This is a genomic window from Microbacterium sp. NPDC055502 (assembly GCF_053643635.1).
The window spans coordinates 227,069-283,488 of the sequence record NZ_JBSHKJ010000002.1 but is presented as its reverse complement, the minus strand read 5'-3'; the positions used below and the strand labels follow the sequence as shown (position 1 = coordinate 283,488).

56 protein-coding genes and 1 tRNA gene (2 of these 57 running past the window's edge) are annotated in these 56,420 nt (G+C 71.3%); 20 read left to right on the top strand and 37 right to left on the bottom strand.

What is annotated here, in order from left to right; genetic code table 11:
- Together ACWH95_RS12345 and ispG are read right to left on the bottom strand one after the other, a co-directional pair.
- Nucleotides 1–320, bottom strand: the 5' portion of a protein-coding gene (locus ACWH95_RS12345; protein ID WP_454120738.1) for a hypothetical protein. 547 nt of this gene lie to the left of the window's left edge; only the first 320 of its 867 coding nucleotides appear in the window; its start codon is at nt 318–320; the stop codon falls past the left edge of the window.
- Between the two features lie 49 nt (nt 321–369).
- Nucleotides 370–1,521: a flavodoxin-dependent (E)-4-hydroxy-3-methylbut-2-enyl-diphosphate synthase gene (gene ispG / locus ACWH95_RS12340; protein ID WP_205812722.1), complete on the bottom strand. Its 1,152-nt coding sequence runs from the start codon at nt 1,519–1,521 to the stop codon at nt 370–372.
- Nucleotides 1,522–1,736: 215 nt separating this feature from the next.
- Between ispG and ACWH95_RS12335 the strand changes: the two genes are divergently transcribed.
- Nucleotides 1,737–3,620 carry a chorismate-binding protein gene (locus ACWH95_RS12335; RefSeq protein ID WP_454120737.1) on the top strand — a complete coding sequence of 628 codons (1,884 nt, stop codon included), beginning with the start codon at nt 1,737–1,739 and terminating at the stop codon, nt 3,618–3,620.
- A gap of 21 nt (nt 3,621–3,641) precedes the next feature.
- On the opposite strand, the gene ACWH95_RS12330 is transcribed toward ACWH95_RS12335, so the two are convergent.
- Nucleotides 3,642–4,955: a M50 family metallopeptidase gene (locus ACWH95_RS12330; protein ID WP_454120736.1), complete on the bottom strand. Its 1,314-nt coding sequence runs from the start codon at nt 4,953–4,955 to the stop codon at nt 3,642–3,644.
- Between the two features lie 65 nt (nt 4,956–5,020).
- Between ACWH95_RS12330 and ACWH95_RS12325 the strand changes: the two genes are divergently transcribed.
- The 3 genes from ACWH95_RS12325 to ACWH95_RS12315 all read left to right on the top strand — a co-directional run bounded on the left by ACWH95_RS12325 (nt 5,021) and on the right by ACWH95_RS12315 (nt 8,093).
- Nucleotides 5,021–5,605 (top strand): hypothetical protein, encoded by a 585-nt coding sequence (locus ACWH95_RS12325; RefSeq protein ID WP_454120735.1) that lies wholly within the window; start codon nt 5,021–5,023, stop codon nt 5,603–5,605.
- Between the two features lie 83 nt (nt 5,606–5,688).
- A complete protein-coding gene (locus ACWH95_RS12320; protein ID WP_454120734.1) occupies nt 5,689–6,384 on the top strand; it encodes a YcnI family copper-binding membrane protein in 696 nt (231 codons plus the stop codon).
- Between the two features lie 86 nt (nt 6,385–6,470).
- Nucleotides 6,471–8,093: a Mur ligase family protein gene (locus ACWH95_RS12315; RefSeq protein ID WP_454120733.1), complete on the top strand. Its 1,623-nt coding sequence runs from the start codon at nt 6,471–6,473 to the stop codon at nt 8,091–8,093.
- 53 nt (nt 8,094–8,146) lie between these two features.
- On the opposite strand, the gene dxr is transcribed toward ACWH95_RS12315, so the two are convergent.
- Nucleotides 8,147–9,229: a 1-deoxy-D-xylulose-5-phosphate reductoisomerase gene (gene dxr / locus ACWH95_RS12310; protein ID WP_136030019.1), complete on the bottom strand. Its 1,083-nt coding sequence runs from the start codon at nt 9,227–9,229 to the stop codon at nt 8,147–8,149.
- A 37-nt stretch (nt 9,230–9,266) separates the two neighbouring features.
- Nucleotides 9,267–10,229 carry an FKBP-type peptidyl-prolyl cis-trans isomerase gene (locus ACWH95_RS12305; protein ID WP_136030021.1) on the bottom strand — a complete coding sequence of 321 codons (963 nt, stop codon included), beginning with the start codon at nt 10,227–10,229 and terminating at the stop codon, nt 9,267–9,269.
- A 123-nt stretch (nt 10,230–10,352) separates the two neighbouring features.
- Here ACWH95_RS12305 and ACWH95_RS12300 point away from each other — a divergent pair, with 123 nt between their 5' ends.
- Nucleotides 10,353–11,132, top strand: a complete 780-nt coding sequence (locus ACWH95_RS12300) for a lysophospholipid acyltransferase family protein (protein WP_205812755.1) — start codon at nt 10,353–10,355, stop codon at nt 11,130–11,132.
- 99 nt (nt 11,133–11,231) lie between these two features.
- Here ACWH95_RS12300 and ACWH95_RS12295 read toward each other — a convergent pair whose 3' ends face one another.
- Complete coding sequence (locus ACWH95_RS12295) at nt 11,232–11,729, bottom strand: OsmC family protein (RefSeq protein WP_136030023.1); 498 nt, start codon at nt 11,727–11,729, stop codon at nt 11,232–11,234.
- A gap of 85 nt (nt 11,730–11,814) precedes the next feature.
- Here ACWH95_RS12295 and ACWH95_RS12290 point away from each other — a divergent pair, with 85 nt between their 5' ends.
- Nucleotides 11,815–12,810: an asparaginase gene (locus ACWH95_RS12290; RefSeq protein ID WP_454120732.1), complete on the top strand. Its 996-nt coding sequence runs from the start codon at nt 11,815–11,817 to the stop codon at nt 12,808–12,810.
- Nucleotides 12,811–12,820: 10 nt separating this feature from the next.
- Here the strand turns inward: ACWH95_RS12290 and ACWH95_RS12285 are convergent, their stop codons facing one another.
- From ACWH95_RS12285 to prmC, 16 genes are all read right to left on the bottom strand, one after another.
- Complete coding sequence (locus ACWH95_RS12285; protein WP_454120731.1) at nt 12,821–15,475, bottom strand: FtsK/SpoIIIE domain-containing protein; 2,655 nt, start codon at nt 15,473–15,475, stop codon at nt 12,821–12,823.
- Nucleotides 15,476–15,629: 154 nt separating this feature from the next.
- Entirely contained in the window at nt 15,630–16,424 is a 795-nt protein-coding gene (locus ACWH95_RS12280; RefSeq protein ID WP_136030030.1) for a PP2C family protein-serine/threonine phosphatase, read from the bottom strand.
- Nucleotides 16,425–16,659: 235 nt separating this feature from the next.
- A complete protein-coding gene (locus tag ACWH95_RS12275) occupies nt 16,660–17,484 on the bottom strand; it encodes a large exoprotein (RefSeq protein WP_454120730.1) in 825 nt (274 codons plus the stop codon).
- Between the two features lie 108 nt (nt 17,485–17,592).
- Complete coding sequence (locus ACWH95_RS12270; protein WP_454120729.1) at nt 17,593–18,339, bottom strand: YaaA family protein; 747 nt, start codon at nt 18,337–18,339, stop codon at nt 17,593–17,595.
- Between the two features lie 71 nt (nt 18,340–18,410).
- Nucleotides 18,411–18,671, bottom strand: a complete 261-nt coding sequence (locus tag ACWH95_RS12265) for a F0F1 ATP synthase subunit epsilon (RefSeq protein ID WP_136029295.1) — start codon at nt 18,669–18,671, stop codon at nt 18,411–18,413.
- 2 nt (nt 18,672–18,673) lie between these two features.
- Nucleotides 18,674–20,128: a F0F1 ATP synthase subunit beta gene (gene atpD, locus ACWH95_RS12260; RefSeq protein ID WP_136029293.1), complete on the bottom strand. Its 1,455-nt coding sequence runs from the start codon at nt 20,126–20,128 to the stop codon at nt 18,674–18,676.
- Between the two features lie 23 nt (nt 20,129–20,151).
- On the bottom strand, nt 20,152–21,051 hold the full coding sequence (locus ACWH95_RS12255) for a F0F1 ATP synthase subunit gamma (protein ID WP_136029291.1): 900 nt from the start codon (nt 21,049–21,051) through the stop codon (nt 20,152–20,154).
- A 19-nt stretch (nt 21,052–21,070) separates the two neighbouring features.
- On the bottom strand, nt 21,071–22,711 hold the full coding sequence (gene atpA / locus ACWH95_RS12250) for a F0F1 ATP synthase subunit alpha (RefSeq protein ID WP_247638653.1): 1,641 nt from the start codon (nt 22,709–22,711) through the stop codon (nt 21,071–21,073).
- Nucleotides 22,712–22,758: 47 nt separating this feature from the next.
- Entirely contained in the window at nt 22,759–23,550 is a 792-nt protein-coding gene (locus tag ACWH95_RS12245; RefSeq protein ID WP_454120728.1) for a F0F1 ATP synthase subunit delta, read from the bottom strand.
- A complete protein-coding gene (locus ACWH95_RS12240; RefSeq protein ID WP_247638651.1) occupies nt 23,550–24,107 on the bottom strand; it encodes a F0F1 ATP synthase subunit B in 558 nt (185 codons plus the stop codon). Before ACWH95_RS12240 ends, ACWH95_RS12245 begins: the two co-directional genes overlap by 1 nt.
- Before the next feature lie 27 nt (nt 24,108–24,134).
- Nucleotides 24,135–24,371 carry an ATP synthase F0 subunit C gene (gene atpE, locus ACWH95_RS12235; protein ID WP_025103147.1) on the bottom strand — a complete coding sequence of 79 codons (237 nt, stop codon included), beginning with the start codon at nt 24,369–24,371 and terminating at the stop codon, nt 24,135–24,137.
- A 43-nt stretch (nt 24,372–24,414) separates the two neighbouring features.
- Entirely contained in the window at nt 24,415–25,203 is a 789-nt protein-coding gene (gene atpB / locus ACWH95_RS12230) for a F0F1 ATP synthase subunit A (RefSeq protein WP_205828218.1), read from the bottom strand.
- Nucleotides 25,204–25,346: 143 nt separating this feature from the next.
- Nucleotides 25,347–25,865: a hypothetical protein gene (locus ACWH95_RS12225; RefSeq protein ID WP_136029281.1), complete on the bottom strand. Its 519-nt coding sequence runs from the start codon at nt 25,863–25,865 to the stop codon at nt 25,347–25,349.
- On the bottom strand, nt 25,862–27,034 hold the full coding sequence (locus ACWH95_RS12220; RefSeq protein ID WP_136029279.1) for an MraY family glycosyltransferase: 1,173 nt from the start codon (nt 27,032–27,034) through the stop codon (nt 25,862–25,864). Before ACWH95_RS12220 ends, ACWH95_RS12225 begins: the two co-directional genes overlap by 4 nt.
- Complete coding sequence (locus ACWH95_RS12215; RefSeq protein WP_136029277.1) at nt 27,031–27,735, bottom strand: L-threonylcarbamoyladenylate synthase; 705 nt, start codon at nt 27,733–27,735, stop codon at nt 27,031–27,033. Before ACWH95_RS12215 ends, ACWH95_RS12220 begins: the two co-directional genes overlap by 4 nt.
- 52 nt (nt 27,736–27,787) lie before the next feature.
- Complete coding sequence (gene prmC / locus ACWH95_RS12210) at nt 27,788–28,648, bottom strand: peptide chain release factor N(5)-glutamine methyltransferase (protein ID WP_136035258.1); 861 nt, start codon at nt 28,646–28,648, stop codon at nt 27,788–27,790.
- Nucleotides 28,649–28,748: 100 nt separating this feature from the next.
- On the opposite strand from prmC, the gene cysK reads away from it, so the two are divergent.
- A complete protein-coding gene (cysK, locus tag ACWH95_RS12205) occupies nt 28,749–29,687 on the top strand; it encodes a cysteine synthase A (RefSeq protein ID WP_136045457.1) in 939 nt (312 codons plus the stop codon).
- Between the two features lie 8 nt (nt 29,688–29,695).
- Complete coding sequence (gene epsC, locus ACWH95_RS12200) at nt 29,696–30,265, top strand: serine O-acetyltransferase EpsC (RefSeq protein WP_136029271.1); 570 nt, start codon at nt 29,696–29,698, stop codon at nt 30,263–30,265.
- On the opposite strand, the gene ACWH95_RS12195 is transcribed toward epsC, so the two are convergent.
- The 6 genes from ACWH95_RS12195 to lysA all read right to left on the bottom strand — a co-directional run bounded on the left by ACWH95_RS12195 (nt 30,253) and on the right by lysA (nt 37,641).
- The gene (locus tag ACWH95_RS12195; protein WP_136029269.1) at nt 30,253–30,684 is read right to left on the bottom strand and encodes a phage holin family protein; all 432 of its coding nucleotides are present in this window, start codon (nt 30,682–30,684) and stop codon (nt 30,253–30,255) included. The genes epsC and ACWH95_RS12195 overlap by 13 nt on opposite strands.
- Before the next feature lie 33 nt (nt 30,685–30,717).
- Complete coding sequence (prfA, locus tag ACWH95_RS12190) at nt 30,718–31,797, bottom strand: peptide chain release factor 1 (RefSeq protein WP_136029266.1); 1,080 nt, start codon at nt 31,795–31,797, stop codon at nt 30,718–30,720.
- Between the two features lie 8 nt (nt 31,798–31,805).
- Entirely contained in the window at nt 31,806–33,788 is a 1,983-nt protein-coding gene (gene rho / locus ACWH95_RS12185; RefSeq protein WP_454120727.1) for a transcription termination factor Rho, read from the bottom strand.
- A gap of 142 nt (nt 33,789–33,930) precedes the next feature.
- On the bottom strand, nt 33,931–34,899 hold the full coding sequence (gene thrB, locus ACWH95_RS12180) for a homoserine kinase (protein ID WP_206251412.1): 969 nt from the start codon (nt 34,897–34,899) through the stop codon (nt 33,931–33,933).
- On the bottom strand, nt 34,896–36,200 hold the full coding sequence (locus ACWH95_RS12175) for a homoserine dehydrogenase (protein ID WP_136029264.1): 1,305 nt from the start codon (nt 36,198–36,200) through the stop codon (nt 34,896–34,898). Before ACWH95_RS12175 ends, thrB begins: the two co-directional genes overlap by 4 nt.
- A 22-nt stretch (nt 36,201–36,222) precedes the next feature.
- The gene (lysA, locus tag ACWH95_RS12170; protein WP_454120726.1) at nt 36,223–37,641 is read right to left on the bottom strand and encodes a diaminopimelate decarboxylase; all 1,419 of its coding nucleotides are present in this window, start codon (nt 37,639–37,641) and stop codon (nt 36,223–36,225) included.
- Between the two features lie 147 nt (nt 37,642–37,788).
- Between lysA and ACWH95_RS12165 the strand changes: the two genes are divergently transcribed.
- The 4 genes from ACWH95_RS12165 to ACWH95_RS12150 are packed head-to-tail and all read left to right on the top strand — an operon-like array spanning nt 37,789 to nt 41,144.
- Complete coding sequence (locus tag ACWH95_RS12165) at nt 37,789–38,871, top strand: YihY/virulence factor BrkB family protein (protein ID WP_454120725.1); 1,083 nt, start codon at nt 37,789–37,791, stop codon at nt 38,869–38,871.
- A 57-nt stretch (nt 38,872–38,928) separates the two neighbouring features.
- Entirely contained in the window at nt 38,929–39,816 is an 888-nt protein-coding gene (locus ACWH95_RS12160) for an alpha/beta fold hydrolase (RefSeq protein ID WP_454120724.1), read from the top strand.
- Nucleotides 39,809–40,390, top strand: a complete 582-nt coding sequence (locus ACWH95_RS12155) for a TetR/AcrR family transcriptional regulator (RefSeq protein WP_136029255.1) — start codon at nt 39,809–39,811, stop codon at nt 40,388–40,390. Before ACWH95_RS12160 ends, ACWH95_RS12155 begins: the two co-directional genes overlap by 8 nt.
- A 1-nt stretch (nt 40,391) precedes the next feature.
- On the top strand, nt 40,392–41,144 hold the full coding sequence (locus ACWH95_RS12150; RefSeq protein ID WP_454120723.1) for an alpha/beta fold hydrolase: 753 nt from the start codon (nt 40,392–40,394) through the stop codon (nt 41,142–41,144).
- A gap of 4 nt (nt 41,145–41,148) precedes the next feature.
- Here the strand turns inward: ACWH95_RS12150 and ACWH95_RS12145 are convergent, their stop codons facing one another.
- Together ACWH95_RS12145 and argS are read right to left on the bottom strand one after the other, a co-directional pair.
- Nucleotides 41,149–41,991: an LmeA family phospholipid-binding protein gene (locus ACWH95_RS12145; RefSeq protein ID WP_454120722.1), complete on the bottom strand. Its 843-nt coding sequence runs from the start codon at nt 41,989–41,991 to the stop codon at nt 41,149–41,151.
- Between the two features lie 28 nt (nt 41,992–42,019).
- Entirely contained in the window at nt 42,020–43,684 is a 1,665-nt protein-coding gene (gene argS / locus ACWH95_RS12140) for an arginine--tRNA ligase (RefSeq protein WP_136029249.1), read from the bottom strand.
- Nucleotides 43,685–43,777: 93 nt separating this feature from the next.
- Between argS and ACWH95_RS12135 the strand changes: the two genes are divergently transcribed.
- The 5 genes from ACWH95_RS12135 (at nt 43,778) to nhaA (ending at nt 46,779) form a co-directional block, all read left to right on the top strand.
- Nucleotides 43,778–44,584 carry an SGNH/GDSL hydrolase family protein gene (locus ACWH95_RS12135; RefSeq protein ID WP_454120721.1) on the top strand — a complete coding sequence of 269 codons (807 nt, stop codon included), beginning with the start codon at nt 43,778–43,780 and terminating at the stop codon, nt 44,582–44,584.
- A 16-nt stretch (nt 44,585–44,600) separates the two neighbouring features.
- Nucleotides 44,601–44,673: transfer RNA gene (locus tag ACWH95_RS12130), tRNA-Arg, on the top strand.
- Nucleotides 44,674–44,794: 121 nt separating this feature from the next.
- The gene (locus tag ACWH95_RS12125; protein ID WP_136035547.1) at nt 44,795–45,193 is read left to right on the top strand and encodes a VOC family protein; all 399 of its coding nucleotides are present in this window, start codon (nt 44,795–44,797) and stop codon (nt 45,191–45,193) included.
- A 68-nt stretch (nt 45,194–45,261) separates the two neighbouring features.
- Nucleotides 45,262–45,435: a hypothetical protein gene (locus ACWH95_RS12120; protein ID WP_168387297.1), complete on the top strand. Its 174-nt coding sequence runs from the start codon at nt 45,262–45,264 to the stop codon at nt 45,433–45,435.
- Between the two features lie 60 nt (nt 45,436–45,495).
- The gene (nhaA, locus tag ACWH95_RS12115) at nt 45,496–46,779 is read left to right on the top strand and encodes a Na+/H+ antiporter NhaA (protein WP_454120720.1); all 1,284 of its coding nucleotides are present in this window, start codon (nt 45,496–45,498) and stop codon (nt 46,777–46,779) included.
- Between the two features lie 30 nt (nt 46,780–46,809).
- Here nhaA and ACWH95_RS12110 read toward each other — a convergent pair whose 3' ends face one another.
- Nucleotides 46,810–48,069, bottom strand: coding sequence for a hypothetical protein (locus ACWH95_RS12110; RefSeq protein ID WP_136032549.1), 1,260 nt, complete (start codon nt 48,067–48,069; stop codon nt 46,810–46,812).
- A gap of 109 nt (nt 48,070–48,178) precedes the next feature.
- On the opposite strand from ACWH95_RS12110, the gene ACWH95_RS12105 reads away from it, so the two are divergent.
- Nucleotides 48,179–48,517, top strand: coding sequence for a nuclear transport factor 2 family protein (locus ACWH95_RS12105; protein ID WP_136032551.1), 339 nt, complete (start codon nt 48,179–48,181; stop codon nt 48,515–48,517).
- Nucleotides 48,518–48,550: 33 nt separating this feature from the next.
- Here the strand turns inward: ACWH95_RS12105 and ACWH95_RS12100 are convergent, their stop codons facing one another.
- Nucleotides 48,551–50,491: a heavy metal translocating P-type ATPase gene (locus tag ACWH95_RS12100; RefSeq protein ID WP_378803859.1), complete on the bottom strand. Its 1,941-nt coding sequence runs from the start codon at nt 50,489–50,491 to the stop codon at nt 48,551–48,553.
- Between the two features lie 39 nt (nt 50,492–50,530).
- Between ACWH95_RS12100 and ACWH95_RS12095 the strand changes: the two genes are divergently transcribed.
- Nucleotides 50,531–50,932 carry a hypothetical protein gene (locus ACWH95_RS12095; protein ID WP_454120719.1) on the top strand — a complete coding sequence of 134 codons (402 nt, stop codon included), beginning with the start codon at nt 50,531–50,533 and terminating at the stop codon, nt 50,930–50,932.
- On the opposite strand, the gene ACWH95_RS12090 is transcribed toward ACWH95_RS12095, so the two are convergent.
- From ACWH95_RS12090 to ACWH95_RS12080, 3 genes are read right to left on the bottom strand one after another with little or no spacing between them, the layout of a single operon-like run.
- Nucleotides 50,860–51,120, bottom strand: a complete 261-nt coding sequence (locus ACWH95_RS12090; protein WP_136032554.1) for a YHS domain-containing protein — start codon at nt 51,118–51,120, stop codon at nt 50,860–50,862. The two genes, ACWH95_RS12095 and ACWH95_RS12090, sit on opposite strands and share 73 nt — an antisense overlap.
- A 23-nt stretch (nt 51,121–51,143) precedes the next feature.
- Nucleotides 51,144–53,411 carry a heavy metal translocating P-type ATPase gene (locus ACWH95_RS12085; RefSeq protein WP_454120718.1) on the bottom strand — a complete coding sequence of 756 codons (2,268 nt, stop codon included), beginning with the start codon at nt 53,409–53,411 and terminating at the stop codon, nt 51,144–51,146.
- Nucleotides 53,408–53,617: a heavy-metal-associated domain-containing protein gene (locus tag ACWH95_RS12080; RefSeq protein ID WP_454120717.1), complete on the bottom strand. Its 210-nt coding sequence runs from the start codon at nt 53,615–53,617 to the stop codon at nt 53,408–53,410. The genes ACWH95_RS12085 and ACWH95_RS12080 overlap by 4 nt, the downstream gene beginning before the upstream one ends.
- A gap of 168 nt (nt 53,618–53,785) precedes the next feature.
- Between ACWH95_RS12080 and ACWH95_RS12075 the strand changes: the two genes are divergently transcribed.
- Complete coding sequence (locus ACWH95_RS12075; RefSeq protein WP_378803614.1) at nt 53,786–54,718, top strand: HAD family hydrolase; 933 nt, start codon at nt 53,786–53,788, stop codon at nt 54,716–54,718.
- 18 nt (nt 54,719–54,736) lie between these two features.
- Here the strand turns inward: ACWH95_RS12075 and ACWH95_RS12070 are convergent, their stop codons facing one another.
- Both ACWH95_RS12070 and ACWH95_RS12065 read right to left on the bottom strand, forming a co-directional pair.
- Nucleotides 54,737–55,621: a formylglycine-generating enzyme family protein gene (locus ACWH95_RS12070; protein WP_454121001.1), complete on the bottom strand. Its 885-nt coding sequence runs from the start codon at nt 55,619–55,621 to the stop codon at nt 54,737–54,739.
- A 67-nt stretch (nt 55,622–55,688) separates the two neighbouring features.
- Nucleotides 55,689–56,420 carry the final stretch of a sulfatase-like hydrolase/transferase gene (locus ACWH95_RS12065; RefSeq protein ID WP_454120716.1) on the bottom strand. Its footprint extends 1,602 nt past the window's final position, so the window shows 732 of its 2,334 coding nt (coding positions 1,603–2,334); its start codon lies beyond the right edge, outside the window; it ends in the stop codon at nt 55,689–55,691.

The following is a 56,420-nucleotide window of genomic DNA, read 5'->3' as shown; positions in this document are numbered from 1 at the left end:
GGGGCGTCACCGGTGAGGCGGTGGCCGACCAGCCAGGTCCATCCTTCTCCCCCGCGCTTGACGGGGATGTCGGCCCCCACCGCGAACGTGCCGTCGTCGGACACGGCCGCCATGACGGCCTCCGCCACGGCCACGGAGGTGCCGTCGACCGTGAGGGTGCCGGCATCACCCGGCTGGTCGGGCCAGGTGTGGTCGACGGGGTGGAACGGGGTCTCGTCCACCACGACCACCACGCCCTCCGGCGTCCTCTCGACGTGGGTGACGACGCCCTCTCCACTCGTGGAGCCGGTGGCGAAGGTCACGACGGTGGGCGAGGGCATGCTTCTCCTGTGCGGTACGACGGGGACGACGGTCGGATGAGGACGACGGTCAGGCCGTGACGACCTGCGCGGTGCCGAGCGGTGCGTCCGGCCCCATCTCGGCGGCGATGCGGTTCGCCTCCTCGATCAGTGTGGCGACGATGTCCTCTTCGGGCACGGTCTTGATGACCTCGCCCTTCACGAAGATCTGCCCCTTGCCGTTGCCGGAGGCGACGCCCAGGTCGGCCTCGCGGGCCTCACCGGGCCCGTTCACGACGCAGCCCATGACGGCGACACGCAGCGGCACCGTCATGTCCTTGAGGCCCTCGGTCACGTCTTCCGCGAGCGTGTACACGTCGACCTGCGCGCGACCGCACGACGGGCACGACACGATCTCGAGCTTGCGCTCCCGCAGGTTCAGCGACTGCAGGATCTGGTGGCCGACCTTCACCTCTTCGGCGGGCGGCGCCGACAGCGACACGCGGATCGTGTCGCCGATGCCCTCGCCGAGCAGGATGCCGAAGGCCGTCGCGCTCTTGATCGTGCCCTGGAACGCCGGCCCGGCCTCGGTCACGCCGAGGTGCAGGGGCCAGTCGCCCCGCTCGGCCAGGAGGCGGTACGCCTTGACCATGACGACGGGGTCGTTGTGCTTGACGGAGATCTTGAAGTCGTGGAAGTCGTGCTCCTCGAACAGGGACGCCTCCCAGACCGCGCTCTCCACGAGCGCCTCGGGCGTGGCCTTGCCGTACTTCTCCAGCAGGCGGCGGTCGAGGGACCCGGCGTTCACGCCGATCCGCAGCGAGACACCCGCGTCCTGCGCCGCCTTCGCGATCGCGCCCACCTGATCGTCGAACTTCCGGATGTTGCCCGGGTTCACCCGCACGGCCGCGCAGCCCGCATCGATCGCCTGGAACACGTACTTCGGCTGGAAGTGGATGTCGGCGATCACCGGGATCTGGCTCTTCTTCGCGATGATGTGCAGCACGTCGGCGTCGTCCTGGGACGGCACGGCGACGCGCACGATCTCGCACCCGGAGGCGGTGAGCTCGGCGATCTGCTGCAGGGTCCCGTTGATGTCGGTCGTCTTGGTGGTCGTCATCGACTGCACGCTGACGGGGGCGTCGCCGCCCACGAGCACCTTGCCGACCTTGATCTGGCGGGACTTGCGGCGCGGGGCGAGGACTTCGGGGATGCGAGGCATCCCAAGGTTCACAGCTGGCACCCCCTCAGCCTACGCCGCCCGGATGCGCGCGGGCTGGATGCGCGGCCCGTCATCCGCCCGGGTCGCGGGTGCCGCGTGTGGTAGTTTCGCCCCATGCTCGCGAACCTCACCTGGTGGCCCGCCTCCTAGGCGGTGTTCGCGTTCCCACGAATCCAGACCGCCTCCGGGGCGGTCTTTTCGTTGCGCCGAGCCGGAGCCCTGCACAGGAGACATCGATGACCCTCTCACGACTCGCCGAGCTCAGCGCCGATCCGGCCGCATCCTTCGTGCTCATCGCGCGCGACGGCGCCGACTCCGTCGAGCTGCTCACGGGCGAGGTCGTCGACGTCGACCTGCTCGCCGACATCCCGCTCACCGCGGACGGCGTGCCGCGTGAGGTGTTCGTACTGGTGCCCTACCGCCAGGTGCGCGAGCGCGGCTTCGTCGCGCAGGACGACGGCGCTCCCCTGCGCTGCATCGTGGTGGACGAGCACCTGCACCTGCCGACGCCTGCGGTGCTCGATGCGCTGCCGACCTCGTCGGTCCCCCTGCGCGACGGCGGCTTCGACATCGCGGACGAGGAGTACGCGGCCATCGTCGAGACGGTCATCTCCGACGAGATCGGACGCGGCGAGGGCGCGAACTTCGTGATCCGCCGCGACTACACCGCCAGCATCGACACCGACGACCGCACGGCCGCCCTCACGTGGTTCCGTGCCCTGCTCGCGCATGAGCGCGGGGCGTACTGGACGTTCGCGGTGGTCACCCCGGGGCGGATCGCGGTCGGCGCGAGCCCGGAGGCGCACGTCGTCGCGCGTGAGGGCGTCGTCACCATGAACCCCATCTCCGGCACCTTCCGGCATCCGGCCGGGGGCTCGACCAAGGAGACCCTCGCCGACTTCCTCGCCTCCACCAAGGAGACCGAGGAGCTGTTCATGGTGGTGGACGAGGAGCTCAAGATGATGAGCGCCGTCTGCGCCGACGGCGGGCGCATCACCGGCCCGCACCTCAAGGAGATGTCCCGCCTCACCCACACGGAGTACATGCTCCGCGGACGCAGCGGCATGGATCCGCGCGACATCCTCCGCGAGACGATGTTCGCTCCCACGGTCACGGGCTCACCGATGCAGAACGCGTGCGCGGTGATCCGTCGCCACGAGAAGAAGCCCCGCGGCTACTACTCGGGCGTCGCAGCGCTGTTCACCCCGAACGCCGACGGCGGGCACGACCTCGACGCCCCGATCCTCATCCGGACCGTGTATCTCGCCGACGGCGAGCTCAGCGTCCCCGTCGGCGCGACCCTCGTGCGCCACTCCGACCCGCACGGCGAGGTGTCCGAGACCCACGGCAAGGCGGCGGGCGTGCTCGGCGCCATCGGGGCGATCGACCGCGACCGCGCGGCCGAGGCTCGCAGCGACGCCGATGCCCCCGGTGCACGCCGCTCCCTCGCCGACGACCCGGAGATCGCCGCGCTGCTGTCCTCCCGCAACGCCCGCCTCGCCGAGTTCTGGCTGAACCCGCAGGGCGAGGAGTTCACCGGCCCGTTCACGGGGCGCTCCGCCCTCGTGGTCGATGCCGAGGATCGCTTCACCACGATGCTCGCCCACCAGCTGCGTCACCTCGGCCTGGACGTGACGATCTCCGCCTGGGATGCCGTGACCGACGACGCAGTGGCCGCGGCCGACCTCGTCGTCGCAGGCCCCGGCCCCGGCGACCCCCGCGACACCGGCAGCGCGCGGATCGCCCGGATGCGCGCGGTCGTGGAGCGACGGCTCGACGCCGAGGCCCCCCTGCTCGCCGTGTGCCTGAGCCACCAGATCCTCGCGGACCGTCAGGGCGCAGCGCTGGTCCCGCTGGCCGCCCCGCATCAGGGACTGCAGAAGTCGGTGCCTGTGTTCGGCGAGGACGCCTCGATCGGGTTCTACAACACCTTCACCGCGCGTGTGACACCCGGTGCCACGAGGATCGGGGATGCGGAGGTCTCCGCCGACCCGGGCTCCGGCGACGTGTTCGCACTCCGCGGCCCGCGCTTCGCGTCCGTGCAGGGACACCTGGAGTCGATCCTGTCGCGCGACGGCATCCGCACGCTCGAACGCCTGGTGTCGTACGCCCTCGCGTGACCGGCGCCGGCGCCGGGCCGGTCAGCCGAGCAGCTTGACGGGGTTGAACAGGTCGGCGACGAGGAGCAGCGCGCCCATCCCGATCAGCAGGACGGCCACCACCACCGTCAGCGGCACCAGCCGGGTGGCGTCCACGGGTGCGGGCGGCGGGCGCCGGAAGAGCTTCGCCCATGCCCGCTTGATCCCCTCCCACAGCGCGACCACGATGTGACCGCCGTCGAGCGGTAGCAGCGGGATCAGGTTGAACACGAACAGCGCCACGTTGAGCGACCCCAACAGCCCCAGGAGGACGGCGAACCGGTTGAGGATCGGGGCATCGGTCGCCGCGACCTCGCCGGCCAGGCGCCCGACGCCGACGACGCTCAACGGGCCGTTCGGGTCGCGTTCACCCCCGGTGACCAGGGACACACCCACATCCCACAGCCGCACGGGCAGTGTGATGATGAGCGACGCCACCCTCGCGACGTTCTCGGCGGCCATCTCCGGTCCGGCGCTCAGCGGCTGTTGCACGAAGCCCATCTGCGAGATCATCCCCGCGTACCCGACCTCGCGCACGACCGGGTCGCCCTGATCGTCGAGCACGGGCCGCCCGCTCGCGTCGGTGATGGTGCGCTCCGCCGCGATGGGCGTGAGGCTCAGCGTCTGCTCGGCCCCGTCGCGCCGCACCACCAGCTCGAGCGTCTCGCCGGGCGAGGCCTGGACGATCGTCGTCGCCTGCTCGAAGGTCGACACGGGCTGACCGTCGATCGACACCAGCACGTCACCGGGTCGCACCCCCGCCTCCGCCGCGGGGGACTCCGGGTCGTCCGGGGCGCACTCGGTGGCGGTCGACGACGCGGGCACCACGCACTCGTTCACCGCGGAGATGGTCGTCGTCCCCTGCTGCACGCCGATGCCGCACACGAGCACCGTGAAGATCACCACGGCCAGGACCAGGTTCATCAGCGGACCGCCGAGCATCACGATCACGCGCTTCCACACCGGCAGCTTGTAGAAGACCCGGTCCTCCGCGCCCTCGGCGATCGTCTCGTCGTTGGCCGAGCGGGCGTCCTGGATGAGCGTGCGGAACACCCCGGATGCCGGACGCTCCCCCTTCGACGACGGATACATGCCGGACATCGAGATGAACCCGCCGAGCGGGAGCAGCTTGAAGCCGTACTCGGTCTCGCCGATCCGCTTCGACCACAGCCGCGGGCCGAAGCCGATCATGTACTGGCCGACGCGCACGCCGAAGAGCTTCGCGGGGACGAGATGGCCGACCTCGTGCAGACCGATCGAGAGGCCGAGGCCGATCAGCATGAACAGGATGCCGCCCACATAGAGCAGGATTTCCACCCGCCCACGGTACTGCCCGCAGCTAGGAATCCGCCCCGCCCGCGCCGCTTGGCTAGGCTGGGATGGTGACCACCCGGCAGCTGCGACTCCTGCGCGCCGCCGCCGTGTCCGCCACCGCGACCCTCATCGCCGCGGTGTCCCACACCATCGGAGGCGGCGCGGCACCCCACCCGCTGCTGATCCTCGCGGTCACGGTGCTGTTCCTGGCACCGACCGCCGCCCTCCTCGGGCTCCGTCGGTCGCGCTGGCGCGTCGCGGTCGCCGTGCTCGTGTCTCAAGCCGTGTTCCACCTGGTGTTCCAGCTGCTCGGCTCCCCCACCGCGGACGTCGAGGGCGCGATCGGCCCGCACGTCCATCACTTCGACCTGGCAGCGTTGAGCGGCACCGTCTCCGTCGCGCCCGTCGACGCGACGATGCTCCTCACGCACGCCGGCGCCGCCGTGCTGACCACTCTGCTGGTGTGGCACGCCGAACGCCTCCTGCGGGCCGTCGCCGGCTGGTTCCGCGCTCTCGTGCGTCGCGCGTCGCCGACGGGCTTCTCCGGCCATCGCCGCCCGACCCCGCTGCGTCCGCTGCGCTTCGCTCCCCTCGACCGTGCCGTGGCCGCCGCCGTCTCCCGGCGCGGCCCCCCGGTGTGCGCACGCGGCTGACCCGCCGCCCGAGAATCACGGCCGAACCCTCGGCCACCCTTTGCGCGCCCTCCGGCGCGCCCGCACACCTTTTCTGGAGAATCATGTCCCGTACCACCACGTCCCCTCGTCGTCCGCGCTCCCGCCGGGCCCTCGTCGCCACGACCGGCGCGCTCGGCGGGATCGCCCTCGCCCTCGCGGTTCCGCTCATGGCGGGAGCCCACGTGTCCGTCAGCCCGGATGAGCTCGCCGCCGGCGACCACGGCGTGCTCACGTTCTCGTTCGCCCACGGCTGCGGCACCTCGCCGACCACGGCACTGCGCATCACCATGCCGGACGGCCTCACCTCCGTCGCCCCGACCCTGGACGGCGACTGGACCATCCAGGTCGAGCGCGGTGACGACGGCCTCGTGAGCGCCGTCACGTACACCGCGCTCACACCGGTGCCGACCGACCTCCGCGGCGCGGTCAGCATGTCGGTCGGGCTCGACGAGAAGACGCCCGAGACGCTCGCCTTCCCGGTGGTGCAGCAGTGCGTCGACGGTGCGACCGAGTGGACGCAGCTCGCCGAGGAGGGTGAGGACCCGCACGCGCTCGATGCCCCCGCTCCCGTCGTCACGGTCACGGATGCGGAGGCGTCGATGCATGGCGCCCACGGCGACGGGGAGGCGGACACCGCGGACGCCGACGCGACCGCCACGGCCGCCGACCCGCTCGGCATCGCCCTCGGGACGGGCGGGCTCCTCGCCGGGGCGGCTGCTCTCGTGGTCGCCGTGCTGGCCTACCGCCGCCGGGCCTGAGCCCCGGCCCGCCGCGCATCCGACCCCGGCGCGCGGCGGGCCGTCCGCCCGGCATCCGTGCGGCGCCGTGAGATCATGGATCCGACATGTCGATTGAACAACAACCGAGCCTGCCCCCTGTGCTCCGCCCCGCGAACCCGCCCCGGCGCGAGCTTTCCGAACTGGCCTCCCGATTCGCCGCCACCGTGCGCGGCGACGCCACCGGAGTGTCCCTGAGCGGCATCACTCTCGCCACCGCGGATCTTCGCCCCGGTGAGGCCTTCGTCGCGATCCAGGGCGTGAACCGCCACGGAGCCGACTTCGCGGCGACCGCTGCCGAGAAGGGCGCGGTCGCGGTCATCACCGACGAGCGCGGCGCGGAGATCGCCGCGGACGCCGGCCTGCCCGTCCTCGTGGTGGACGATCCGCGCGCCGTGCTGGGCGACCTGAGCGCCTGGGTCTACGGCACCGGGGCGGACGACCCCCTGCCGCTGCTCTTCGCGACGACGGGCACCAACGGCAAGACGAGCGTCTCCCACCTCCTGGAGGGCATCCTCGAGCAGATGGGCGTCGTCACGGGGCTGTCGTCGACGGCCGAGCGCCACATCGCGGGCGAGGTCATCGTGTCGCGGCTCACCACGCCGGAGGCGTCGGAGATGCACGCGCTCCTGGCGCTGATGCGCGAGCGGCACGTGGAAGCGGTCGCGGTCGAGGTGAGCGCGCAGGCGCTGTCCCGCCACCGCGTCGACGGGATCCGGTTCGATGTCGCCGGCTTCACGAACCTCAGCCACGACCACCTCGACGACTACGCCGACATGGAGGAGTACTTCGAGGCGAAGCTGCCGCTGTTCCGTCCCGATCGCGCGGTCCGCGGCGTGATCTGCCTCGACTCCCCCTCCGGCGCGCTGGTCGTCGATCGCGCGGAGATCCCCGTCGTCACCGTCGGCACGCCGTCGATCGCCGCCGATCCCGATGCCGCGGCCCGCGCGGACTGGGTGGTCGTGATCGACGAGGAGCGCGCCGCCGGCACCACCTTCACGATGAGAGGCCCTGCCGGAACCCTCACCACCACGGTGCCGGTGATCGGTCCGCACATGGCCGCCAATGCCGCGCTCGCGATCGTCATGCTGCTGGAGGGCGGGTACGCGTGGGAGCGGATCACCGACGCGCTCGGCCGCGACGGCGGCATCCACGCCTACCTCCCCGGCCGTACGCAGCTCGTCTCCGGCGACCGCGGACCGGCGGTGTTCGTGGACTTCGGGCACTCGCCGGACGCCTTCGAGAAGACCCTCGCCGCCGTGCGCCGGGTCACCCCCGGAAAGGTGCTGATGCTGTTCGGCGCGGATGGCGACCGCGACGCCAGCAAGCGCTTCGACATGGCGCGCACGGCCGTGGAGGGCAGCGACATCCTCGTCGTGACCGATCACCACCCGCGCTTCGAAGACCCGGCGTCCATCCGGGCGACCCTCGTGGAGGGCGCGCGCCGGGCACGACCCGACGCGGAGATCCACGAGTACTCCCCACCGGAGGCGGCGATCGTCGCGGCGGTCGGCCTGGTGGGCGACGGCGACGCGATCCTGTGGGCGGGTCCCGGGCATCAGGACTACCGGGACATCCGCGGCGTGCGCACCCCGTACTCGGCGCGTGAGCTGTCCCGCCGCGCGCTGAAGGCCGCCGGATGGCCGGTCCCGGAACCGCGCTGGCCCGTGCCCTACCCGGACGAGGACTGACCGCCGCCCGGTGCAGCGCCGCGCTGCATCGGGCGCCCTCGGCGGCCGCGCCGTCAGCTCGCGGCGATGAGCCGATCGGCCGTGCGCCGTGCCCAGTCCTCGGCCTCTGCGAGCGTCTCGACCGTGAGGGTGCTCGGCGCCTCGTGCTGGTCGACGACCGCGGAGATCGTGTCGACGATGCCGAGGAACGACAGGCGTCCCTCGTGGAACGCGTCGACGGCCTGCTCGTTGGCGGCGTTGTACACGGCCGGGAAGGTGCCGCCCGCGCGTCCGACCGCCTTGGCGAGTGCGACGGCCGGGAAGGCCTCGCCGTCGAGCGGCTCGAAGGTCCACGAGCTCGCGGTCGTCCAGTCCAGCGGTCGACCCACGCCGCCGATGCGGTGCGGCCAGTCCAGGCCGAGGGAGATCGGCAGACGCATGTCCGGCGGGGACGCCTGTGCGATGGTGGACCCGTCGATGAACTCGACCATGGAGTGCACGATCGACTGCGGGTGCACGACCACCTCGATGTCGTCGTAGGCCACGTCGAACAGCAGGTGCGCCTCGATCACCTCGAGCCCCTTGTTGACGAGGGTGGCGGAGTTCGTCGTGACCGTCCTGCCCATGTTCCAGGTGGGGTGCGCGAGCGCCTGCCCCGGTGTGACCTCGGTGAGCTCACTGCGCGTGCGTCCGCGGAACGGTCCGCCCGACGCGGTCACCACCAGGCGTCGCACCTCGTCATGCGTCCCGGAGCGGAGCGCCTGTGCGAGGGCGGAGTGCTCGGAGTCGACGGGGACGATCTGCTCGGGGGCGGCCGCCGCCAGCACCAGATCTCCCCCGACGATCAGCGACTCCTTGTTCGCGAGGGCGAGCGTGCGGCCCGCCTGCAGCGCGGCGAGCGTGGAGCCGAGTCCGATCGAGCCGGTGATGGCGTTGAGCACCACATCGGCCTCGACGTCCCGCACGAGCTGTTCCGCTTCGACGGCTCCGAGGGCCGTGTCCTCCACCTGGAACTGCTCCGCCTGCTCTGTCAGCAGCTCGCGGTTGGAGCCCGCGGCGAGCCCGACGAGCTCGAACCGGCGCGGGTTGGCGCGGATCACGTCCAGCGCCTGGGTGCCGATGGAACCGGTGGAGCCGAGGACGATGACGCGACGCATGACGCCAGCCTAGGACACGGCCGCCGTCGCGCCCGCGCTACTGCTGCGCCTGCACCGGGGTCGTGGCGAGGATGTCGACGACGAACACGAGGCTCTCGTTCTGCAGTTCGTTCCCCTCGCTCGCACCGTAGCCGTCGGACGGGGGCATCACGACGAGCACCTGCGAGCCGACCTTCTGACCTTCGAGCGCCTTCTGGAATCCGGTGACCACTCCCGTGGTCTGGAACTGCGCCGGCGCCGCGTCGCGACTCCAGCTCGAGTCGAACTCCTTGCCGTCGGACCACTTGACCCCGAGGTACTGCACGACGACCAGGTCGCCCGAGGCGACCGTCGCTCCGTCACCCTGCTTGAGCACGGCGACCTGGGTCTCGGCCGGCGCATCGCCGTCCGGGATCGTGATGCTGGGCTTGCCGTCGTCGTCCAGCTTCACCTCGGGCATGCCGGGGGTCGGGTCGACCGGCGTGCCGGTGGCGACCTCGGGCAGTTGCTCGACGGCCTCTGCGTACACGACCTTATTCGTCCCGCCCTCGCCGAAGACCTCGCCTGGAAGGGCGAGGACGACCTGCGTTCCGATCGGCTGGCACTCGAGAGCGGCGATGAAGAGAGATGCACTGTTCTGGTCGAGAAGGACGGGAGCCTCACCACCCTCGCTTCGTGCCGAGGAATCGACGACTTCACCTGTCGACGCTTCCACGATCTGGTACTTCACCCCGACGAGGTCATTCGCGACGACTTCGTCACCTGTGCCCTCAGCGATCACCGTTCGCTCCACATCGGCGAAGGCCGCATCAGCTGGCACTTTGACGACGGCATCGAGTCCCTCGCCCTGAACGTCAATGGAATCCGAGGTCTTGCCCGGCTGCGCGTCGAGCAGACACCCACTCGAAGCGGACGGGTCGGGGGTGCCCGAGCTCTCCGGCGAACCGCTGCCGGAGCAGCCGGCGAGCAGGAGGGTCGCCGCGGCGACGGTGGACAGGACGATGAGCGGACGCTTGCGCACAGTGAGACCTCGGGATCGCGGGCGGGACACTCCATCCTGCCCCATCGCCCTTTGCCCTCCCTGGGAGGTACGGCGCGAGTCTTCATTCCCACGTCGGCATGGGGCCGGGAGTATCCTGCTCTGATGACCTCTGAGCAGTCCGTCGAGCCCGAACCCGCCTCAGAGGACACGCCGAAGCCGCGCCATGCGGGCTTCACGTACGCGCTCGGTCGCAGCCTGATCGCCCCGCTCGCGCGGCTGATCTACCGTCCCCGCATCGAGGGCCGCGAGAACGTCCCCACCACCGGTCCGGTGATCTTCGCGAGCAACCACCTGTCGTTCATCGACTCGATCGCCATCCCGGTCGCGGCACCGCGACCCGTGCACTTCCTTGCGAAGTCGAGCTACTTCGAGGGGACCGGATTCAGCGGCCGCCTCACCAAGACCTTCTTCGAGGCGATCGGCGCGATCCCCGTCCGGCGCGGCGCTGGTCAGGCAGCACTCGACGCGCTCGATCTGCAGCGGCAGCTGCTCGAGGAGGGCCTCGCGGTCGCGCTGTACCCCGAGGGGACCCGTTCCACCGACGGTCGCCTGTACAAGGGCCGGACGGGCGTGGCGTTCCTGGCCCTGCAGACGGGCGCACCGGTGGTCCCGGTGGGACTCATCGGCACCGACAAGGTGATGCCGGTGGGCGCGAAGATGCCGACGCTCTCCGAACGCGTGACGGTGCGGTTCGGCGAGCCGCTCGACCTGTCCCCCCACGGACCCGCTACCAGCGGACGCGCACGGCGGCTCGCGACCGACGAGATCATGGCCGCGATCCATGCCCTGTCCGGTCAGGAACTGGCGGGCACCTACAACGAGGCTCCGGCCCAGGGCACCATCGAGAAGATCAAGCAGGCGCTCCCGCACGAGCGCCGCTGAGTAGCGCTGAGCGTGAACCCCGGACCCTCCCGGTAGCGGCGACCACGTGTCCCCTCCCGGGCGAGGAGTCCAACAGCGGTTGCCCCTCCGCCGCGGGGGTCACGCGCTCGCGGTGACCGTGGCCTCGTGCCGCACCGGGAAGTTGACCGAGTTCGCGATGAAGCACCACTCGTTCGCCTGGGCGTGCGCCCGCTCTGCCGCCTCGATCATGGACGGATCGGCGACCACGACCTCCGGGGAGAGCGTCACCTCGACGAATGATCCCCCTCCTGCCCCGTTCTCGCGCATCAGCCCGCGCGCGCTGTCGCGGTAGGAGACGACCACGACGCCGGCGGTGACGCAGGCGTGCAGATACGACAGCAGGTGGCACTCGGAGAGCGAGGCCAGCAGGAGGTCTTCGGGGTTCCAGCGGGAGGGGTCTCCGCGGAACGGCTTGTCGGACGAGGCCAGCAGCGCGGGCTTGCCCTCGATCTCGATGGTGACGTCGCGGCGATAGTCGCGGTATCCGCTCGTTCCGGTGCCGGAGTTGCCCGTCCACGTAGTTGTGAGAGCGTAGCGGTGTTCACCGAGCGGACGCGACGTGGTGTGCTCTGCCATGCGCTCAGTCTGCCAGGTGCCGCCGACGTCGCGACCCTCCGCGGGGACCCCGAGGCCGCGGGACCACCGGCACTAGGCTGGTGGAGTGCTGGAGACACTCACCGTTCAGGATTCCGTCGAGCTCGCCGTCGTCGAACGGAGCGGATTCATCGAGTCACGTCACGCCGGCGCCGCGGTGGTGCTCTCGCCCGACGGCGAGGTGATCGCGCGACACGGCAACGCCGACGCACTCATCCTCCCGCGGTCGAGTCTCAAGCCGCTGCAGGCGGTGGCGTGCATCACCGCCGGCGCACCGCTGGAGGGCGAACAGCTCGCCCTCGCCACGGCGAGTCACACGGGCACGGACCGGCACGCCGCAGTGGTGCGCGACATCCTCACCGCCGGGGGCCTGACGGAAGACGACCTCGCGTGCCCTCCGGCCTGGCCGGGCGACTCCGCGACCCGCGACGAGCTGGTGCGCGAACACGGCCAGGAGGCGCGCGTCCGCATGAACTGCTCGGGCAAGCACGCCGCGATGCTGCGGGCCTGCGTGGCCACCGGCTGGCCGACCGCGGGATACCTCGACCCCGCGCATCCGCTGCAGGCTCACATCCGGGAGGTCGTCGAGCGCCTCACCGGGGAGAAGATCGCGCACACCTCCATCGACGGCTGCGGCGCTCCGGTGCATGCGCTCACCCTCACCGGGCTCGCGCGCGCGATCCACCGCATCGGCACCGCGTCCGACCGTTCGCCGTTCGCGCTGCACCGCGTGGCCGGATCGCTCGTCCGCGCGGTGCGCGAGAACCCCTGGACCGTCGAAGGGCCCGGCCGCCCCGACACCATCGCGACCGAGCGTCTCGGCGTCTTCACCAAGGGCGGCGCGGAGGGCGTCATGGTGATGGTGGCGCCGGACGGGACGACCGCGGCCCTGAAGATGCTCGACGGCGCCGGGCGCGCGTCCACCATCGTCGCCGCCACCCTCCTGGCTCGCGCGGGCTCTCTGAGCGACACCGACGTGGCCGGTCTCGCGGAGGCCCTCCCGCTCGACGTGCTCGGGGGCGGTGCCCGCGTGGGAACGGTCCGCCCCGGCGCCGGCCTCTGACGCACCAGCCTCACCGCGACCCGAGCCCCGGCACGACGACCCGCCGCGGCGCGCGGTCCCCCACCACCGACCACGCGCGCCCCTGATGCAGCCGGGCGAACGGCGGGAGGTCGCGCACACCGACTAGCTGGCGCAGATCGGACGGACGCTCCGCGCGGACCAGGACCTCGCCCTCGGCGCGGATCTGCTGCCACAGGGCCCACTGCCGCTGCCAGCCCTCCGCGTCGGCCATCAGGATGCACGGGCTCGCGGTCGTCGGCACGTCGCTCCCGGCCGTCCGCACGTCCCACTCCGGGCGCGCCGCGCGGAGCGCGCCCACCGCGTCCGACGCGCCCGCCGTGACCAGCGCCACGACCGGCCTCGCCGGTGCCCAGATCTCCGTCGAGGAGGCAGCGGACTGCCTCGGCCGCTCGTCCGCCCAGGCGAACTGCACCTCCCGCCCGTCGAGCACCGCGCGTCCCGGCGGTCGGTCCCGCACGAACCCCGACGTCTCGCCACCCGCTGCGAGGTGCTCGACGCGCGACGCCGCGCGTAGAAGCGCTCGACGGGGCAGCGCGTCGAGCACACGGCCCAAGGGACCCGATGCCCGTGCGGCCGTGAGGATCCAGGTCGTCGAAGGTGACAGGCGCAGCGACTGCTCCCACCGCTGCGCGAACTCCTGTGCGTACTCGACAGGGAGCTCGGCGTGCAGCGCGTCGATGTCGTCGCACAGCACGAGCTCGGGGATCTCCGTGTCACCCCTGACCCATGCCGCGAGCAGGTCCACCGCGCTTTCCGCATCGGAGGGGAACAGCAGGGCATCATGGCGCTGGGCCGCCACCGCGCGCACGAGCGCCGTGCGTCCGCTGCCCGGAGCGCCGAGCACGGCGAGCCCGCGCTCACGCCCCGGACGCAGAAGCTCCCGAGGCTGCCGCTGTCGTTGCGGGTCGTCGGCGAGACCGAGCACCACCGCGTGTCCCCCGGCGTCGTCGCTGCCGTCGTGATCCGCGCCACGAAGGTCTGCGAGATCGATGCGTCGCGGCAACGGCGGGAGCCAAGGGCTGACAGCCGGAGCCGCCTGGCTCCAGCGCGTCGCTGCACGCCGCAGGTCTCCGGGACCGGTCAGCGCGACGCGCACGAGCTGCGGCTCCGCATCCTGCGGTCGACGCACGAGCGCACAGCCGCGCCCCTCCGCCCCCCCATCGAGCAGCGCCGCGCCGTCCGTCCCGATCACGGCCCTGCTGTCCGCGGGATCTGCGACCCGCAGGCTGATCCGCAGCGGGCAGTTCGCCGCCAGGGCGTCACGGATCACGCCGCCCGCACGCTGCGTCCCGAGGACCAGGTGCATCCCCAGGGCGCGGCCGCGCGCAGCGATGTCGATGAACACGTCGCCGAGGTCGGCGTGCTCGAGGAGCAGGGCGGCGAACTCGTCGACCACGATCACCAGGCGTGGCAGGTGGACCTCTGACACGTCTCGAACGCCGGCCGCGGCGAGGGCGGCCTCCCGTCGTCGCATCTCCGCCCGCAGGCTCGAGACACCCCGGCGCGCACCCTCGTCGTCGAGGTCCGTGATCACCGCCGACACCTGGCGGAGAGCGCGAAGCGGCTCGAACGCCGTCCCACCCTTGAAGTCGGCCAGCACGAACGTCACCCGATCCGGTCCGTACGCGGCACACATCGCCGCAACCCAGGTCACGAGCAGTTCGCTCTTTCCCGCCCCGGTCATGCCGGTGACGATCGCGTGCGGTCCGTGCTCCACCAGATCGACCGCGATGTCGGTACCCCGGCCGTCACGGCCCACCACGACCGCGAGACCATCACCTGCCTCTGAGACGATCACGTCGGCCAGCGGCACGCTGAGCGGGAGCTCCGCATGCGTGTCCGACGGCTCGCCCGTTGCCGAGGCGACCAGTTCTGCCTGCGGTCGCGACAGGCACTCGACCGCGACCTCGGTCACGCCCTCCGGCGTGCGCAGCGATGCGGCACCCGGCTCGACCACGTCGAGCACGGTCGTGATCCCCGACGGCACCTCGGCGTCGGGAGCCGCCGTCCAGATCACCGCATCTGCCGCGACGGGCGCTCCGAGCGTGCCCCACCCCACCCGGAAGGCCCCCCGGCGCGCCCGCACCGCGTGAGCCGCCGTGGTCAGGCCGGACGACGCCAGCTCCTCGCCGACGAGCGCCAGTTGCGCCGGCCCGAAGCGGAGGCAGAGCTGCGCGACCAGAGCTCGTGCCGCCGCGGCTGCGACCGGGGCCTGGCCACGGACGCAGACGCCGCCGCCGAGCCGCACCACGACCGGTGCGTCATCGAGCTCGGCGCATCGCGCGCGGAACGCCTCTGCTCGATCGCCCTCCCCACCCGTCGTGCGCACGGCGCTGACACGCACACCGCGACCCACGGTCAGCTGGGTGTCGGCAGCGATCGGATCCGTCCCACGAAGCGGCGGTTCTGCGACGCACGCGGCGACGTCCGGGTGGCGCGACTCGAGCTGGGCCCGCTCCTCGGCGTGACGACGGGCGAGCGCATCCTCGACCGCGCGCCACTCGGCCTCCACCCTGTCCGCCTCACGCCGTCGATCGTGCCGTCGCGTCCTCGCGGCGTCGGCCACCGAAGCGAGCATCATGAGGGGACCGAGTGCGGCGAACCACAGCGACTGCACCGACCCTGTGGTGAGCCACAGCGCCACCCCCATCCCAACCGGGACGATTCCCGCGAGATAAGGCAGCGAGGTACGGCGCGGCGGCGCGGGCGCGGAAGGGATGACGAGGGGAGACGGGTCCATCTCCCCAGTGCACCGCTCCGTGACAGCAGAGAGCCTGCTGTCCACAGCGTCGGAGCGACTACTCCGCGGTGTCCCCCTCTGGGGAGGAGGACTGGGGGTCGCTCACCTGCAACACGATGAGCGTCACGTTGTCGCGACCACCGTTGTCGAGAGCCGCAGCGAGCATGGCGTCCACGCACGCGGCCGGATCGGAGTTCTCCCGCAGGAAATGCTGGATGCCGTAGTCGGTCAGCTCCTTGGTGAGTCCGTCGGAGCAGATCACGAACCGGTCGCCCGGACGCAGGTCGATGGTGACATAGTCCGGAGCGGTGAGCTCGCTGGCGCCCACCGCGCGCGTGATGACGTTGCTGTAGGGGTGGCCCTCGGCCTCCTCCGGGCTGAGCTTCCCCGCTGCGATCAGCTCCTGCACCACCGAGTGGTCCGTGGTCACCTGCACGAGCCGGTCATCGCGCAGGAGATAGACCCGCGAGTCGCCGATGTTCAGCGCGACCCACTGCGCCTGGTCTCCGCCGTCGTCCAGGTAGACGCCCGTGAGCGTGGTCCCGGTTCCCTCGTCGGTGGTCTCCGGGTGCTCCGCGATGTCGTCGACGGCGCGGGCGAGAGCCTCTTCGATCGTGCGATGCGAGATGTCGCCCGCGACGACCGCGGCCTGCAGGCGGGACACGGTGCTTTGGCTTGCGATCTCGCCTCCCGCGTGCCCGCCCATTCCGTCGGCGACGATGAAGAGGGGGAACTCCGCGAGGAACGCGTCCTGGTTGGTCTCACGGCGGCGGCCCTGATCCGTGACACCCGACCACGAGAGCAGCAGCGGGCGTCCCGCAACCGTGACGGTGTGCGTCTTCGTCTCAGCCACGTGCTGCCTCCGATGGACCTGCGGCGGAAAGGGCGGTCGCAGGATACTCACACATCGTAGTGGAACACGATCCCCTCGCTCGCACCGGGGCCCTTCGAGGGGCAGAGCGGAACGGAGACGCCGATCGGGCGCTGCGACAAGACCATGACCTCCACGTTAGCGGGCGCATCGCCCGCGAGAACACCGTTCACACCACGAAACCCCCGGCGGTGGGCCGGGGGTTTCGCGACGACGGTCACGCAGGGGGCTGCGTGGGATCGTTCGGGGTAGTGGGAGGAGCCGGCGGTGCGGCCGGCGGGGCCGCGGGCGGAGCCGGCGGCGTGGTCGGCGGAGCCGCGGGCGGAGCGGGCGGCGTGGTCGGCGGCACAGGCGCGCTCGTCGAGGGAGCGGCGGAGGGCGCGGCCGGCGGGGCGTAGCCGGGAGCCGGCGGAGCCGTGAACCCGGGCTGCGGCGGCGCATAGCCCTGGGGCTGCTGCGGGTAGCCCTGGGGCCGCTGACCGTAGCCCTGCGGGGCACCGTACCCCTGCGGCGCCGCGGTCGCGGAGGGCTGGACCGGGATGCCGTCCCACACCGTGCGATCGCCGAGGAAGCCGTTCCCGGCCCACGAGGCGGGCTGGATGTTGGGGTTCCACCGCGACTTGTCGAAGGCGTTGATACCCAGCCACACCGGCGGGAGGAAGAAGTACAGGATGACCCAGACCGCATCCTTCTGCAGCTTCAGTCCGACCCGCCACGCGGCGATGAGGTCGAGGACACGGCCGGCGATGCCGACGAGCGGGAGGATGAGGAACCAGCCCAGGACCGGGATGATCGCCCCGACCACGCCGGCGCCGATGAGGTACAGCACGAGCCACGGGCTGAGGTCGCCGAGCTTGTAGAAGATCATCGAGTTGTAGACCGGGACCCAGGCGCGCCACTTGCCCTGGACACCGGCCTTCTCGAAGACCTTCATGTAGAACCAGGCGTAGATCGCGTACACGATGAGCGGCAGGATCGTGTACAGCAGCGTCAGCGCGACGAGTGCGCCGCCTGAGATGCCGTAATCGTAGTAGTCGTCCAAGGTTCCCCTCCAGAAGGCTGATATTCCCGGGTGATGCGCTGCTTACACTAGCGCGTCACCGCCGCCGCGCGCAGGACCCTCGCTGACGTCCCGCGCCGCGAACCGGTCTCACTCCGCGACGACGAGTTCCAGCTCGCCGGGATGGTCGGTCTCGCGCAGCACGATGCCCCGCCCCTCCGCCCACCGCAGCAGTGCCCGGCGGGAGCCGATGCGCGGTCGGTCCTCCGCGAGTGCACGCACCAGGAGGCCCTTCGACTTCTTGTTGAAGTGGTTCAGCGCTCTGCCCTGCTCGGTGACCACGCGCACATACGCCGAGGGCACCGATGCCGGCACGGGTCCGAGACCCACGTACGCCTCGCTGCGCAGGTCGAGGACGAACGACGGCGCCTCGTCCGCGATCGCCGAGGTCGTGGCTTCCGCCCAGTGACGCCGGAGCGGCGGCACCCCGGGGAGCGACGTTCCCGCGGCGAGGCGGTAGGTCGGGATCGGGTCGAGCGCGCCGACCGGACCGAACGGCGCGCTCTGGATCCACACGTGGGCGTCCGCCCACCGCCGTGACGCCGGGGAGAGCGAGGCCGCGTCGAGGGCGTCGAACAGCACGCCGGTGTAGCGGTCGATCGCCGGCATGGTCGGCGCGCTGCGGAGAGCGCGGTTGTGCGCGATGTCGTCGAGCTGCCGCTCGCTCAGTTTGAGAACACGGCGGGCGGCCTCCTCGTCGGCCGCGAGCTCGACCAGGGCGTCGAGCACGGCCGCGCGATGCTCAGCGAGAGGCGGCAGCGGCAGGACACCGAGGTCGAGCGGCGCGCCCGTGCCTCCGGGACGCTTGGTCTCGGACGGCGGAAGCAGGATCTTCATGGCACCTCGTAACGCAGACGCGTCCGCCTCGACACCCGAGGGTGCCGAGGCGGACGCGATGTTCAGGACTGTCAGGCGATGAGAGCCGCGTTGCCCGCCACGATGGTCAGAACGTCGCCCTCCATGGAGAGGAAGCCGTCCTGCGCGTTGGCGAGCACCTTGGCGCCGTCGGTCTGGGTGATCCGGACCTGGCCCTCGGCGAGGATGGCCAGCACCGGCTCGTGACCGGACATGAAGCCGATCTCGCCCTCGACGGTCTTGGCGACCACGAGGCTCGCCTCACCCGTCCAGACCTCCGCGTCGGCGGAGACGAGGCTGACGTTGAGCGCCATGATCAGGCGTTCTCCTTCTGGATCTGCGCCCAGCGCTCCTCCACGTCGGAGATGCCACCGACGTTGAAGAAGGCCTGCTCGGCGACGTGGTCGAAGTCACCGCGGGTGATCGCGTCGAACGACTCGATGGTCTCCTTGAGCGGAACTGTCGAACCCTCGACACCCGTGAACTTCTTCGCCATGTAGGTGTTCTGCGAGAGGAACTGCTGGATGCGACGTGCGCGCGACACGACGATCTTGTCTTCCTCGGAGAGCTCGTCGACACCGAGGATCGCGATGATCTCCTGCAGCTCCTTGTTCTTCTGGAGGATCTGCTTGACCGTGGTCGCCACGCGGTAGTGGTCCTCGCCCAGGTAGCGGGGGTCCATGATGCGCGACGTCGAGGTCAGCGGGTCGATGGCCGGGTACAGACCCTTCGACGCGATCTCACGGGAGAGCTCGGTCGTCGCGTCGAGGTGCGCGAAGGTCGTGGCCGGAGCCGGGTCGGTGTAGTCGTCGGCCGGCACGTAGATCGCCTGCAGCGAGGTGATCGAGTGACCACGCGTCGAGGTGATGCGCTCCTGCAGGAGGCCCATCTCGTCGGCGAGGTTCGGCTGGTACCCCACGGCGGAGGGCATGCGGCCCAGCAGCGTGGAGACCTCGGAACCGGCCTGCGTGAAGCGGAAGATGTTGTCGATGAAGAGCAGCACGTCCTGCTTCTGCACGTCACGGAAGTACTCCGCCATCGTCAGAGCCGAGAGCGCGACGCGCAGACGCGTCCCCGGCGGCTCGTCCATCTGGCCGAACACGAGCGCGGTCTTGTCGAAGACGCCCGCCTCCTCCATCTCGTGGATGAGGTCGTTGCCCTCACGGGTGCGCTCACCGACACCGGCGAACACCGACACACCACCGTGGTCCTGCGCGACGCGCTGGATCATCTCCTGGATGAGGACGGTCTTGCCGACGCCGGCGCCACCGAACAGACCGATCTTTCCGCCCTGCACGTACGGGGTGAGGAGGTCGATCGACTTGATGCCCGTCTCGAACATCGTGGTCTTCGACTCGAGCTGGTCGAAGTTCGGGGCCTTGCGGTGGATGGGCCAGCGCTCCGTGACCTCGATGGTCTCACCGGGCTCGCCGTTGAGGACCTCGCCGATCACGTTGAAGACCTTGCCCTTGGTGATGTCACCGACGGGGACCGAGATGGCCTCACCGGTGTCACGCACCTCCTGACCGCGGACGATGCCGTCGGTCGGCTTGAGGGCGATGGCGCGCACCAGGTCGTCGCCGAGGTGCTGTGCGACCTCGAGCGTGATCTCGGTCGACTCCTCGCCGATCACGATGGTGGTCTTCAGCGCGTTGTAGATGTCGGGGATCGAGTCGTGCGGGAACTCGATGTCGACAACCGGACCGTTGACGCGCGCGACGCGCCCGACGACCGCGGTCGCCGGCTGGTCAGCCGTGGCGGTGGTGGTCATTTCTTCGTCTCTTTCCTGATGGTCTATTTGCTCGACGAGAGGGCGTCGGCGCCGCCGACGATCTCCGCGATCTGCTGCGTGATCTCCGCCTGACGCGCGTTGTTGCGCAGACGGGTGTAGTCGGTGATGAGCTTGTCGGCGTTGTCGCTGGCCGACTTCATCGCCTTCTGCGTGGCCGCCTGCTTGGCGGCGGACGACTGCAGGAGGGCGTTGAAGACGCGGCTCTGGATGTACACCGGCAGGATCGCGTCGAGCACCGTCTCGGCATCCGGCTCGAACTCGTACAGCGGGTAGACCGTGCTGCCCGCCTCCGAGTCGTCGGCCTCCGCGATCTCCAGCGGCAGCAGGCGCACGGACTCCGGCGACTGCGTCATCATGCTGACGAAGCGGTTGTAGACGAGGGTGATCTCGTCGACGCCGCCGTCCTCGCCACCGCGGTTGAAGGCCTCGAGAAGCGTCTGCGAGATCTCCTCCGCGGTGTGGAAGGACGGGGTGTCGGTGTCGCCGGTCCACTCCGCGGCCGCCTCGATGCGACGGAACTGGAAGTAGCCCACCGCCTTGCGTCCGATGAGGTAGAACACCGGCTCCTTGCCCTGCTCGCGCAGCAGCTCCGCCACCTCGAGACCCTCACGGAGGATCTGCGAGTTGAAGGCACCGGCGAGACCGCGATCGGACGAGAAGATCACGACCGCGGAGCGGCGGATCGTCTCGGGCTCACGCGTGAGCGGGTGGTCGACGTTCGAGTGCGTCGCGACGGCGGACACGGCCCTCGTCACGGCTCGCGCGAAGGGGGTGGACGCCTTGACGCGTGCCATCGCCTTCTGGATGCGCGAAGCCGCGATGAGTTCCATCGCCTTCGTGATCTTCTTGGTCGTCTGAGCAGAAGAGATCTTCTGCTTGTAGACCCTGAGTTGAGCGCCCATGAATCAGTACCTCACGCGATTACGCGCGACGACCCTTGACGATCTTCTCCTGGTTGACGTCGTCGGCCTCGGCCGCAGCGTGCTCCTCGTGGCCGGGGGCGCCGATGGCGTGGCCCTTGCCGCCCTGGAACTCCAGGAGGAAGTTGTCGGTCTGCTTGTCGAGCTCGGCGACCGTGTCGTCGTCCAGCACGTTCGTCTCGCGCAGCGTGTCGAGCACCTTGGTGTTGCGGCGCAGGTAGTCGAGCAGCTCGCGCTCGAAGCGCAGCACGTCTTCGACCTCGATCTTGTCGAGCTTGCCGTTCGTGCCGGCCCAGATCGAGACGACCTGCTCCTCCACGGGGTACGGCGAGTACTGCGGCTGCTTGAGCAGCTCGGTCAGGCGGGCACCGCGCTCGAGCTGACGACGCGACGCCTGGTCGAGGTCGGACGCGAACATCGCGAACGCCTCGAGGGACCGGTACTGCGACAGCTCCAGCTTCAGCGTTCCGGAGACCTTCTTGATCGACTTGACCTGGGCGTCACCACCGACTCGCGAGACCGAGATACCCACGTCGACCGCCGGACGCTGGTTGGCGTTGAAGAGGTCGGACTGGAGGAAGATCTGGCCGTCGGTGATCGAGATCACGTTGGTCGGGATGTACGCCGAGACGTCGTTGGCCTTCGTCTCGATGATCGGAAGACCCGTCATCGAACCGGCGCCCAGCTCGTCGGACAGCTTCGCGCACCGCTCGAGCAGGCGCGAGTGCAGGTAGAACACGTCGCCGGGGTACGCCTCGCGGCCCGGCGGACGGCGGAGCAGCAGCGACACGGCGCGGTAGGCCTCGGCCTGCTTCGACAGGTCGTCGAAGATGATCAGGACGTGCTTGCCGCCGTACATCCAGTGCTGGCCGATGGCCGAGCCGGTGTACGGAGCCAGGTACTTGAAGCCGGCGGGGTCGGACGCGGGAGCGGCCACGATCGTGGTGTACTCCAGGGCGCCGGCCTCCTCGAGCGCGCCCTTCACCGAGGCGATCGTCGAGCCCTTCTGGCCGATCGCGACGTAGATGCAGCGCACCTGCTTGGTGACGTCGCCGGACTCCCAGTTGGCCTTCTGGTTGATGATCGTGTCGAGCGCGATCGCCGTCTTGCCGGTCTGGCGGTCGCCGATGATGAGCTGACGCTGACCACGGCCGACCGGGATCATGGCGTCGATCGCCTTGATGCCCGTCTGCATCGGCTCGTGCACCGACTTGCGCTGCATGACGCCGGGGGCCTGGAGCTCGAGCTCGCGGACACCCTCGGTCGCGATCGCGCCGAGACCGTCGATCGGGTTGCCGAGCGGGTCGACCACGCGGCCGAGGTAGCCGTCGCCGACCGGGACCGAGAGGACCTCACCCGTGCGGGTGACCTCCTGGCCGGCCTCGATGCCGGTGAAGTCGCCGAGGACGACCACGCCGATCTCGTGCTCGTCGAGGTTCAGGGCCAGGCCCTTGGTGCCGTCCGCGAACGTGACGAGCTCGTTCGCCATCACGCCGGGCAGACCCTCGACGTGCGCGATGCCGTCGGCGGCGTCGATGACGGTGCCGACCTCGGTCGCAGCGGCGCCGGTGGGCTCGTATGCGGCGGCGAAGTCCTTCAGCGCGTCACGGATGACGTCGGGGCTGATCGATAGTTCTGCCATTGTCTTCCCTTTGTATCTGGGTGCGCGGTTCCCCGCGCGAAGTCGTGTTAGCCCGCGAGCTTCTGGCGAAGGTCGGCGAGTCGTGCGGAGATGCTGCCGTCGATGACGTCATCGGCGATCTGCACGCGCAGACCCCCGACGACGGCGGGATCGATGACGACGTTGAGCGAGACCTCGCCGTCGTAGCGACGCGAGAGGGCGTCGCTCAGACGGGTGCGCTGCGCATCGCTGAGCGGGGTCGCGGTGTACACCGTGGCCACGACGAGACCGCGCTGGGCGGACACGAAGCGGATGGCCCTGCTCAGGAGCTGGCGGACACGCCGCTCGCGCGGACGACGCACGAGGGACGAGACGATCAGCGTGGTGGCCGCGCCGGCGGAGGATCCGTCGAGGAGGCGCTCGACGAGCTCCCCCTTCGCGTCCTCTCCCCCGAGGCGGCTACCCAGAGCGAGTTCGAGCTCCGGGTTCGCGGCGACGAGCCGGGCGAAGGCGAAGAGCTCACCCTCGATGTCGACTCCGGGCTCGGCGATCGCGGCGGACCGGATCGCGAGTTCCTCGATGCCGTCGACGAGCTCGTCGGCGCTCGACCAGCGCTGCGCCACGGCTGCGCTCAGAACGCTCTGAGACGCCGCCGAGAGCCCGCCGAACACCGCGGAGACGACGTTCTTCCGCGACTCCACGGACGCCGACGGGTCGGCCAGCGCGCCGCTCAGCTGAGACGAATCGCCCACGGTGCGCGCGGCGACGAACAGCTCCCGCGCGGTGTCGAGGGTGACGTCCTTCGCTGCGGCAAGCGCCTGAGTGGATGCCGCGAGTGCCTGAGCGGTCGCGCTGCCCATTACTGAGCCGCCTTCTCGGATGCTTCGAGATCGGCGAGGAAGCGGTCGACCACGGCGGCCGCGCGAGCGTCGTCGGACAGCGTCTCGCCGACCACGCCACCGGCGAGGTCGAGTGCGAGCGAGCCGACCTCGCTGCGCAGGGAGACGAGAGCCGTCTGGCGCTCGGCCTCGATCTGCGAGTGCGCGGTGGCGGTCAGACGCGCAGCCTCGCTGGCTGCGGTCTCCTTCGCCTCGGCGATGATCTTCTTGCCGTCCTCACGGGCGGCCTCGCGGATCTCCCCGGCCTCGGTGCGCGCCTCGGCGAGCTGGCGGGTGTACTCCTCGAGGGCGGCCTCCGCCTGCTTCTGCGCCTCATCGGCCTTGGCGATGTTGCCCTCGATGGCGGCGGACCGCTCGTCGAGCATCTTCGTCAGACGGGGAAGGGCGACCTTCCACACGACGACGAGGATGATGAGGAACCAGAGGCCCGACCAGATGATGTCGTACCCCGCGGGGAGCAGCGGATTGGGGGACTCCCCCTCCGCTGCCGCGAGGTTCGTGACAAGAGCGTTCAGCATCCTGTCTCCTTCAGAAGTCGGTGGGGATTACGGGAAGGGGATGAATCCGACGGCGATGCCGACGAACGCAAGCGCCTCGGTGAAGGCGATACCGATCCACATGAGGACCTGCAGGCGACCGGCCAGCTCGGGCTGACGGGCGACGCCCTCGATGGTCTTGCCGACGACGATGCCCACACCGATGGCCGGACCGATGGCTGCGAGGCCGTAGCCGACCGCCGCGAGGTGGCCGTTGATTTCAGCGAGAACCGTAGTTGCGTCCACGGGTTTTTCCTTTCGTTGGGTGGGAGGGCTGTTGCCCGCCCGCTCAGTGCTCTTCTGCGACCGCGAGCTGGATGTAGACCGCGGTGAGGACGGTGAAGACGTAGGCCTGCAGGACGGCCACCAGGATCTCGAAGAGAGTGAAGGCGCCGCCGAAGGCGAGGGTTCCGATACCGAGGACGGCCCAGCCGCCACCCGCGGTGAAGAAGAAGAACTGGGTGGCCGCGAAGCACAGCACCAGGATCATGTGGCCGACGACCAGGTTCATCAGCAGTCGCAGGGTGAGGGTCACCGGGCGGATGATGAACGTCGAGATGAGCTCGATCGGCGTGACGATGAAGTAGACCGGCCACGGCACACCCGACGGGAAGAGCGCGTTCTTGAAGAAGTTCTTCGGGCTCTTCTTGATGCCGGCGTAGATGAAGGTGACGTAGCTGACCACGGCGAGGGTGAGCGGGACGGCGATGATCGCGGTGCCCGGCATGTTCAACCCCGGGATGATGCCCGTGACGTTCATGAACAGCACCATGAAGAAGATCGTGGTGAGGATCGGCAGGAACCGGTCGCCGTCCTTGCGGCCGAGGAGGTCGTGCGCGATGCCGCCGCGGACGAAGCCGAGGCCCATCTCGACCAGGCTCTGGAACCGCCCCGGCACGACCTTCATACGGCGCGTGCCCAGCCAGAGGATCAGGACCACGGCGATCACCGAGAGGAGCTGGATCAACTGGATGCGGGTCACCGGCAGAGGCCCGACCTGGAAGAGGATCGGCGGGAAGAACTCGTCGATCGAAGGGCCGTGGAACTCGCCATCGGAAGACGCGAGTCGGGGGGTCAGGGTCGCAGCAAGATTAAACAGCGCGGGCTCCAGCTTCGGGGCACCGGTCAGAACCGGGGCGACGATGGTCGGTGTGCTTCAAGCGCAAGCGCTCGCGGGCGAGCGGCGGGCACTCCCCAACACTATCAGAATCCAAGGGTGCCCTAAGACCGCGGAGCGTCGTCCGCCGGGCCGGTGGAGCCGCCGTTCGCGGCGCCGGGCGCGCGGTCCTCCGGCACCTCGGTCGGCAGCGTGGTGTCGCTCACGTTCGGCAGGCGCATCTGGGTGAGCACCACCACGTCGATCACCAGCGACATCACCACCCCCGCGACGATCGAGAGGAAGAACACCATCGGGTCGAGCCACGGCTGCCCCGACAGCAGGATCATCACCAGCACGAACACGCCGAGCTTGAGCAGCCAGCCGCCCAGGACGATCGCGAAGAACAGCTGCACGTACAGCGGGTCGCCGTACCACCGGTTCGCGATCAGGATGCTGATACCCGTGATCGCGAGGAACAGCGCCGCCAGCAGCACGCCGAGCAGGCCGCTGACCAGCCCCTCCCCCTGGGCGACGGCGAAGCCGATGCCGCCGGCGAGCAGCGCCAGCACGACGGTCGCCACCGCCGACCAGACGAGGGTGCGACGCAGGATCGGCGTGCTGGAAACGGGACTCGGGCTCATCGGGGCTCCACGGGGGTCGGGTCGGGTTCAGCGGCCGCCGGCGCCTTGCGGCGGCGGGTGGGACTCAGGGTGATGACGAGGCAGGCGGCGATGCCGACCACGCCGAAGCCGACACCGGGAAGGTACTGGCCGGGCCAGTCCTCTCGCGCACCGACGTACATGAGGAGGACGGCGAGGGAGATCACAGCCGTCCACGCGTAGAAGATGAGGACGGCGTCGCGGTCGCGGTGGCCGAGGTCGAGCATCCGGTGGTGCAGGTGCTTGCGGTCGGGCGAGAACGGCGACCGGCCCGCGCTCATCCGCCGCAGCACCGCGAGCCCGAAGTCGAGCAGCGGCAGCAGCACGACCAGCAGCGGCAGCAGGATCGGCAGGAACGCGCCGACGAGCTGCGACCGGCCGAGGCGATCCGGCTCCAGCGCCGACGGATCCATCTGCCCGGTGATCGCGATCGCGGACGTCGCCATGAGCAGGCCGAGCACCAGCGCACCGGAGTCGCCCATGAAGAGCTTCGCCGGGCTCCAATTCAGCGGGAGGAAGCCCAGGCACGCCCCGATCAGCACCGCCGCGAGGAACGTGGAGAGGTTGAAGTAGCTGGAGGCGCCGGAGTCGCGCGTGAAGATGTAGGAGTACGCGAAGAACACGCCGTTCGAGATCAGGCACACGCCGGCGACCAGGCCGTCCAGCCCGTCGATGAAGTTGACCGCGTTCATCACGATCACGATCGCGAACATCGTGATGGTGATGCTCAGCCAGCTCGACACCACGATCAGGTCGCCGAAGGGCAGCGACAGGATCTGCAGTCCCCCGCCCACGGTGATGATGCCTGCGGCCAGGAACTGCGCACCGAGCTTGATCATCCAGTCGAGGTCCCACAGGTCGTCGACGACGCCGATCACCGCGATCAGCAGCGAGGCCGCGAGGATCGCCCACATGGTCTGCGGAGGCGTCCAGATGCTCTGGAAGAACGGGTTGGCGGCCGACACCGCGAACGCCGCGACGATGCCGAGGAAGATGGCCACGCCGCCCAGCCGCGGGGTGGGCGTGGTGTGCACGTCGCGCTCGCGGATGCCCGGGTACAGCTTGAAGCGGAGGCTCAGCCGCCACACCGCCCACGTCAGCACGAAGGTGATGGCGGCGGTGACGATGATCGTGAAGAGGTACTGCTTCACGAATCCCCGTCCTGCTCCTGCTGCTGCTCCGGCTCGAGCAGCTCGCCCAGGACCTCGTGCAGCTGCTCGCGCGTGACGACGCCGTGCCGCAGGATCCGCACGACCCCCTCGCCGTCGTCGGCGCCGCGACGCACGAGCGAGGTCGCGTCGACGATGGTCGAGGCGATGCCGTTCGCGCTCATGCCGTCGGCGAGGTACACCGCCACGCTGTCGCCGAGCATCTTCTCGGCGTCGAGCGCGGAGATCGCCGCGTCCCGTCCCGTGAGGTTCGCACTGGACACGGCGAGCGGCCCGGTCTCGGCCAGCAGCTCCAGGACCACCCGGCCCTCCGGCATGCGCACGGCGACGGTCCCCTGGGTCTCCCCCAGGTCCCACACCAGCGACGGCTGCGCGGGGAGCACGATGGTCAGCCCGCCGGGCCAGAACGCGTCGACGAGGCGCTGCACCGGCTCCGGAACCGACTCGGCCAGGGCCGTCAGGGTCTCCTTGCTGCCGATCAGCACGGGCGGCGGCTGATCGCGCCCTCGACCCTTCGCGTCGAGCAGACGCTGCACCGCCGTCGGCGAGAACGCGTCGGCGGCGACGCCGTACACGGTGTCGGTGGGGATGACGATGAGGTCGCCGCGGCCGATCGCCTGGCGCGCGTTGCGCATTCCGGCGAGCAGCTGCGCCTCGTCGCGGCAGTCGAAGATGGGGGACATGACGGTTCGATTCTATGCGGGACGGACGTCGGAGATGCTCGGAGACCCCTGATCAGGGCCGGATCGCGGTGGTCGCACGGTCGCGCAGCGTCAGATCGCGGTGCGTGGCCGCGGCGCGCCAGCCGTCCGCCGTGAGCAGCTCGCGGATCTCCGCGCCCTGCAGCTCCCCGTGCTCGATCACCAGCACGCCCCCCGGGCGGAGCAGACGCAGCGCCCGGTCGCTCAGCACGCGGACGACGTCGAGCCCGTCCGCGCCGCCGTACAGCGCGAGCGCCGGATCGAACAGGCGCACCTCGGGGTCGCGCGGCACCGCGGCATCGGGGACGTACGGCGGATTCGAGATGACCACGCTGGCGGTGCCGTCGAGCTCGGGGAACGCCTCGGCCAGGTCGGACAGCACGAGCGTGAGGTTGCCGGTGCCGGCGACGTTGCGTGCCGCCCAGGCGTGGGCCTCCTCCGACAGCTCCGCGGCGAAGATCCGCGCGTGCGGCACCTCGGTCGCCATCGCCAGGGCGATCGCGCCGCTGCCCGTGCCCAGGTCGACGCCCACCGGGGCGGCCTCGCCCGAGTTCAGCAGGGCGTCGATCGCGAACTGGGCGACGGTCTCGGTCTCCGGCCGCGGGATGAACACCCCGGGGCCCACCGACAGCTCCAGGTGCCGGAACGGCGCGACACCCGTGAGGTGCTGCAGCGGCTCCCGCCCGGCGCGACGGGACACCAGGCGGGTCAGCGCGGCCTGCTGCTCCTCGTCGATGCGGTCGCCCCGCACGATCGCCGCCTGCACCTCGCCCCGCCGCCGGTCGAGCACGTGCGCGGCCAGGAGCTCCGCGTCCACGAGCGGGTCGGGGACACCGGCATCGGCGAGGCTCTGCGCGGCGGCGCGCACGACGGCAGCGAGCGAGGAGTCGGGCATGCCTCCAGCGTAGAGCGCCCGCACCCGTCACATTGCCCTCCCCGACAGGCCGCTCCCGTAGTCTGGGAACCGCAGCGACCCGTGAAGGAAGGCCTCACCCATGCCCGGCATCCACTCCGACATCACCACCGCTTTCGGCAACACCCCGCTCGTGCGCCTGAACCGGGTGACCGAGGGACTCGGGGCCACCGTGCTCGCGAAGCTCGAGTTCTACAACCCGGCCTCCAGCGTCAAGGACCGCATCGGCATCGCCATGATCAACGCGGCCGAGGCGTCGGGACAGCTGAAGCCGGGCGGCACGATCGTCGAGTCCACCAGCGGCAACACCGGCATCGCCCTCGCCATGGTCGGCGCGGCCCGCGGCTACCGCGTGATCCTCACGATGCCCGCGTCGATGTCGAAGGAGCGCCGGGTGCTGCTCAAGGCGTTCGGCGCCGAGATCGTGCTCACCGACCCCACGAAGGGCATGAAGGGGGCGATCGAAGAGGTCAAGCGCATCGTCGACGAGACCCCCGGCGCGATCTGGATCCGCCAGTTCGAGAACCCCGCCAACCCGCAGATCCACCGCGAGACCACGGCGCAGGAGATCCTCCGCGACACCGACGGCGCGGTCGACATCTTCATCGCCGGCGTCGGCACGGGAGGCACGGTGACCGGCACCGGGCAGGCGCTCAAGGCGGCGAAGCCCGGCGTGCAGGTCATCGCCGTCGAGCCCAAGGACTCCCCCGTGCTGACCGAGGGGCACCCCGGCCCCCACAAGATCCAGGGCATCGGCCCGAACTTCGTCCCCGACGTGCTCGACCGCGAGGTGCTGGACGAGATCATCACGGCGGAGTTCGACGAGTCGCTGCGGGTCGCGCGCGAGCTCGCGGCGAAGGAGGGCCTGCTGGTCGGCATGTCGTCCGGTGCCGCGGTCGCGGCCGCGCTGACGGTCGCCGCGCGACCAGAGAACGCCGGCAAGACGATCGTCGTGATCATCCCCGACACCGGTGAGCGCTACCTCTCCACCGCGCTGTTCGAGGACCTGCGCGAAGACTGAGACCGCCGATGGGACTGATCGCGCGAATGCGCGAGGACATCGCCGCCGCACGCCTCCGCGACCCCGCCGCGCGCACGTCGCTCGAAGTGGCCCTGCTCTACCCGGGCCTGCACGCCATCTGGGCGCACCGGGTCTCGCACGCGCTGTGGCGTCGACGGCTGCGACTGCTCGCCCGCGCGGGGTCGCAGCTGTCGCGCTGGCTCACCGGCGTGGAGATCCACCCCGGCGCGCGCATCGGCAGGCGCTTCTTCATCGACCACGGCATGGGCATCGTGATCGGCGAGACCGCGGAGATCGGCGACGACGTGCTGATGTACCACGGGGTCACCCTGGGCGGACGCACCCGCGACGTCGGCAAGCGGCACCCGACGCTCGGCGACGGCGTCGCGGTCGGAGCCGGCGCGAAGATCCTCGGCCCGGTGACCGTCGGCGACCGCTGCGTCATCGGCGCGAACGCGGTCGTCACGAAGGACGCCCCCGCGGACAGCGTGCTGGTGGGTGTGCCGGCGAAGCCGCGTCAGCGCACCGCTGGCGAGGACACCAGGGCCCTGCTGACCGCCCCCGACTACTCCATCTGACGCCCGGCACGAGGCGCACGCCTCGCGCCGCGCGCCTCGAGTCGGCGCCGCAGGAACAGCCACGGGAGCAGCACGCTGCCGACGGCCGTGACCAGCCACACGATCACCGACCCCAGCAGCCAGCCGGTCAGGTCGGTGATGCGCAGACCGCCGATCGGGAGCAGCACGACGACCAGGAGCGCGATGAAGGTCGATACGATCCCGATGCCGCCCATCAGCACCGGCGCGTAGCGATCCGCGAGCCTGCTGACCCACGGTGACAGCACCGTCTGCAGCACCGCGAACACGAGGATGCACACCACGAAGCCCCACCACTGGCTCCACTGGATCTGGAAACCGTCGAGCAGCACGTCGGCCGCGAGCAGACCGAGGCCCGCCGACACCAGATACAGGAGAGCGCGGAACAGGAGGGTGATCACGGGGCCGAGCATAGCGGCACCGAGAGGCCGCACTCAGGAATCGGATCCCACCGCGGCGAGCCGCGCCTCCTCATCGGCCGCGATCGCGCTCTCGATGATCGGGTCGAGCGCGCCGTCCATCACCTGGTCGAGGTTGTATGCCTTGAAGCCGGTGCGGTGGTCGGCGATCCGGTTCTCCGGGAAGTTGTACGTGCGGATCCGCTCGGAGCGGTCCATGCCGCGGATCTGCGACTTGCGCGCATCCGAGGCCGCCGCGTCGAGCTCCTCCTGCTGCTTCGCCAGCAGCCGCGCACGGAGCACCCGCATCGCGGCCTCGCGGTTCTGCAGCTGCGACTTCTCGTTCTGCATCGACACGACGATGCCGGTCGGCACATGGGTGATGCGCACGGCCGAGTCGGTCGTGTTGACGGACTGCCCCCCGGGGCCCGAAGAGCGGAACACGTCGATCTTCAGGTCGTTCTGGTCGATATGGATCTCCTCCGGCTCATCGACCTCCGGGAACACCAGCACCCCGGTGGTGGAGGTGTGGATGCGGCCCTGGGACTCCGTCGCCGGTACCCGCTGCACGCGGTGCACGCCGCCCTCGTACTTGAGGTGCGCCCACACGCCCTGGGCCGGATCGGACGAGGAGCCCTTGATCGCGACCTGCACATCCTTGTAGCCGCCGAGGTCGGACTCGTTGCGCTCCAGCAGCTCGGTCTTCCAGCCCTTCGACGCGGCGTACTGGATGTACATGCGCAGCAGGTCGGCGGCGAACAGTGCCGACTCAGCGCCGCCCTCCCCCGCCTTGATCTCCATGATCACGTCGCGGGCGTCGTCGGGGTCGCGCGGGATGAGCAGTCGGCGCAGGCGTTCCTGCGCGGCCTGCACGCCCTCCTCCAGCGCGGGGACCTCGGCGGCGAACGCCTCGTCCTCGCGCGCCAGCTCCCTCGCCGCCTCCAGGTCGTCGACCGCCGCCGTCCACGCCTCGTGCGCCGCGACGATGCGCGACAGCTCGGCGTAGCGGCGGTTGACGCGCTTGGCGCGGGCGGCGTCGGCGTGCACCGCCGGGTCGGAGAGCTCCTCCTGCACCCGGCGATGCTCGTCGATCAGAGTCTGGACGGACTCGAACACGTCGCGTCTCAGCGGATGTTGTTGTCGTGCCCGTGCGCGCCCGAGGGCAGCGTCGGGATCGACTTCTGCATCTGGACCAGGAACTCCACGTTGGAGTGGGTCTCCTTGAGCTTGCCGAGCACGACCTCGAGAGCCTGCTGCTGGTCGAGGCCGGCGAGGGCGCGACGCAGCTTCCAGGTGATCTTGACCTCGTCGGCCGAGAGCAGCATCTCCTCGCGGCGGGTGCTCGACGCGTTCACGTCGACCGCCGGGAAGATGCGCTTGTCGGCGAGAGCACGCGACAGCCGCAGCTCGCTGTTGCCGGTGCCCTTGAACTCCTCGAAGATGACCTCGTCCATCTTGGAGCCGGTCTCGACGAGCGCGGTGGCGAGGATCGTGAGGGATCCGCCGTTCTCGATGTTGCGCGCGGCGCCGAAGAAGCGCTTCGGCGGGTACAGCGCCGACGCGTCGACCCCACCCGTGAGCACGCGACCCGACGCGGGGGCGGCCAGGTTGTAGGCACGGCCGAGGCGCGTGATGGAGTCGAGCAGCACGACCACGTCGCGGCCCAGCTCGACCAGGCGCTTGGCGCGCTCGATCGCGAGCTCGGCGACCGTGGTGTGGTCTTCCGCGGGGCGGTCGAAGGTCGAGGCGATGACCTCGCCCTTCACGGTGCGCTCCATGTCGGTGACCTCTTCGGGGCGCTCGTCGACGAGCACGACCATCAGGTGCACCTCGGGGTTGTTCTGCGCGATCGCGTTGGCGATCTGCTGCAGGACGATCGTCTTGCCGGCCTTGGGCGGCGCGACGATCAGGCCGCGCTGGCCCTTGCCGATCGGCGCGACGAGGTCGATGATGCGCTGCGTCAGCTTCTCGGGCGCGGTCTCCAGGCGCAGGCGCTCCTGCGGGTAGAGCGGCGTGAGCTTGCCGAACTCCACGCGGGTCGCGGCGTCGTCGACCGAGAGGCCGTTGATCGAGTCGACCTTCACGAGCGCGTTGTACTTCTGGCGCCCCTGCTGCTCGCCCTCGCGCGGCTGCTTGATGGAGCCGACGACGGCGTCACCCTTGCGCAGGTTGTACTTCTTGACCTGGCCGAGCGAGACGTAGACGTCGCTCGGGCCGGCGAGGTAGCCGGTGGTGCGCACGAACGCGTAGTTGTCGAGCACGTCGAGGATGCCCGCGATCGGGATCAGGACGTCGTCCTCGCCGATCTCGGTCTCGAACTCGTCGACCGGCGTGCCCCCGCGGCGCTTGTTGCGCTGGCGGTTGCGGCCGTTGCCGTTCGCCTGGTCGTCGTCCGACGCGGCGGGCTGCTGCTCCTGGCCGCCGCCGCCGCCCTGACCGCGGCCACGGTTGCGGTTGCGGCTCCGGCTGCGCCCACGGCCGCCCTGCTCCTCGCCGCCGTCGGCATCGGAGGAGGAGTCCTTCGACGGCGCATCCTGGCCGGCGTCGTCGCCGCCCTCGGCCGCCTCCGCACGGCGGTTGCCGCGACCGTTGTTCTTGGGGCGCTCGGCGCGGGTGTCGTCGCCCTTGGCGTCGTCAGCCTGCGGAGCGGTCTCCGCGGCGCCGCTCGGGGCGTCGGCGGATGCCGGTGCGGCGGCGCCCTCGCCCTGCTCGGCGGCGGGCGCCTCGGCCTCGGTCTTCTTGGTGCGACGACCGCGACCCGTCTTGGGCGCCTCGGCGGGCGCCTCGGCGGCAGCCGGAGCCTCGCTCGCCGCGGGAGCCTCCGTCGCCTCGGCGGCCGGGGCATCGGCATCGGTCTTCTTCGCCCGCGAGCGGCGCGGGGCCTTCGCCTTGGGCGCTGCCTCGCCGGACTCGGCCTCGGCGGGTGCCGCGGCCGACTCCTCGGCGGACTTCTCGGCCTTCGCGGCGGCGGTCGCCGTGGTCGCCCGGCGCGGAGCGCGCTTGCGCACCGGCGCGGACTCCGCGGTCTGGACGGCGTCGGCCACCGGAGCAGCCTGATCGTTCTGGGTCTCGGAGAGGTTCTCCACGAGTACTCCCTTATAGGTCATGGGATATGAGCGTGAACGCGCACAACGGGTGCTGCGCACGATCGCACGGGCTGACGCTCGGCGTCAGCCAGCCTCGGCACTTGTGCCTCAAGGGTTTGCGTGCGGGTCTTGCAAGAGTTGCAATGGGGCCAGATTCACGACGTTACGTGGAGCCCTCCGCTCGATCCCCCACTGTACCACCACGAACGTCGACGGCGAGCAGTAGCGCCTCCCACGGGGTGTCGGTCACACGATCGGCGAGTTCCACCGCGTCCTGACGGCTGCCCGGGCCGTCGGCGAGCACGAGCACGCTGGGGCCCGCACCCGACACGACCGCGGCGAACCCGGCCGCGCGCAGCGCCTGCACGAGCCGCTGCGTCTCGGGCATCGCCTCGGCGCGGTAGTCCTGGTGCAGCCGGTCGGCCGTCGCATCGAGCAGCAGCTCAGGGCTCTGCATGAGCGCCGCGACCAGCAGGGCGGAGCGCGACAGGTTGAACACCGCATCGGCCGTCGACACGTGCGGCGGCTGCAGCGACCGCGCCTGCGACGTCGACATCGTGTAGGCGGGGACGAGCACGAGCGGCGAGACGCCCCGGTGCACGAGCAGCTTCTTGTGCTGCGGACCGTGCTCGCCCATCCACGCGATCGTGAGCCCGCCGAACAGCGCGGGGGCGACGTTGTCGGGGTGACCCTCGATCTCGGTCGCCAGACGGAGCAGGTCGGTGTCGGACAGATCCACGTCGCCCGCCAGCAGACCCTTCGCGGCCAGGACGCCCGCGGCGACAGCGGCACCCGACGACCCGAGTCCGCGGCCATGCGGCACGCCGTTCTCCGCGACGATGCGCAGCCCGGGGACCGGGCGCCCGACGTCCTGGAACACGTAGGCGACCGTGCGGACGATCAGGTTCGACGCATCGCGCGGGATGTCGTCCGCGCCCGACCCCGTGACCTCGATCTCCAGCTGTCCGGCCGGCAGGGCGGTGACCTCGAGGTGGTCGTACACGCTGAGCGCCAGGCCGAGCGTGTCGAAGCCGGGGCCCAGGTTGGCACTGGTCGCTGGCACCGTGACCTCGACCGTGCGGCCGAGGATCGAACGCTGCTCCTCCGGCGCCGGGGCGGCCACGGTGCTCACTCGCCTTCCACCCGCAGCACGGACACGACGCGGGCGACGACGTCGCTGCCCGCGAGGACCGCGACCGTGTCGCTCAGTGCCTGCTCCGTCGCGCGGTGCGTGCCGATGATGAGGCGGGCGGTCGGCTCGTCCTCACCCTCGACGGTCTGCACGACCGTCGCGACCGAGACGCCGCCGTCGCTGAGGATGCCCGCGACCGTCGCGAGCACGCCCGGCGCATCGGAGACCTCGAGCGTGATCTGGTAGCGGGTGGTGACGTGACCGATCGGCACGATGGGGAGGTTCGCCCTGGTCGACTCCCCCACCCCGACGCCGCCGGCGATGTGGCGCCGCGCGGCCGAGACCACGTCGCCCAGCACGGCAGAGGCCGTCTGCACGCCGCCGGCGCCCGCGCCGTAGAACATGAGCGAGCCGGCGGCCTCCGCCTCGACGAACACGGCGTTGTTCGCGCCGTGCACGGAGGCCAGCGGGTGGGTCGCGGGGACCAGCGCCGGATACACGCGCACCGAGATCGACTCGGCACCGTTCGCCTCGATGCGCTCGCACACCGCGAGCAGCTTGATCACGAAGCCCGCCGCGCGCGCCTCCTCGATCATCGACGCCGTGATCGAGGTGATGCCCTCGCGGTGCACCGCGTCGAGCGGGACGGCGGTGTGGAAGGCGAGGCTCGCGAGGATCGCGGCCTTCTGCGCCGCGTCGTAGCCCTCGACGTCGGCGGTGGGGTCGGCTTCGGCGTATCCCAGGCGCTGCGCATCGGCGAGCACGTCGGCGAAGTCGGCCCCCTCGGTGTCCATCCGGTCGAGGATGTAGTTCGTGGTGCCGTTCACGATGCCCATGATCCGCACCACGCGGTCGCCCGCGAGCGAGTCGCGCAGCGGCCGGATGATCGGGATGGCACCGGCCGCGGCGGCCTCGTAGTACACCGAGGCGCCCACGCGGTCGGCCGCCTCGAACAGCTCGGGCCCGTGCGTCGCCAGCAGCGCCTTGTTCGCGGTGACGACGTCGGCACCGGAGCCGATCGCCTGCAGGATGTTGGAGCGCGCCGGCTCGATCCCGCCGATCAGCTCGATCACGATGTCGGCGCCGAGGATGAGCGACTCGGCGTCGGTCGTGAACAGCTCCTTCGGCAGCTCCACGTCGCGCGGGGCGTCCACATCGCGCACCGCGATGCCCGCGAGCTCGAGGGCGGCTCCCGCGCGATCGGCGAGCTCGTCGCCGTGACGCAGCAGCAGCGCCGCCACCTGGGAGCCGACCGCTCCGGCGCCCAGCAGCGCCACGCGAAGTCGTCGGTAGTCAGTCATGCGTGCTCCTTCAGGGGGTGGGTCATCGGTCTCCCTCGGGGGCGTCGGCCCCGTCGATGCCCGCATCGCGGGCCAGCAGGTCGTCGACGGTCTCGCCGCGGACGATCACCCGCGAACGGCCGTCGCGCACCGCCACGATCGGCGGTCGCGGGACGTGGTTGTAGTTGCTCGACAGCGAGGCGCAGTAGGCGCCCGTCGCCGGAACGGCCAGCAGGTCGCCCGGTGCGAGGTCGGCGGGAAGGTACTCGTGGTCGACCACGATGTCGCCCGACTCGCAGTGCTTGCCGACGACGCGGCTCAGCTGCGGCTCGCCCTCCCCCGTGCGCGACGCCAGCCGCGCCGAGTAGCTGGCGCCGTACAGGGCGGTGCGGGCGTTGTCGCTCATCCCGCCGTCCACGCTGACGTAGCGGCGGGTCGCCCCGGAGGCGATCGTCACGTCCTTCGTGGTGCCGACCTCGTACAGGGTCACTCCGGCCGTGCCGATGATGGCCCTGCCCGGCTCGAACGACAGCGCGGGCACGGGGATGCCCCTGGCCGCGCAGCCCTCGGCGACCGCGGCCACGATGGCGGCAGCGAGCTCATCGATCGGCGTGGGGTCGTCGACCCGGGTGTACGCGATGCCGAAGCCGCCGCCGAGGTTGAGCTGCGGGACGGGTCCGTGCTCCAGGAGCGCCGCATGCAGCTCGAGCACGCGCGACGCCGACTCGCGGAACCCGGCGACGCCGAAGATCTGCGAACCGATGTGACAGTGCAGACCGGCGAACTCCAGCCCGGGGATCTCGCGGATGCGGGCGACGGCGACCTCCGCCTCGGCGAGGGGGAAGCCGAACTTCTGGTCTTCGTGGGCGGTGGCGAGGAAGTCGTGGGTCTCGGCGTGCACGCCGCTGATGACGCGCACCATGACCCGCTGCACCGCATCGGTGCGGGCCGTGATCGCAGCCAGCCGCTCGATCTCGATCGCGCTGTCGACCACGATCGTGCCGACGCCCACCTGCACCGCGCGCTCCAGCTCGGCGACCGACTTGTTGTTGCCGTGGAAGCCGAGCGACGCGGGCGCGACACCGGCGGCCAGGGCCACCGCGAGCTCGCCGCCCGTGCACACGTCGACGCGGAGCCCCTCGTCGACGACCCACCGGGCGACGGTCGTGCTCAGGAACGCCTTGCCCGCGTAGTACACCTGCGCCGTGGTGCCGTGCTCCGCCGCGGCCCGGTCGAACGCCACCCGGAAGGCGCGCGCCCTGGTGCGGACCTCGTCCTCGTCGAGCACCAGGACCGGGGTGCCGTAGGTGCGGGCGAGCTCGGTGGCGCGCACACCGGCGAGCACGAGGGCTCCGTCGTCGTCACGGCGGGCCGACGCCGGCCACACACCGCTCGCGAGATCGTTCGGGTCATCGGGGACGAGGAGCCATTCCGGGGCGAGCGAGTCGGCAGGAGCAAGCACGGAGCACCAATCGTGGGTCGGGTCTCGGGCGGAGGGCGCACATCGAGTTGCCCCCGATTCTAGGGCAACGCCCCGATCCGCCTGCGCACGGTGACAGCCCGCGTCAAGCCCCTGGGGACCCCGTCGCGGCTCTCTTAGGGTGGGGGCGTGGCAGACACCGACGCAACAGACGCTCACACCCGATCCGACGGGCCGTCGCGGCCCGGACTCGTCGCGCGCATCACAGGACCCGTCATCGCCTGGGCCCTCGCGCGTCGCCCCGTCCGCGCGGCCCTGCTGTACTCCGAGCGCCGCGGCCCGATGCTGGCCGACAGCGTCACCTACCGTGCACTGTTCAGCGTGTTCGCTGGCGTGCTGCTCGGATTCTCGATCGCGGCGCTGTGGCTCGCGGGCAACCCCGACGCGTGGCGCGCGATCATCGACGCGGTGCAGGCCGCCGTGCCGGGACTGATCGGCGACGACGGCGTGATCGATGCGAAGGACCTCCGCGCCCCGGCGTCGCTCTCCGTCGCCGGGCTGGTCTCCCTGGTCGCGCTGATCGGCGCGGCGCTCGGGGCCATCGGCTCGCTGCGCACCGCCATCCGCGTGATCGCCGGGACCGTGCAGTCCGACATCCTGTGGATCTGGGTGATCGTGCGCAACCTGCTCCTCGGACTCGGCATCGGCGTGGCATTCGTGCTCGCGGCCGCGCTGACGTTCATCGGGCAGCTCGGCGCCACGTGGGTCGCGGACGTCCTCGGTCTGCCGTCGGACTCCCCCGCGGTCGCCGTGACGGTGCGGCTGCTGTCGCTCGTGGTGGTGTTCGCGCTCGACGCCGCGCTCATCGTCGGCGCGTTCCTCCTGCTGTCCGGGGTGCGCCCCGCGGCGCGGTCGCTGTGGGCGGGGGCGCTGCTCGGGGCATTCGGTCTCATCGTGCTGCAGGAGCTGTCCGGCCTGTTCGTGGGCGGTGCCACGAGCAACCCGCTGCTGGCGTCGTTCGCCTCGCTGCTGGCCCTGCTGATCTGGCTCAACCTGTCGACGCAGGTGATCCTGGTGGCCTGCGCGTACATCGTCACCGCCGAGGAGGAGCGCAAGGACCGGCTGCACGAGCGGTTCGGCGCTCGGACGTTCGTGCAACGCCGGCTGCAGCGCGCCGAGGTGGACGTGCAGGTGGCGACCGCGGAGCTGCGCGAGGCCCAGCGCGCCGCCGCAGAGGAGGCCGGGACCGGCGCCGCACACGAGGACCGCTGACCGCGCGACCCTCGTTGTGACCAGAACTGCTAGTTTGGTCACAACGAGAGGACACGCATGACTCCCACGCGGACGCGCATCACCCTCCCCGGCGCCGAGGTCTCGCTGTGCGAATGGACCCCGACGCACGAATCCGGCTCGCCCCTCCTGCTGCTGCACGGCGGCGGAGCCGACAGCGCCGAGCTCTCCTGGGGCGGCATCGGCCCGCAGCTCGCCGCCGCCGGGCACCGGGTCCTCGCGCCGGACCACCCCGGCTTCGGGCGCAGTCCCCGTCCGGAGTGGAGGCTCACGCAGGAGCGGCTGGTGCAGTACGTGGGCGAGCTCGTCGACGCGCTGCGCCTGAGCGACTACGCCGTCGCCGGGCTCTCCCTCGGCGGTGGTCTGACCGTCGGGCACCTCCTCGACCGCCCCGGGCAAGCACGCGCGGCCGCCCTGCTCGGCGGCTACGGGCTGATGCCGCGGCTGGCCGACGGTCCGCTCGGCGCCCTCACCCACTTCTCCACCTTCCTGCTGCTGCGCTCCGGCCTGCTCTCCGCGATGACGCGCTCGTACGCGCGCAACGCCACCGCGATGGAGAAGGGTCTCGCCGACCTGGTGCGCAGCCCCGAGGCGCGCACGCCCGAGCTCGTCGATGCCGTGCTCGCCGAGGCCGCCACCGGCACCGGGCTCGCGACGTTCGGCGAGTGGCAGCGCGACCAGGTGCGGTGGAACCGACTGCGCACGGTGTACACCGACCGGCTGCCGTCCGTGCACACGCCGACGCTGCTGGTGCACGGCGACCGCGACTCCGGTGTGCCCCTCGACCGCATCCGCACCGCCGCGCGCCTGCTGCCCGACGCCCGTCTGGTCGTGGTCCCCGGCGCCGGTCACTGGGTGCAGCGCGATCGTCCCGACGTCGTCACCGCGGCGCTGCTCGAACACCTCGACGGGCGGGCGGATGCCTAGACCGCTCATCCCCCACCGCCGCGACCGCATCCTCGACGCGGCCGAGCGGCTCGTGCTCGCCCGCGGCTTCGACGCCATGAGCATCGCCGCGGTCGCGGAGGACGCGGGGATCGCGAAGGGTGCCGTGTACCGGGAGTTCACGTCGAAGCGCGACGTGCGCGACGCCCTGCTGCAGCGCGGCAACGCCCGCATCGCCGCGCGCGTGGAGCAGGAGCTCGGCGCGCACCCCTCGCTCGCCGCCGCATATCGTGCGACCGCCCGCGCGCTGCTCGACGACGAGCTGATGACCGCGGCGTTCCTCGACGACACCGGCGTGCTCGGGGCGCACGTCGCGGAGGAGCAGGACGGACGGTACCGGGAACGACACGAGCGCGTGATCGCGTGGGTGCACGACCTGCAGCGACGCGGGCTCGTCGTCGCCGACGTGGCGCCGGAGTCGCTCGCCCTCGCCCTGTCGAGCGCCACGCTCGGCCTGCTGTCGGCCGCGCGGCTGCTCGGCCCCCTCAATCGCGATCGACTGGAGAGCACGATCGACACCATCGGCCGCATGGCGGCCACGTTCGAGAGGCAGTGACGTGCACCACGAGACTTCCGGCCCGACCGGCACACGACCCCTACTCCTGCTGCACGGTGGCGGGGTCGCCGGGTGGATGTGGGACCCGGTGCGCGCCCGGCTCGGCGCGGACCACCGGGTGATCGTGCCCGACCTGCCCGGCCACGGCGCGAGTGCGACCGAGCCGTACGAGTCGCACGCCGCGACCGTCGACGCACTCGCCCGGCTCCTGGAGCACGAGTCCGCCCCCGCGACCGTGGTCGGGTTCTCGCTCGGCGCGCAGTTGACCGTGCTGCTCGCGGCGCAGCGCCCCGACCTGGTCTCCGACGCGGTGGTGGTCAGCGCCCAGGCGGAACCGGCGCGCGCGATCGGCCCGACCCTCGCGCTCCTGCGGACGACCGCCGGGCTGGCGAAGAACGAGCGCTTCGCCCGGCTGCAGGCGCGGGAGCTGTTCGTGCCCGACGACCTGCTCCCCGCCTACCTGCGCACCTCGGCCGGCATCTCGCGCGAGACCCTGGTGACCGCGGTGGCGGAGAACCTGCGCTTCGCGCCGCCGCCCGCGTGGTCGCAGTTCCCCGGCTCGGCGCTCGTCCTCGTCGGACAGAACGAGAAGAAGCTCATGCACCGTTCCGCCGCGGCACTGCACCGTGCGCTCCCCAGCAGCACGCTGGTCACGGTCGACGGCTGTGGCCACGGCATCCCGCTGCAGCGGCCGCAGTGGCTCGCCGAGCTCCTGCGGGCCCGGATGGACGGACCGCGCGCCGAGGCCGGGTAGCCGGTCAGCGCGGGCAGGTGCCCTTCTCCTGCAGCGCCTCGTCGGTGACGATCGCTCCGTCGACATCCACGTCGATCACGGCGGCATCACCGGAGATCTGCAGCCCGGTGAGGGTGAGCCCGGCCGGCAGCTGATCCGCGATGCAGACGCGACGCGGCTCCGTGAGGCCCTCGCCCAGTCCGCCCAGGGACGAGCCGACGCGGGACAGGTCGATGTCGATCCCGCCGACGCTCGCCGCCACGGGGGTCAGCTCCAGATCGCCGTCGACCGCGCCCGGGGTGAGCGTGATCGACACCGGCACCGCGGTGCCCAGCACGTCGAAGGAGCCGCCCAGCGTGGCATTCGGCTCGTCCAGCTCGACGGAATCCACCGGGAGGTCGGTCGTGGCCAGCAGCGCCGTGAACTGCTCCTGGTCGATGCGGATCGTGCCGTCGGCGCCGCCGAGGTCGCCGCCGCGCAGGGGCACGCCGGTCGCGGTCACGTCGGCCGCGCCGGTGATGCCCTCCAGGGTCACCGCGTCGGTGGACAGGTGCAACGTGTCGAGGCGTCCGCCGATGAGCTGCGGCAGGAGCAGACCCGTGGTCTCCACGTCGAGCTGCTGATCCGCCGGGAGGTCGAGCTGCTCGATCACGATCGACCGCACCACGCCGGGAAGCACGGCGCGGGCGATGAGCTCCGCCGCCACGACGAGCACCGCGAGCACCATGACCACGATCAGCACGACCCACGGCCACCGCGGCCGTCGCCTGGCCTTCTCCGGCTGCGGCGCCGCCGCGTCGGGGATCACCAGCGTCGGGTGCTCCCGCGACGGCTCGGGGTACGGCAGCGTGTGGTTGTCGTCGCTCATGGTGTCATCCTGCCGCACGGGCGGCCGGTCACATGCGCTCGGGAGCCGAGACGCCCAGCAGCCCGAGGCCGTTGCGGAACACCTGACCGGCGGCGTCGTTCAGCCACAGGCGGGTGCGGTGCACGCTCTCGACCGGGTCGTCGCTGAGCGGGATCACGCGGCAGTTGTCGTACCAGCGGTGGTACAGGCCCGCGAGCTCCTCCAGGTAGCGGGCCACGCGGTGGGGTTCGCGCACCTGAGCGGCGAACGCCACGATGCGCGGGAACTCCTGCAGCGCGCCCAGCAGGGCGGCCTCGCTCTCGTGCGTCAGCGTCTCCGGCGCGAACTCGGAGCGGTCGACACCGGAGTCGGCGGCGTTGCGGGCCACGTTGTGCGTGCGCGCGTGGGCGTACTGCACGTAGAACACCGGGTTGTCGTTGGTGCGCTTCTGCAGCAGCTCGGGGTCGAGGTCGAGCGGCGAGTCGGCGGGCGAGCGCTCCAGCGAGTAGCGCAGCGCGTCGGTGCCGAGCCAGTCGAGCAGGTCGTCCATCTCGATGATGTTGCCCGCGCGCTTGCTCAGGCGGGCGCCGTTGATCGACACCATCTGGCCGATCAGCACCTCGACGTTCTTCTCCGGGTCCTCCCCCGCGGCACCGGCGACCGCCTTGAGGCGGTGCACGTAGCCGTGGTGGTCGGCGCCGAGGAGGTAGATCTTGTCGCGGAAGCCGCGGTCGCCCTTGTCGAGGTAGTACGCGGCATCGGCGGCGAAGTACGTGTACTCGCCGTTCGAGCGGCGGATCACGCGGTCCTTGTCGTCGCCGAAGTCGGTCGTGCGCACCCACACCGCGCCGTCCTGGTCGAACACGTGCCCCTGCTCGCGGAGGCGGTCGACGGCACGGTCGATCAGGCTCAGGCCCGACGCGTCCTTCGCGTGCAGCGTGCGCTCGGAGAACCACACGTCGAACGGCACGTTGAAGCGGTCGAGCGAGTGCGTGATCTCGGCGAGCTGGTACTCGTACGCGAGCTCGCGGGCGACGTCGAGCTGCTCGGCCTCGGGGAGGTCGAGCAGGTCGGGGCGGGCCTCGAGCACGCGGCCGGCGAGCGTGGTGATGTACTCGCCGGGGTAGCCGCCCTCGGGGGTCGGCTCGCCCTTCGCGGCGGCGAGCACCGAGCCCGCGAAGCGGTCCATCTGCACGCCGGCGTCGTTGATGTAGTACTCGCGCACCGCGTGGGCGCCGCTCGCCAGCAGCAGGCGCACGATCGCGTCGCCCAGGGCGGCCCAGCGCGTGTGCGCGATGTGCAGCGGACCCGTGGGGTTGGCCGAGACGAACTCGACGTTGACGCTCACGCCCTCCTGCGAGGAGTTGGTGCCGTACGCGGGACCGGCGTCGACGATGACCTTCGCGAGCGCGCCGGCCGCGGCCGCGTCGAGACGGATGTTGAGGAACCCGGGACCGGCGACCTCGGCGCTCGCGACCCCGTCGACGCGGACGAGTCCGTCGGCGATCTCCTGCGCCAGCTCGCGCGGGTTGGTGCCGAGCGGCTTCGCCAGGCGCATCGCGATGTTGGAGGCCCAGTCGCCGTGGTCGCGGTTGCGCGGACGCTCCAGCACCACGTCGGCGGCGGTGACCCCGAGCGGCTCGCCGGGACGTCGAGCCTCGGCGATCGGTGCGAGGACGGCGAGGATGGCGGAGGCGAGCGTTTCGGGGTTCATAGACTCCCCAGTTTACGGGCGCGGACGGGCGATCTCCGCCCCCGTGCGTCGCGCCGAATTTGCGTTCGGCCGACCGTGATCTACTCTCATGCCATGAAGGCCCCCGCCACCCGCCGCCGACTGCGTGCCGCCGGGGTCGCCACCGCACTGGTGCTCGCCGTCACGGCGGGCGTTCTGGGTGTGTGGCGGCCGTGGACTCCCGCTCCCTCCGCCGCGCCCGTCGCCGCCGGTGACGACACCGCCACCGCGGCCATCGCTCCGGCTCCCCTCACGCTCCCCGACGACCCCACCGTGCTGGTCTTCGGCGACTCGTGGACCTACGGCTCGGCGGCCACGGATCCCACGCTCGGGTACGCGTACGTGCTCGCCGACCTGGTCCACGGGCACACGGTCGTCAACGGCGTGCGCGGCAGCGGCTACCTCAAGCCGGGGCTCGACGGCCCCACGTTCGGGGAGCGGATCGCCGCCCTCGACCCCGCGATCGACCCCGACCTGGTGATCGTGCAGGGCTCCATCAACGACCGCGCCCAGGGCGAGGTGGGCTACCGCGACGCCGTGACCGCCGCCTGGGACGCGCTCACCGCGCTGTACCCGGAGGCCGCGATCGTCGTACTCGGCCCCGCCCCGCACGAGCTCCCCGTCGGCACGCAGACCGCCCGCATCGACCACGACCTGTCCGAGCTCGCGGCCGCCCGCGGCTGGTGGTACATCTCCCCCGTGCAGCAGCACTGGATCACCGAGCAGAACTACCTCTCCGTGATCGATGTGGAGGTCGGACGCAAGCATCCGTCGACCGCGGGCCACCGCTACCTCGCCGAGAAGCTGGCCGCCGCGCTCGACGAGCTGCGGGCCGCCCCGGTCACCGAAGCAGGCGGGTCGGAGACCACCCCGGACGAGTGATAAGGTCGATCGGTACGCCTCCGTAGCTCAGTGGATAGAGCGCCGGTTTCCGGTACCGTAGGTCGCAGGTTCGACTCCTGTCGGGGGCACATCAGCAGAAGGCCGCTCTTCGGAGCGGCCTTCGTCGTTGAGCGGCCCAGAGCTCGCCGACCTGCGTCGCGCGGACGCCGGCGATTGCCGTGCCGGCGGTTCGAGAGCACGATGTCTGACATGGGACTAGCGGACTACCCGGTGAGGGCTTCCATCGGCGTCACCGATATCGGACGAGCGGCCGCCTTCTATGAAGGGGTGCTGGGCCTCGCCGCCGAGCGGAGCGGACCGAGCGCCGGCATCGCGGAGGGCGCTCGGTTCTACGCCTGCGGCGACGGGACCATGCTCAACGTGTTCGAGACGCCGACCGCGGGCTCGACGCGCTCGACAGTCGCCACGTGGTACGTCGACGACCTCGATGCGGTCGTGGCGGAGCTGACGGCTGCGGGAGCCGAGTTCGTCCGCTACGACGGTTTCGGCCAGAACGCGGACGGCATCGGCCCTCGGGCGGGCGGTGGGCGGATCGCCTGGGTCGAGGACCCGGACGGGAACACGCTCGCCATCGAATCCGACAGCTGAGGCCTTCCGGCGACACCTCCGGCGAGACGTCTCGGGGCAGCACGGATGACAGACGGTAGCCTGGACGGGTGCCCTCCCTCGTCTCCGCCGGTTCGACGCGCGCCCCGCAGCGCCTGTCGTCGGCGACGCCGATGACGGAGTGGATGCGCGTCGTGCTGCACCCGGGGACGAACGGGTGGACGAGCGTGTGGGGCACCCTCTCGCACGGTGAGATCGCGGGCTGCCCGCCGCCACGGGGCTAGCCGCGCCGGATGGCGCGGCCTGTTCGCATCGACCGCCCATCTCTCCCGTGAGGTACCCCTGTGTCTTCGTCGTCCCCTGCCCGTTTCCGTCTCGCGCCGCATGAGCTGTGGCGCGGTATCCGCTCCACCGCCCGCAGCGAGGTGCTCGGTGGTGCGCTGCTGCTCGCGGCGACCGTCGCGGCCCTGATCCTCGCCAACTCCCCCGCCGCGCCCTGGTACGAGGCCGTGCGCGACGTGCGCTTCGGCATCCCCGAGCTCCACCTGGAGCTGAGCGTCGGCGCGTGGGCCGCCGACGGGCTGCTCGCCGTGTTCTTCTTCGTCGTCGGGCTGGAACTCAAGGAGGAGTTCGTCGCCGGGCGACTCCGTGACCCGCGCCGCGCCGCGCTTCCCATCGCGGCAGCCGTCGGCGGGGTGGTCGTGCCCGCGCTGCTGTTCCTCGCGGTCAACGCCGCGGCCGGCCCCGAGGTGCTGCGCGGCTGGGCGATCCCCACCGCGACCGACATCGCGTTCGCGGTGGCCGTGCTCGCCGTCGTCGGCCGGTTCCTCCCCCCGGCGCTGCGCGTGTTCCTGCTGACCCTCGCCATCATCGACGACCTCATCGCCATCACGATCATCGCGACGTTCTACACCGAGACGATCCAGGCGCCGTGGCTCATCCTCGCGCTGCTGCCGCTCGCCGGGTTCGCGCTCGCGGTGCAGAACGGCGTGCGCTCCTGGTGGCTGCTACTCCCCCTCGCGGTGGCCGTGTGGGTGTGCGTGCACGCGTCGGGGGTGCACGCCACGGTCGCCGGTGTGCTGCTCGGGTTCCTCGTGCCCGTGCGAGCCACCGCACGCACGCGCGTGCAGACCGGTACCGATGCGGACGGCGCCCCGGTGTACGACGGGCTGGCGGCGCACTTCGCCGACCGCTGGGGTGTCGTGGCCACGCTGTTCGCCGTGCCGGTGTTCGCGTTCTTCGCCGCGGGAGTCGACATCGATGGAATCGACGGCCTCGTCTCCGCGCTGACCGACCCGATCACGGTCGGCATCGTCGTGGGACTCGTCGTCGGCAAGCCGGTGGGCATCTTGCTGACGACCTTCCTCCTCAGCCGCGTTCGGGCGCTGCGTCTCGACGAGACGTTGCGCTGGCCCGACCTGGCCGGCATGTCGCTGCTCGCCGGGATCGGCTTCACCGTGTCTCTCCTGGTCGGCGAGCTGGCTTACGGCAGCAGCAGCGTCGCCGACGATCACGTGAAGATCGGGGTGCTGGTCGGGTCCCTCGTCGCGGCAGTGCTCGGCGGTGTGGTCCTGGCGCTGCGCGGTCGGCGGGCCCGGAGCGCTGCGCGGGACCGGGCGGAGGCATGACGGCCTCGCGGCGAGCGGAGGTATGACGGCCTAGCGGCGCGCGGAGGCGCGTCCGGGGCGTTTCGGCTGCTTCCGCTGACGCTCCTCCGCGCGCCGGAGCACCCGCGCCTCGGACGCGGCGCGGGCCTTCGGGCCCGACAGGATCCGCACCAGGACGTAGGCGACGGCGAGCGAGATCAGCGCTTGCAGCATGCGCGGGATCACGTCCGGATACGACGCGTTGAACGAGATGCCGTAGGAGTACACGAGGCCGATTCCCGCGAGCGCCCACGGGTTGTCCCGGCGGGTGAGGAAGCCCATGACGAGCGTCAGCACCACGGCGAACACGACGATCCCTATCCAGCCCTCGAAGATGTAGACGTTGCCGAGCATGGTGGCCGACTGCGAGCTGGTCGGCGCACCGCCGAGCGCGATGCTCATCTGCGAGCCCGTGTCCAGTGGTGGGCGATCCGGGTCGAGGAACCCAGGAATCAGACCAATGCGGAACAGCGTCGGGATGTCGAGGACCTCAAGACCTGCCGGCCTGGGGACGAATCGGGCGATGAGAGCCATCTGCGTGTCCAGTTGAAGGCGCTCCAGAGGCGCATCCGCACTCACCGCGCCCGGGCCCGAGACGGATGCTCGGCGCAGGGAGTCGCGGAAGTCGTAGATCGGCGGCCAGAGGATCGGGATGGCTGCGAGCACGATCACGAGCGTCCGCAGGCGGATCAGCTTGGCGAACAGGGCCAGGATCACCACCGTGAGGATCAGCGCTGCGGACTGCCCGAGGATGGCGCGCATGAGCCCCTCCCACAGGAACACCACCGCGGCGATCGCACACACCCAGAGCGCGGTCGCGCGCGTCACCTGCCCCTGCCGGAAGAGCCAGAGGACGAGAGACACTCCGAACAGCACCCAGAGCGTGAAGGGCGCTGCGATCGAGACGATCGGCGATTCGGAGGCGACACCGATCTGCACCGCATACGAGCCGCGTCCCCCGAGCGTGGAGATCACGGTGGCGGCCACGCCCACGGCGAATACGGTGAACGCCGCGCGAGCGGTGATCGGCTTCGCGGTGGCTTCCGGCATCTTCAGCGGTTGCACCATCAGCTCGATGAACAGGGCGACGGCGATCGTGACGGCACAGATCGCGAGGATCAGCCCGAACGGCTGTGTCCCCTTCAGGGCAGCAGGAATGACCACCATCGCCGCCAGCTGGATACCCAGCAGGATCGTGACGGGGAAGCGCTCGACCCGCATACGGCTCGGGTCGCCGACGATGGGCTTCAGCGTGGGGGGCTGCAGAGGCACAAGGGCAACCATACGGGGTTGCGGAACGTCCGAGAGGGCGACGGGCTCGCCGTCCGAGCCGTGAGCCAGGGCGTTCCGCGGGAAGCGACGCCGGAGTAGGGTGCGGGGCATGACGCTGATCGAGGACCTGCGCACGAGCGAGGAACGACTCTCCCGGGGCGACCTCGCGTACTACCGGGACATCTGCCGCGACGACGCCCTGTTCGTGATGCCGGGCATGGTCGCGACACGGGAGGAGGCGATCGCCGGACTCGAGCACGCCGACCCGTGGGACTCGTTCGACCTGAGCGCGGTGCAGGTGCGCGAGCTTGGCACCGACGCCGCCGCCATCGCGTATCGCTTCGAGGGACGCCGCGGCGCACAGACCTACACGGCGGACATGGTGTCGACGTACGTGCGCGAGGGCGGACGGTGGCTGCTCGCCGTGCACCAGCAGACCCCGGCCTGAGCGCACGGGCGTCGGGCCGGGGTCTGCGGGCGGTCAGCGGTCGAGGATCTCGCGGGTCGTGACCTCGGGGCGCAGGTCGAGTCGGCGCAGCAGCTGCGCGTTGAGGGCGACCACGATCGTCGACAGCGACATGAGCACCGCGCCGACCGACATCGGCAGCACGAAGCCGATCGGGGCGAGCACCCCGGCGGCCAGCGGCACCGACAGCAGGTTGTAGCCGGCGGCCCACCACAGGTTCTGCTTCATCTTGCGATACGACGCCCGCGACAGCTCGATCACCGACAGCACCGACCGCGGATCGTCGCCCGCCAGGATCACCCCGGCCGATGCGATCGCGACGTCGGTGCCCGCGCCGATCGCGAGCCCCACGTCGGCCTGCGCCAGGGCGGGGGCATCGTTCACGCCGTCGCCCACCATCGCCACCCGGCGACCCTCGCGCTGCAACTCCTGCACCTTCGCGGCCTTGTCCTCGGGTCGCACCCCGGCGAACACCCGGTCGATGCCGAGGTCGGAAGCGACGGTCTGCGCCACCGCCTCCGCGTCGCCCGTGATCATCACGACCTGCACCCCGCGGGCGTGCAGCGCGTCGACCGCCTCCCGCGACTCCGGCCGCACCTCGTCGGCGAGCGCCAGCGCACCGATCACACGGCCGTCGCGCAGCACGTGCAGGATGATCGCGCCGTGCGCGCGCCACCCCTCGGCCGCCGGCAGCTCCTCCGCGCCTTCCTCGGTCAGCAGGTGCGGGCCGCCGACGCGCACCGTGGCACCGTCGACCGTCGCTGTGACGCCCACCGCGGGCGACGACGAGAAGTCGCGGCTCGCCGGCACCGTCAGCCCACGGTCGCGCGCGGCCCGCACGATCGCCTTCGCCAGCGGGTGCTCGCTGTCCGCCTCGGCCGCAGCAGCCAGGGCGAGCACCGCATCGGCGTCGTCCCCGCCGACCGTCGACACCTCCGACACCACCGGCTCGCCCTTCGTGAGCGTGCCCGTCTTGTCGAAAAGGACCGTGTCGACCGTGCGCATGCTCTCCAGGGCCAGGCGGTCCTTCACCAGCACGCCGCCGCGGGCCGCGCGCTCGGTGGCGATCGACACCACCAGCGGGATCGCGAGCCCCAGCGCGTGCGGGCAGGCGATCACGAGCACCGTGATGGTGCGGACGACCGCGTCGTCGGGCAGACCGACCAGCGTCCACACGACCGCGGTGATCGCCGCCGCTCCGAGCGCGAACCAGAACAGCCAGCCCGCGGCCGTGTCGGCGAGGCGCTGCGCCCGCGAGGACGAGTTCTGCGCTTCCGTCACGAGCCGCTGGATCCCCGCGAGGGTCGTGTCGTCTCCGGTCGCGGTGATCTCGACGCGCAGCCCCGAGTCGGTCGCCACGGTGCCCGCCGTGACCGGGTCGCCCGCACCGCGCGACACCGTCCGCGACTCCCCCGTCACCATCGACTCGTCCATCGAGGCACGACCGTCGACGATGCGACCATCGGCGGGGATGCTGCCGCCCGGCCGCACCACCACCACGTCGCCCACCCGCAGGTCGGCCGGAGACACCCGCACCACCTGGTCGCCCTCCACGCGCTCGGCCTCGTCCGGCAGCAGGGCCGCCAGCGAGTCGAGCGCGGACGTCGTCTGCGCGAGCGACCGCATCTCGATCCAATGCCCGAGCAGCATGATCACGATCAGCAGCGCGAGCTCCCACCAGAAGTCGAGCTCGTGGTGCAGCAGCCCCAGGCTCGCACCCCACGACGCCACGAAGGCCACCGTGATCGCGAGCGCGATCAGCAGCATCATCCCGGGCTTGCGCGCCCGCAGCTCGCTGACGGCGCCCACCAGGAACGGCCGCCCGCCCCACACGTACATGACGGTGCCGAGCACGGGAGACACCCACGCCAGACCCGGGACATCCGGCAGCGAGTAGCCGAGGATCATCGCGAACATGCCGGACAGCGCAACCGTCGGAACCGCCAGCACGAGCATGATCCAGAACAGCCGCCGGAACTGCCCGACGTGGTCCCCGTGACCGCCGTGACCGCCGTGGCCCGCGTGCGCGTCGTGACCGGCGTGGGCCTCGTGACCCGCGTGCGCATCCTGACCGCCGTGGGCCTCGTGACCCGCATGGGCCTCGTGCGCGTCGTGACCCGCGTGCGCGTCATGACCGCCGTGGTCCGCGTGACCGGCGTGGGCCTCGTGAGCCGCGTGCGCGTCGTGACGTGCGTGCTCATCGTGCGCGTCGTGACGGGCGTCCGCGGGGGCGGGGCCGTGGTGCGGGGTGCTCATGGTGTTCCCTCCAACGTCGATGATGCCGTGCGGGGCCGCCGTCGGGCAGCCCCGCACGGTGCGGCCGCTCAGGCGGCCGCGATGTACTTCGCGGGGTCGGCGTCGAACGCCGGACCGCAGCCCGCGCAGCAGAAGTGGTAGCGGGTGCCCTCGTAGTCGCGGAACAGCCCTGCGGCCTCGGCCTGCGCGATGACCACGGGACTGCCGGCCATCACCGGGCACGTGGTCATGCCCTCGGCGTTCGACGCCAGCAGGTCGGGGCGTCCCTCGGCGGCGACACCGCCGGCGGCCGGGACGCTGCAGCAGGATCCTGCGGGGGAATCGGACATGTCGGTACTCCTCTTTCTCGGGGTCACTGGGCGTCCACCGCCGTGCTGCGGAACGACCGCAGGCGGAGGCTGTTGCCGACCACGAAGACGCTGGAGAACGCCATCGCCGCGCCGGCGAGCATGGGGTTGAGCAGGCCGAGCGCCGCGAGCGGGATGGCCGCGACGTTGTAGGCGAACGCCCAGAACAGGTTGCCCTTGATGGTGCCGAGCGTGCGGCGGGAGAGACGGATCGCGTCGGCCGCGCTGCGCAGGTCGCCGCGCACGAGGGTGATGTCGCTCGCCTCGATCGCCGCATCGGTCCCTGTTCCCATCGCGAGCCCCAGGTCGGCCTGTGCGAGGGCCGCGGCGTCGTTCACGCCGTCGCCCACCATCGCGACCACCCGGCCCTCGTCCTGCAGCCGGCGCACCACCGCGACCTTATCGGCCGGAAGCACCTCGGCGATCACCTCGTCGATGCCGACCTCAGCGGCGATCTGCTCCGCGACCGCGCGGTTGTCGCCCGTGAGCAGGACGGGGGTGAGCCCGAGCCCGACGAGCTGGGCCACGGCCTGTGCGCTCGTCGCCTTGACCGTATCGGCCACCACGAGCACGCCACGCGCCGCGCCGTCCCAGCCGACAGCGATCGCGGTCTTGCCCTGGCGCTCCGCCTCCGCCTTCGCCTCGGCGAGCGCGGACGGCAGATGCTGCGACCAGTCCGCGAGCAGGGACGCTCGACCCACTATCACGGCGTGACCGTCGACCACGCCCTGCACGCCGCGGCCCTCGATGTTCGTGAAGTCCTCCGGCGCGGGCAGCGCGCCCAGCTCCCTCGTCGCCGCGGTGGCGACGGCCTGGGCGATCGGGTGCTCCGAGGCGTCCTCCAGCGCTCCCGCGAGGCGCAGCAGCTCGGCGCGCTCCACGCCCTCCGCGGTGTGCACGGCCGTGAGAGTCATGCGCCCCGTGGTGACGGTGCCGGTCTTGTCGAGTACGACCGTGTCGACCCGGCGCGTGGACTCCAGGATCTCGGGGCCCTTGATCAGGATGCCGAGCTGAGCGCCGCGACCCGTGCCCACGAGCAGCGCGGTGGGCGTGGCGAGTCCGAGCGCGCACGGGCAGGCGATGATGAGCACGGCGACGGCCGCGGTGAAGGCCGCGGCGGCCGGGAACCCCAGGCCGAGCCACACGCCCAGCGTGCCGAGAGCCACCACGATCACGATCGGCACGAAGATGCCGGACACCCGGTCGGCGAGGCGCTGCACCTCGGCCTTCCCCGTCTGCGCCTGCTCCACGAGCCGGGCCATCTGGGCCAGCTGCGTGTCGGAGCCGACGCGGGTCGCGAGCACCACGAGACGCCCGCCCGCGTTCACGGTCGCGCCGGTCACGGCGTCGCCCTCGCGCACCTCCACCGGGACGGACTCGCCCGTGAGCAGGGAGGCGTCGATGGCGGAGGTTCCCGAGACGACGACGCCGTCCGTGGCGATCTTCTCCCCCGGACGGACGACGAACTCGTCGCCCACCGCCAGCTCGGTCGTGGGGATCCGGGTCTCCACGCCGCCGCGCAGCACCGCGACCTCCTTTGCGCCGAGCTCGAGCAGCGCGCGCAGCGCCGCCCCCGCCTGCCGCTTGGAACGCTTCTCGAAGTAGCGTCCGGCGAGGATGAACGTCGTCACCCCGGCGCCCACCTCCAGGTAGATGTTGCCCGCCCCGTCGCTCGGTGCCACGGTCAGCTCGAACGGGTGCGTCATGCCCGGCATCCCGGCCGTGCCGAAGAAGAGGGCGTAGAGCGACCAGAGCAGCGCCGCGAGCGTGCCCATCGAGATGAGCGTGTCCATGGTCGCCGCCCCGTGGCGCAGGTTGGTCCACGCGGCGCGGTGGAACGGCCACGCCGCCCACACGATCACCGGTCCGGCGAGCGCGAGCGACAGCCACTGCCAGTACGTGAACTGGAGCGCCGGGATCATCGCCATCGCGATCACCGGGACGGTGAGCACGATCGACACGATCAGCCGCTGGCGCAGTGCGGCCAGCCCGTCGTCGGCCTGCTCCGGCGTCGCGTCCTCGGCGGTCGGGGCCGGAGGCGCGGGGACAGCGGCGGTGTAGCCCGTCTTCTCGACCTCGGCGATGAGCACCGCCGTGTCGAGGCCGGCCGGCGCGGTGACCGTGGCCTTCTCGGTCGCGTAGTTGACGCTCGCGGTCACGCCGTCGATGCGGTTGAGCTTCTTCTCGATCCGCATCGCGCACGACGCGCAGGTCATGCCCCCGATCTCCAGCTCGACGCTGGTCTCGTCGGGCACGGATCGCGTATCGGTCATGACCGCACCGCCTCGTAGCCCGCCTCGTCGACGGCGGCCAGCACCGCGGCGTCATAGACCGGGGCGGAGCTGTGGACCACGAGGCGTCCGGTCTGCGCGCTGACGTCGACGCCGTCGACCCCGGGGATGCGGGAGACCTCGCCGCGGACGGCCATCTCGCAGTGCCCGCACGTCATCCCGGTCACCTGGTACTCGCTCGTGTTCATCGTCGTTCCTCTCCGCTGTCAGGATACCCCCCTGGGGTACTCCCTGGCGACAACCCTATACCCATCACGGGTATTCCCGACACCGCCGAACGCCCCGCTCGGACCACGCTCGCCCCGGCGGGGTGAGCGTCCGCCCCCGGCGCCCGGCCCGCCTGGCACCCTGAACAGATGGACGACACGACGCTCCCCTCCTGGAGGGACACCCCCACCCGACGCGCCATCGAGGCGTTCGTGACGGGCGTGGCGACCGGACCGGATGCGGTGCCCGCGGAGGAGCGCGTCGCCGTGTTCGACAACGACGGAACGCTGTGGACCGAGAAGCCGATGCCCACGCAGCTCCACTACGTGGTGGAGCGTTGGCGGGAGGTGGCCCTGGCGGATCCCTCCCTGGCCGACACGCAGCCCTACCGCGCGGCCGTCACGGGCGACCTGGCGTGGCTCGGCGCGGCCGTCGAGAAGCACTACGCCGGGGACGACTCCGACCTCGGCACCATCATCGCCGCCCTCGTCGGCCTCACCGACGGACTCGACGTCGAGCAGTACGCCGCCGCCGTGTCGGCGTTCTTCCGCACCGCGCGCCACCCCGTGCTCCACCGCCCCTACACCGAGCTCGTGTACCAGCCGATGGTCGAGCTGCTGCGCTACCTCGAACGGCACGGCTTCACGTGCTACATCGTCTCGGGCGGCGAGCGCGACTTCCTGCGCCCCCTGACGCAGTCCATCTACGGCATCCCGCCCGAACGCGTCGTGGGTTCGGCGCTGGGGCTCACGTACGACGAGGCGACCGGATCGGTGCGCTACTCCCCCGCGCTCGCGTTCTTCGACGACGGACCCGAGAAGCCGGTGCGCATCTGGAGCCGCATCGGCCGGCGCCCGCTCCTCGCCGCGGGCAACTCCAACGGCGACATGCCGATGCTCGACCACGCACGGCGCGGCCCCCGCCGGGGTCTCGCGCTGCTGATCCACCACGACGACCACGACCGCGACGACGCCCCGTACGACGCGGGCGCCGACAAGGCCCTCGCCGCCGCACGCGAGCGCGGGTACACGGTCGTGAGCGTGCGCGACGACTGGGCGAGCGTGTTCCCCGCGCCCTCCTGACCGCTCAGCCCGCGGCACTCACAGGGCGCAGCGGAAGCCGATGTGGGTCATGGCGGTGTCCTCCGCCTGTGCCGACCGCGCGGCCGGGCGATACCGCAGGCAGTACTCGGGGGCGCACAGGTGCGAGCCGCCCTTGAGCACGCGCCGCGGGATGGGCGAGCCCGGCTCGGCCGACAGCAGGCTCTCCCGGCGACCGGGATCCACCGCGACCGTGCCGGGCGGCACGTGCCGGTGGGTCCAGTAGTCCGCCGTCCACTCCCACACGTTGCCGATCATGTCGAACAGGCCGTAGCCGTTGGCGGCGAAGCTGCGCACGGGTGCCGTGCCCACCCAGCCGTCCGCCCCGTCGTTGCGGTAGGGGAAGGCACCCTGCCAGGTGTCGGCCATCAGCACGCCGTCCGGCTTCGTCTCGTCGCCCCAGGCGAAGCGCGCGCCGACCAGTCCGCCGCGCGCCGCCCACTCCCACTCGGCCTCGGTGGGCAGCCGCTTGCCCGCCCACGCGGCGAACGCGACCGCGTCCGGATAGGCGATGTGCACCACCGGGTGGTCGAGACGGTCGTCGATCGACGAGTCCGGCCCGAACGGACGCCGCCAGAACGCACCAGGCTCCCACCGCCACCACTGCCGCCAGTCGCGCAGGTCGACCGGGCCCGACGTCGGTGTGAACACCATGGCGCCGGGAACGAGGTCGTCGGGGTGCACGCCGGGATAGTCGGCCGGATCCATCGGCTGCTCGGCGACCGTCACATAACCGGTCTCGTCGACGAACGCCGCATAGTCGCGGTTGGTCACCGGGTGCTCGTCGAGACGGAACGACGCCACCTCGCGCTCGTGAACCGGGCCCTCCTCGGGGTAGAACTCGTCGGACCCCATGCGCAGCGTGCCACCGGGAACCTCGATCATCGCCACCATGCCTTCATCGTAGGGGCCGTCAGCGGGGCCGGGCCGTGCCGGGCGACTCCGGCGGCCGCTACTCGCGGGAGAGCATCGCGGCCGCCTCCAGCTCCAGGTCGAGGTACTGCTCGGCGCTCACGTCGATCCCCACGCCCAGCAGCTTGCCGCCCGTGAACGGGAAGTCACTGCCGTACTGGCGGCTCACCGGGTCGGCGCTGTCCCAGCCGACGCAGAGGCCGTCCCCGCACAGGGTGAACTTGCCCACCTGCGCCCGCATCGGCCCGGACGCCACCGCCCGGTCGTCGACGTACAGCGTCGCGGTGCCCACGGACTCCCCGTGCTCACCCGCCCCCTCCCGCACGAACTCCACGCCGAGCGTGTGCGGGCCCGGCGCGAGCGGCTCCGACGTGAAGGTCTGCTCGGGCGGGATGCCCAGGAAGTTGTACACGTAGGTGAGCCGGCCGTCCTTCACGAACAGCGAGTGCCCGCCGAACCGGGAGCCGTGCGCGAACAGCACGCCCTGCGCCCCGTCCTCGAGCACCGCGTCGGCGATGATCTTGAACGACCGGCCGCGCACGTTCACCGCGACGCTCTCGGGCACCGCGGCCGTGCCCGGGTAGTAGACGTACCGCTCGCGGGGCCGTTCGGCCTGCGGGCGCTGCACGGTCAGCAGTTCCCTGGCGGACCGGTCGTCCAGCGGCAGCGCGAAGTTCGCCTCGGCCTCCGCGAACCACGCGTCGATAAGCTCGCGGAGCTTCTCCGGATGCGTGGCGGCGAGGTCGTGCGCCTCCGCGCGATCTTCGGCCAC

Excerpts from the sequence above, each read along its gene's own strand:
- ACWH95_RS12255 (WP_136029291.1), bottom strand. The coding sequence starts at position 21,051 with ATGGGCGCTCAACTCAGGGTCTACAAGCAGAAGATCTCTTCTGCTCAG.
- ACWH95_RS12080 (WP_454120717.1), bottom strand. The coding sequence starts at position 53,617 with ATGAACACGAGCGAGTACCAGGTGACCGGGATGACGTGCGGGCACTGC.
- ACWH95_RS12090 (WP_136032554.1), bottom strand. The coding sequence starts at position 51,120 with ATGTCCGATTCCCCCGCAGGATCCTGCTGCAGCGTCCCGGCCGCCGGC.
- ACWH95_RS12225 (WP_136029281.1), bottom strand. The coding sequence starts at position 25,865 with ATGAGCCCGAGTCCCGTTTCCAGCACGCCGATCCTGCGTCGCACCCTC.
- ACWH95_RS12335 (WP_454120737.1), top strand. The coding sequence starts at position 1,737 with ATGACCCTCTCACGACTCGCCGAGCTCAGCGCCGATCCGGCCGCATCC.
- ACWH95_RS12100 (WP_378803859.1), bottom strand. The coding sequence starts at position 50,491 with ATGCTCGTGCTGGCGGTTCCGACGGTTGCGCTGTCCGGCATGTTCGCG.
- ACWH95_RS12240 (WP_247638651.1), bottom strand. The coding sequence starts at position 24,107 with ATGCTGAACGCTCTTGTCACGAACCTCGCGGCAGCGGAGGGGGAGTCC.
- ACWH95_RS12295 (WP_136030023.1), bottom strand. The coding sequence starts at position 11,729 with ATGGCAGAGCACACCACGTCGCGTCCGCTCGGTGAACACCGCTACGCT.
- ACWH95_RS12070 (WP_454121001.1), bottom strand. The coding sequence starts at position 55,621 with ATGATCGAGGTTCCCGGTGGCACGCTGCGCATGGGGTCCGACGAGTTC.
- ACWH95_RS12315 (WP_454120733.1), top strand. The coding sequence starts at position 6,471 with ATGTCGATTGAACAACAACCGAGCCTGCCCCCTGTGCTCCGCCCCGCG.
- rho (WP_454120727.1), bottom strand. The coding sequence starts at position 33,788 with ATGACCTATAAGGGAGTACTCGTGGAGAACCTCTCCGAGACCCAGAAC.
- ACWH95_RS12160 (WP_454120724.1), top strand. The coding sequence starts at position 38,929 with ATGACTCCCACGCGGACGCGCATCACCCTCCCCGGCGCCGAGGTCTCG.
- ACWH95_RS12320 (WP_454120734.1), top strand. The coding sequence starts at position 5,689 with ATGTCCCGTACCACCACGTCCCCTCGTCGTCCGCGCTCCCGCCGGGCC.
- cysK (WP_136045457.1), top strand. The coding sequence starts at position 28,749 with ATGCCCGGCATCCACTCCGACATCACCACCGCTTTCGGCAACACCCCG.
- ACWH95_RS12105 (WP_136032551.1), top strand. The coding sequence starts at position 48,179 with ATGACGCTGATCGAGGACCTGCGCACGAGCGAGGAACGACTCTCCCGG.
- argS (WP_136029249.1), bottom strand. The coding sequence starts at position 43,684 with ATGAACCCCGAAACGCTCGCCTCCGCCATCCTCGCCGTCCTCGCACCG.
- ACWH95_RS12085 (WP_454120718.1), bottom strand. The coding sequence starts at position 53,411 with ATGACCGATACGCGATCCGTGCCCGACGAGACCAGCGTCGAGCTGGAG.
- ACWH95_RS12270 (WP_454120729.1), bottom strand. The coding sequence starts at position 18,339 with ATGAAGATCCTGCTTCCGCCGTCCGAGACCAAGCGTCCCGGAGGCACG.
- ACWH95_RS12265 (WP_136029295.1), bottom strand. The coding sequence starts at position 18,671 with ATGGCGCTCAACGTCAGCCTCGTCTCCGCCGACGCGGAGGTCTGGACG.
- ACWH95_RS12245 (WP_454120728.1), bottom strand. The coding sequence starts at position 23,550 with ATGGGCAGCGCGACCGCTCAGGCACTCGCGGCATCCACTCAGGCGCTT.
- ACWH95_RS12135 (WP_454120721.1), top strand. The coding sequence starts at position 43,778 with ATGAAGGCCCCCGCCACCCGCCGCCGACTGCGTGCCGCCGGGGTCGCC.
- atpD (WP_136029293.1), bottom strand. The coding sequence starts at position 20,128 with ATGACCACCACCGCCACGGCTGACCAGCCGGCGACCGCGGTCGTCGGG.
- ACWH95_RS12125 (WP_136035547.1), top strand. The coding sequence starts at position 44,795 with ATGGGACTAGCGGACTACCCGGTGAGGGCTTCCATCGGCGTCACCGAT.
- ACWH95_RS12145 (WP_454120722.1), bottom strand. The coding sequence starts at position 41,991 with ATGAGCGACGACAACCACACGCTGCCGTACCCCGAGCCGTCGCGGGAG.
- ACWH95_RS12075 (WP_378803614.1), top strand. The coding sequence starts at position 53,786 with ATGGACGACACGACGCTCCCCTCCTGGAGGGACACCCCCACCCGACGC.
- ACWH95_RS12155 (WP_136029255.1), top strand. The coding sequence starts at position 39,809 with ATGCCTAGACCGCTCATCCCCCACCGCCGCGACCGCATCCTCGACGCG.
- ACWH95_RS12175 (WP_136029264.1), bottom strand. The coding sequence starts at position 36,200 with ATGACTGACTACCGACGACTTCGCGTGGCGCTGCTGGGCGCCGGAGCG.
- epsC (WP_136029271.1), top strand. The coding sequence starts at position 29,696 with ATGGGACTGATCGCGCGAATGCGCGAGGACATCGCCGCCGCACGCCTC.
- atpA (WP_247638653.1), bottom strand. The coding sequence starts at position 22,711 with ATGGCAGAACTATCGATCAGCCCCGACGTCATCCGTGACGCGCTGAAG.
- dxr (WP_136030019.1), bottom strand. The coding sequence starts at position 9,229 with ATGCGTCGCGTCATCGTCCTCGGCTCCACCGGTTCCATCGGCACCCAG.
- ACWH95_RS12215 (WP_136029277.1), bottom strand. The coding sequence starts at position 27,735 with ATGTCCCCCATCTTCGACTGCCGCGACGAGGCGCAGCTGCTCGCCGGA.
- prmC (WP_136035258.1), bottom strand. The coding sequence starts at position 28,648 with ATGCCCGACTCCTCGCTCGCTGCCGTCGTGCGCGCCGCCGCGCAGAGC.
- ACWH95_RS12300 (WP_205812755.1), top strand. The coding sequence starts at position 10,353 with ATGACCTCTGAGCAGTCCGTCGAGCCCGAACCCGCCTCAGAGGACACG.